The organism is Pseudoalteromonas sp. SR44-5, assembly GCF_014163675.1.
Lineage (GTDB): Bacteria > Pseudomonadota > Gammaproteobacteria > Enterobacterales > Alteromonadaceae > Pseudoalteromonas > Pseudoalteromonas rhizosphaerae.
Genome location: NZ_JACJDT010000035.1, coordinates 1 through 50,155, shown reverse-complemented (window position 1 = coordinate 50,155; position 50,155 = coordinate 1). Strand labels below are relative to the sequence as shown.

The following is a 50,155-nucleotide window of genomic DNA, read 5'->3' as shown; positions in this document are numbered from 1 at the left end:
GTAAGCGGTAAGCGGTAAGCGGTAAGCGGTAAGCGGTAAGCCAAAAATCTACTCAATTCAGATTTTATGTCAAGGCTTACCAAGCGCTCTGGTCGCTTAAAACTTACAGCTTATGACTTATAGCTCTAATTATAACTTATAGCTTTAAATCAGTTCATCAAACAAATCAAATAACTTATCTAGCTCTTCGATGGTGTTGTAGTGCATGCAACCAATGCGTACAACGCCGCCAGTATCCAATACACCCAATTGCTTGCATAAGCCCTGAGCGTAGAAGTTACCATCCCACACACATATATGTTGCTTACCTAAAAACTCAGACACCTGACGTGGCTCAAGCCCTGCAAAGGTTAAAGCAAAAGTTGGGGTACGTTCAGCTAAACGCTCTAAATCATCAATACCAAATAGTTTGATCTTAGGATAGTTAACTAGTCGAGTAAGGAAGTACTCACTTAACGCCATTTCATGCTGTTTAGTTTTGGCAAAAGCCGCAGCTAATTTATCGCGGCGTGAATAGCTACCATCAAGCTCACTAATATCTGCAATGTAGTCAACAGCAGCAATTAAACCTGCGAGTGCTTCAAAGCTTTGCGTGCCGGTTTCCCAGCGCCCAGGAATAACGTCCTTGGCAGGCTCAACTTTATAAGGCGTAAATCCTTCAAGGTGTTCACGCTTGCCGTAGACCATACCTAAGTGCGGGCCAAAAAACTTATACGCAGAGCAGGCTAAAAAATCACAATCAAGGGCTTGTACATCAACCAGCTCATGAGGTGCGTAATGGACTGCGTCAACATAAACCAATGCACCCACTTCATGAGCCATCGCAACAATACGCTGAATATCGTTAATAGACCCAGTAGTGTTTGATGCATACGTCACTGCAACAAGCTTAGTATTGCTATTAAGTAAGCTGGCAAAATGTGCTAAATCTAAGCTGCAATCAGCTTCATTGATACGTGCAGCGTTAACCTTCACGCCTTTATCTTCAGCTGCTTGCTGCCAAGAGGATACATTTGAGAAGTGATCAGCATTAGTCACGATGATTTCGTCGCCCGCCTGCCAGTCGCGAGAAATCGCACGGCTAAAGCTAAACGTAAGGCTGGTCATATTCGCGCCAAATACAATTTGCTCGCGCGATGGTGAATTAAGTAAATCAGCCGCTGCTTGACGCGCATTGGCCATTAACTCAACGGTTTTATCGCTTGAAAAAAACGCGCCGCCTAAGTTAGAGTTGTAATAACCTAAGTAAGCTGACATTGCACTAAGCACTGATTGTGGTACTTGCGAACCACCCGGGCCATCTAAAAATATTGGCGATTTACCCGCAACTTGTTGCATAAGTGCCGGAAACTGACGACGAAGTTTAGTTAAATTCATTATCATTCCTTAAGCCGTTAGTACGAAACAATCTAGGTAACCGTCTTTACTTGCATCAATCTTATTCATCGGCGTGGCGTTGTGCCATACTTCACGGTCGTTGATTAATGCAAACATACCGTCTTTAATTTCCATTTTAAAACACGGCTCAGCTTGTTTGTTTTCATAAACAAGTAATTCACCACCTTCTAGATTTTCATGTGATACACCACAAATACATACATGATCAAAGCCGTCTTGGTGAATACCTTCTGGCGCCGGTGGCGTGTCGCTTTCAATTGCTAGCATTCTAAACTGGTGGATCTCAATATCACGGTCTTCGTCTATACCTGTGATAGCACGAAACTCATTAACGATACTTTTCATGCCTTCACTTTGCAGTAAGCTTGACTCTAAGTTCTCGTAAGTACGCTCAACATTACCTTGAAAGGTATTAATTGAATCATCTTGTACAAAGGCTTTAGTGGCTTGTAGTTTTAGTTCGCCACCTTGTGCTTTGATCACTGAATAGCGGCGTTTACGAAACGCACCATCGGCGTACGGATTAGCAGGTAGATTAGCAAATGATGGCTTGACTGCCTCGATATGAGCTTGGTTTACAAAACGAAGTTGTAATAGGTTCTGGTTGTTTAATGCTGTCATAAAATATCACCTAAAAAATAAGAGACTAACTCATAAATATTGAAGGGGATTTTAATGCAAGTAGAGAGGATTTTTTGCGTCTTTATTTAATAAAAGGAGTTTAAAAGTATAAAATTAAGATCCAAATGTGGGTTTTATTGAATTTTTAATTTAAAAATAAAAACGACCACGTGGCGTGGTCGTTTTATCAACTACAAAAAGTATTCAATAAACTTAAGGTGTTGTTTCTACAAACTCAACATTTACTTCGCACGACTCTGTGATTGGACCTACCTCATAATAGTCAGTTGAGTCCCAAGTACCATCACAGCCTGTTACGCTTACAACTTCATAACCACTATCAGTGGTATAAATTTATCCCGCGGCTTTCACCATCTGATTATAGAAAGTTAGATTCACTAACACTACCGTTGCCAGTAACGTTCACAGTAACACTGTAGTTTACTGAATACGAAATATTGTAATAACCTTGGTTATCACGTAAATCATCTAAATAACTAACAGTACCACTGCTTAGCGGATTATAATCAAAGTCCAACCTCGCTGATTTATCAGCAATAGCTTCTATTCCACTAATAGTCTCTAATGCATTCTGTCTAGAATAGACGTCTGTTAAATTGCTATTATTACTAAAATCTAGAGTCGTAATTGGAGAGTTATTCACCTGCAGCCAGTATAAAGACGTCATCTCACTTATATTTAGCTGTTCAAGCTGATAATTACCAAACAAATCCAGTGATAAAATTAGCTCAGGATTAGCAATTGACGATAAGTCACTAATACCTGATTGATATATTCCTAGTCTTGATAAATTAGTAAAAGACGAAAAATCAAAACTTGTATAATTAGCTCCACCTATCGTTAAACTTGATATGTGATAGACCTGTGACCATGGCACAAGTGATTGCTCAATACCTTCGATACTTAATGAAGTCAAGCTTTGTAAAGCTGAAAAATCTAGATTATTTATTGAGGTATACGAAATGCTAAGGCTTTCTAAATTAACGAGATTTGTTAGGTTAAGCACTGAAACCCCCATTTTACCAATATCAAGGCGAGTTAATTTCGTTAAATTGGTGACATCAAGCTCTGTTACCCCCGTTTGCCCCCATAAAAACGCATTTCTTAGCTCTGTTAAATGCCCAATATTGAGTTCAGTTAAGCTACCACTATTAATTGCTAAGTACTCTAACTGAGTGTTAAAGATTAGGTCTAGCTGATTTAACTCTATGCCTTGTAAGTCTAAATGCACTAATTGTGTTTGATTAGATAAATCAATCTGAGTCAATGGCATATCATGCAAAGTTAAATACTGCAGTGAGGTATATGCAGATAAGTCAATATCTGAAAGATTTTGTCCACTCAACTCTAGGCGAGTAATTAGACTAGAGTCGTAAAATTGAATAGATTCTATTTTTGTTTGCTGCTCAGAACCATAGTTATAACCATTAGAAAACTCTGTTAATTGCTCAAAAGCAGATAAATCAAGATGGGGACCCAAGTTTAAGTCTGAGAGTTCAAGAATCTGTAAATTAGGCAAGGCCTCTAGACCGGCTAAAGACGTAATCACACCATAGTTGTTCCACAGGCAATTTAATTCAATCACACTCTCTAAGCTTGTTTCACCTGAATTATCAACACACATTGCAAGCGCAGGATCTGTAATATTCGCTTGGGTAGATAACGGAATAAGCTCTTTAAACGTTACATCAATTTGACAACTTTCTTTCACATAAGGGATTCTATAATCACTGCCATCTTCATAGCCGTCACAACCTGAAATACTATTAAGCTCATAACCTGAATTTGGCTCAATAGATGTCGACCAATTTGAGCCATGAGCAACATTACTATCATCTCCTACAGCTAATGAGCCATTACCATCACCATTAACTGTGATTGTATGCATAGGTAAATCAAACGATAAGTAAACTTTATCTTGCTCTAAGCAGCTATTACCTTTTAAGTACTTACAGAAAGTAACATTACGGCGGTTGTTATCAATTAATTCAATAACAGTATCTTGACCGTCGAGGGTTAACTCTAACTTTCCATCAACTAGCTCAACATATACAGGTTCAGTGTCGTCAATCTGGAAAATATAGTGTTGCTTATTTAGCACTTCATCATAGTAACCATAGGTAACAGCCCAGCGAGCAATACCATTACTATCATTTTGATAAAGGCTAAAAACTAAGTTATGTTCTTCAAACTGAGCGACATCTGTTGAAGGTGTGTAATCATGTATATATAAATGTGCTGTAGTGTCTCCACCATTTACGGCACCGCCAAGCGTCCGTTCTATAAAATAACGCTGACCATCAACAGCGACTAGGGTATATATAAACTCCCCCTCAAGTGTGCATGTATCTAAAGAAACATCGCACCAATCAACTCTCTGATAGATGCCATCAACGTATTCAGAATATCGATCACGTTTTAAATGTCCACCTTCAAACCCTCCTTGAAAAGAGCTTGTGTCAAAAGTAAAGAAAACCTCTCCATCATCATAAACTTGTATTTCCCCCCAATGGGTGTCTAGGTCATGACCATCTCTAAACTGGTGACGACCAGCAAAGTTATCTGCACTAATTGGTTGTTCATTACGACGCACCATGATGCCTGAATCTGTATAATGCTCACCGTCAAAAATACCTTGAGTAACAAGCTGGTAACCAACATTTAAACCTTTAGTGATATAAAATGATTCAGTTCCGTTATCTTCAGGAAAGAAAAGCGCTATAGAGTTATCAACTATTTGCCAAGTGAAATTATCTTCGGATAAGTCACTTATATTATGAGATACACCAGACCCATCAAGATTAAAATTTACTTTATTAACAGTCTTTTCCCCGACCAAGTCAACTGACCATTGTCCTGCGATATCATCGGTTGTAATAGCTAAACGTTGATCGAGTGATGTTTTACTCACTTCATAAGAAGTTGTGTATTCATCAACTAACACATCATCTTTATATTGTTCGATTACTCGATCTAACTCATACCAGTTAATTCCTTTCTCTGGTAATGGTTTTAATCTCAGGCTTGTAGCAATATTTTTAAAATTAACCTCAAGTGGAAAACCCTCTGGATATTCTATATTTTGATATTCATTAAGAATAAACGCTTGCTGTGGGGTGATTTCAATCACACCTTGCTCATCCTCTTGCCAAGTAATATCAACTTTACCGTTGTAGGTTAAATAGCCGGTATTATCTTCATTAAGATCTACAGTATAAGCACTTGCATAATACAGATCTTGATTACCAATAATGAAGCTACCAGCTGTTGCCTGCTTCTCTTTAAAGGTTGCTGTAATTTCACAATCAGTGTTACTTGCAAATGCAATGTAGTGATTACCTTCAATATAGCCATCGCAGCCTTCAATTACGTCTAAAACGAAACCGTCGTCAGGAATGATTTCAAACCCAACTTTTTGATACAAAAATGACGCTTGTGATGCGGGTGAAATTTCACCATTGCCACTTGAGTTAGCGCTAAGGGTAACTTTAGGGCGCTTTGGTAAGTAAGTAATTTGTGACGCAGCATTACACGTGCCACCATCTTGATAATGGCAAACTACAATGCTGCCGGTATCTGATGAAACAAGCTCAAGATGCCACGTTTCACCATTTCGGTCATAACTTAATACACCGTCATTAAAGGTTGCGCCGGTGTAAGTCTGCCCCTCTAATTCAACAACGTATATTACGTTACCGTTTTCGTCATATTCAGTATAAATTCTATCTGTTTGGCCATCTGCTGAATAAAACTCTGTGTAATTCTCTAATAGCTCTTCGGTGAATGCGCTGTAGGTTAAGTCTTTGCTGTATTCATAAACTAATATTGCACCGCTTTGAGACCTAATCTCACCATTTGGTAAATAGTAATTTAGAGTGCGCTTAATGTAATACAGGTTACCAACAATACTGATGAACTCATGAATCATTTCACTTTCAAGGTAGCAACTTGCACCAAAGCCTTCACATGACGTAACAATTTCATTGTTATAAATAAAACGCTTACGTGTAAACTGACCATCATTTAAATGCCCCTGCCAATCAGTGATGCCTAGGCCGATCATCATTGTGCCATCGCTAAAAATATTTAAATCATACGATTGAGATGTGCCGATAAAGCCATGCCAACGACCAATTAAATTATCATTCGTAGTCGATACCGCTTGTTTTTTGATTAATAGCCCCGTTAGGGTGTCACTCGGCTTATCAAAGCTCGTATCAAGACCAACTAATTGATAGCCGCCACTTAATGCTTTTGTAAACCAAAGCTCTAGCTGCCCTGTTTCGCCGCCGTCATCATAGTTAACAATTAAGCTATGGCTATTTAGCTGCCAAGTAAACGCTTCGCTACTATCAACAACGCCTGTACCGTCAGCATAAAATTGCAGAGTTTCAGGTAGGTTGGGATCGTAGCTAGTATAAAAGTCATTATCTTGTACATGAAGTGCCCACTCACCTACCAGCTGTTCAGCTAATAATGAAATGGTTTTATTTTTATATATTAGATTCGTCGTATATGTTTCATCATCTTCAGTCGTCATTGTAACTGAACCGCTGTTGCTATTAACAACCGTTCGCTCTGTTGAACGCGTCACTTCGATGGTTCTAAACACATCGTTTTCAGCCAATACAGTAAAGCTGAATCCAGTTAAAACTACAGACTCTGAACTTTCTGCATCTGAATTTTGATAAATCGTAACTTTTTCAGCAAAGTCTAATGTATAAACGCCTGCATTTTCAGCCCAAGAGATCGCACTACTGGTATTAGAGCTAAACTGCCCGCTTCCATCAGCCCTTAAGCTAAGGTGGAATGCTGTATTGGTATGATAACGAGGTGAGTTAATAATATAATTACCCTCGAGCGTACCTGTTGCGCCGGTTACGAGAGCATCATCTTCTTTAATTTCTTTTTTGGTTTTTTCGATGATTTCAGGATCTTTCTCTATCACTTCTTCTTCAAACTGCTTCGCGACTTGTTCATTCGCAACAAGCTCCAGCGTGCTATTAATACCTTCAGGTAATTGATAATCTGGATTATCAACAACAATCTTAATAAGTGTTGCTAGCTGAATCTTCTCATCCGCATCAACATTTAACAGTGCGCTATTAAGCTCTTCTTCACTCGCAGGCTCTGTACCATCACGTGTTAAAAGTGCAAATTCAGCAGTGGTAACATTAGTGATATTGACACCAAAATTATCATTACTATCAAGCGTATTATCCTCGCCCGCTTGTGCTAAAAGCTTTTCAACTGAACTTAGCTGCGATACAAACTCAACACCTGGGTTTAAGGTATCTAGTCCTTTCGCTTTTACTCTTACCAACTTTTTAGTTGATGACTCATCGATATTTAAAACCGCTGTATAACGACCACTATCATTTGCTTGAACCTGGAACGATTCACCACCAACAACAATTTCAAGTTCAGCATTTGCAATTGGCTCATCAGTAACAAGCCCTGTTATGGTTACATTGGATACTTTACGCTTGATGAGCACCGCTTGAGAGGATGATGCTGAAGCACCATCATTATCAGTAACCGTTACAGTAAAATTAACCGTAATGTCTTCACTGATATCGGGGGAAGTAAAGCTCACTTCAGCACTGGAAAGACCATCACTGATAAAGTCAAAGCTCGCATCGTGGCTCCAACTATATGACGAAATTTCACCATCAGTATCATTTGCTGTCGCTTTAAGAGTGAATGTTTCTTGTTCTATTTGTTCATCTGCAGCCGTTAGTGTAACTATTGGGCCTTGGTTAACTGGGTCAACAGGTTTTGGCGTTGTACTAACGCTATCATCACCTCCGCCTCCACAGCCAGTTAAAAATAGCGCACTGGCTAGTAAGCCTATGCGTAGCTTTATTTCAAAAAAACCCATTTTATTCCCCTTTTAAATGGATGCTATTGAGGGAGCTGTGTTTAAATCATTTCCCTTTAATAATTTAAAAAAGCCTTAGCTTAATGTGGCTTTAAAATTTTGTTTTCGGTTCTTATAACTTTTTATATTTATACTTTAAGAATTACACCTCAGAAGCCTCAAGCTCGAATCATCATTCTCAAGTTATTAAATCTCCCAATCCCCTGATTCTCATAGGCTAATTATTCTTTCGTACACTAAAGATATTGATGCTGCGTAATTTGATGTGGTAAATGAAATTGAAATTAGCTAAGGAGTTTACGATGGTGCCTTTCATTGCTGATTAATTATTTTAATAGCATGAAGGAAGTTATCGCCTTTTCCATGGCAACTAATAACATATGTTAATTTTTTATTGGTAAGATTCTAGACTAAGAAAACTTTTCGTCAAGTGAAAATGAACAAAGGCTTAACAAAAACCCACATATTGTGGGTTTTTTTGCAACAAGTAGACTTTTAAACAGCTTGTTGAATAATCACGTTGTCTGCTTTTTTAGTGTAAGCAGGCATGCGATGGAAGTTCAAGTAACGGTATGTATCTGATGCTGTTGCATTGATCTTCGCAGCATATTCTTGATACTCAGCAGATGTTGGTAACCTACCTAAAATTGCAGCGATTGCAGCAAGTTCAGATGAAGCTAAAAATACGTTTGCGCCATTACCTAAACGGTTCGGGAAATTACGTGTAGAGGTAGACACAACTGTTGCTTGATCTGCAACACGTGCTTGGTTACCCATACATAGTGAACAACCTGGAGTTTCGATACGTGCGCCAACACGACCAAAAATACCGTAATAACCTTCTTCTGTAAGTTGGTCTTTATCCATCTTAGTTGGTGGAGCAACCCAAAGCTGAGTCGGTAATTGACCTTTAAAGCCATCAAGCAACTTACCAGCAGCACGGAAGTGACCAATGTTAGTCATACAAGAGCCGATGAATACTTCATCAATTTTCTCGCCTGCAACATCAGAAAGAAGACGCGCATCATCTGGATCATTTGGTGCACAAAGAACTGGCTCTTTAATTTCGGCTAAATCGATATCAACTATATGAGCGTACTCAGCGTCTTTATCAGCTTCCATAAGTTCTGGGTTAGCTAACCACTCTTGCATTGCTGTAACACGACGTTCAATCGTACGTACATCACCGTAACCTTCAGAGATCATCCACTTCAGCATCACAATGTTTGATTCTAGGTATTCAGAAATAGATTCTTTAGATAACTTAACAGTACAACCTGCCGCCGAACGCTCTGCAGATGCATCAGATAATTCAAATGCTTGCTCAACAGTTAGGTGCTCAACGCCTTCAATTTCTAGTACACGACCAGAGAATTCGTTAATTTTTCCTTTTTTCTCAACGGTTAATAAGCCTTGCTTAATACCGTAGTAAGGGATTGCATGTACTAGGTCACGTAATGTGATACCAGGCTGCATTTCGCCTTTAAAACGGACTAAAATTGATTCAGGCATATCAAGTGGCATTACACCAGTTGCTGCTGCGAATGCTACTGCACCCGACCCAGCTGGGAATGAAATACCTAATGGGAAACGTGTATGTGAATCACCACCAGTACCGACGGTATCTGGTAATAACATGCGGTTTAACCATGAGTGGATAATACCGTCACCTGGGCGAAGTGAAACACCGCCACGGTTCATGATGAAATCAGGAAGCGTATGGTGAGTATTTACATCAATAGGTTTAGGGTAAGCTGATGTATGACAGAAAGACTGCATTGTTAAATCTGCAGAGAAACCTAAACAGGCTAAATCTTTAAGTTCATCACGCGTCATAGGACCGGTTGTATCTTGCGAACCAACAGTTGTCATTTTAGGCTCACAGTATTGACCTGGGCGAATACCAGCAACGTTACATGCTTTACCAACCATTTTTTGCGCTAGTGTGAAGCCTTTATCAGAAACTTCTGTTGCTGTTGGTACTTTAAATACATCTGTTGCACCCAAGCCAAGAGATGTACGCGCTTTGTCAGTTAAACCACGACCAATGATTAGTGGGATACGACCACCAGCACGAACTTCATCTAAAATTACCTCAGATTTAAGTTCAAAAGTAGAAATAATTTCATCAGTACCATGACGCTTAACAACACCTTCGTAAGGGAAGATATCGATTTGCTCACCCATGTTAAGTTCATCAACATTTAATTCGATTGGTAATGCGCCTGAATCTTCCATTGTGTTGAAGAAGATTGGCGCAATTTTATTACCTAAACATACACCGCCAACACGCTTGTTTGGTACAAACGGGATATCATCGCCCATAAACCAAAGTACAGAGTTAGTTGCTGACTTACGAGAAGAGCCAGTACCAACAACATCACCTACGTAGGCAAGTGGTAAGCCTTTCGTTTTTAGTTCTTCAAGTTGTGTAATTGGACCAACTTCACCAGCTTTATCAGGTGTAATACCGTCACGTTCAATTTTTAGCATTGCTAAAGCATGCAATGGAATATCAGGACGTGACCAGGCGTCTGGCGCTGGTGATAAATCATCAGTATTTGTTTCGCCTGTTACTTTGAATACCGTAACTGAGATTTTTTCAGCAACCGCAGGTTTATTGGTAAACCATTCTGCAGCAGCCCAAGATTCAATAATTTGCTTAGCGTATTCATTACCCGCTTTTGCTTTTTCTTCAACGTCATAAAATGCATCAAACATTAATAACGTATTTGCAAGACCTTTAACAACGATTGGCGCAAGCGCTTCTTCGTCAAGTAGCTCAATCATGGGGGCGATGTTGTAACCGCCAAGCATTGTGCCTAATAGTTCAGCTGCTTTTTCTTTTGAAATTAGTGGTGAAGTTGCCTCACCTTTAGCAACTGCGGCTAAAAAGCCAGCTTTGATGTAAGCTGCGTCATCCACACCTGGCGGCACGCGATTTACTAATAAGTCTAAAATAAACTCTTCTTCACCTGCAGGTGGTGTTTTAACTAGCTCGATAAGATCAGCCGTTTGCTGAGCATCCAATGGCGCTGGTACGATACCTAACGCGGCACGTTCTTCTACGTGTTTACGATAATCTTCTAGCACAATATTGCCCTCTTGGTGACGTGAAAGTATTCAGTAATACACATTCTCGCGAAAAATTACTCAATACTTATAGTATTCTGACGATTAATTATAAAGCTTTTAAATATAGATGAAAATCCGTGCAATCAAGCAAAATTCTATACTCATTATAAATACTGTGAATAACCAATTAGGAAAAAACCATTCACATGAATGTTAATTAACTGCGAATCATTGCTATTTTTTAGGCATAAAAAAACCCAGCATCTTGCTGGGTTTTTAATAAATCAAATGCTATTAACGCTTAACTTTCACGCGCTCAATTGACTTAAGGTGTGCTTCTACACGACGGTTTTCCGCGTGTGCAGCAGGTGTGTTGTCTGTATTTTTAAGACGCTCTTCGCCTAGACCAACAGTAGTAATACGATCTTCAGCAATGCCATCAGCAATTAGCTTAGCAGCAACTGCATCAGCACGCTTTTTCGATAACCACTTGTTATACTCAGCTTTACCAACAGCTGAAGAATGACCTTCAAGTAATACTGTTGTGTCTGTATGCTCTTTTAAGAAGCTAGCAACTTGGTCAATACCGCTGTCATATTTACCAGCAACTTTTGAGGCGTTGTTAGGGAATGTTACTAACAAGCTTTTAGTTACTTCACGGTCTTCATATAAAGTACAACCTGTACCATCAACAGCATCTGTCATTGGTGTGTTTGCACATTGGTCATCTGCATCAGGGATGTTATCACCATCGCTATCTACCGGGGCAACTGCTACAGGTACTACTGTAGCTGGAGCTGGAGCAGCTTTAACTGGCTCAGCAGCTGAACTTTGCTTGCCAAATAAATAGCTAAGACCAAGTTTAGCACCTACATCTGTGTAACCACGGTCAAGACCTTGATAAATAGATGTTTCAGCATTAAATGCGAAATTATCAGTGAAATAATGTTGGTAACCAGCACCTAGATTAGCAAAAGTTAGGTTTTCTGTAATATCGATTTTCTTAAGACCGAAAATACCATAGAAAGGGCCGCCGTTGATGTGATAAAGACCATCAATACCTAAACGGTCGCCGTCCATGCTTGTTGCGTTCATGGCAGGATTTGCATTTGAAATGTCAAAATCCATATCAGCATATTCTAGACGTGCACTCCAGTAATCGTTAAAACGATAACCAATTTCTGCACCCCAACCAGTTGAATCATCAACGTTAGTACCTGCGCTTCCACGGACATTTTCCCATGAAGCATCGTAATAATCGCCAAAAGCACCGATAAAGAAACCTTCTTTTTCAGCAGCGAAACTTGAAGCGCTAGTTGCAGCTAGTGCTAAAGCAATAGTAAGTGATTTTAATTTCATTGTTTCCTTCCCATTTTCACAATTAAAATTGTAGCTAAGAGACCCTAGCTCAATAAGTTTAACCATAGAGTACCGTATCTTTAGTTAATCATTACTTAACGAAAATATTTAAATGCATATTTTGCAATTTAACTATTTATTAAAATAAAGCGCCCTACATTATAGTTCAGATAAAAAACTTTACCTAACTTGCACATCTATCGATTGTCAGCATTGTAATTGCTATCACTGCAATTTCAGCCACAACGTTTCTAATATCTTTGGCTTTAATAATTTAAATGCTTAAGCTAATGAGTGCATTATATTGGTTAATTTTAAATCAACAAGTAGTTAAGCATATTTATTTCTTATAATTATTAATAAATAACAGCTTTTAACTAAAGATCTGGATGTATAAGTCACATCAATTCATTAATCGTCGCTCAATTTACGAACAATACGCCTAACAATCAGCACTGCGTTATTATGTTCCGCAGAATGTTTGGTAATTAGTATCCCCATCAACAGGCGGGGAGTACCAAAATGCAGGGCTTGCCAACAATTGGTAAGGCGACCTCAAGGCCGTTAAATATTCATCTAACATGCTGCTTTCACCAGTACTTTCATACTGCTGTATTATGCTTTCAACAATATGATTACGCGGGATCAAGCGTGGGTTGGCTTGGCGCATCAGCTGATAGCTTTGCGTATTTGTTCTGGCTAACCACTTAATAGACCAACCAGCCAAGTCACTCGGAATGGCAGTCTGACCTTGCAATGATTCTGTTAAGGAGTCAAAAGTATTGGTGTAATCAAGCTGATGGGTTTTCAGTAAAGTTAATAACTCGGATACTAATTCAGCATCGCCATCTTGATGACCATCAAAGCCCAGTTTTTTCGCCCACATCTGTGTAAAGGCTTGATGAAACTGCTCAGCAAAACCATTTATTAATGGGCTTAATAGCTCAACAGCCTGCTCTTCGTCATCGCTAATTAAAGGAATTAAACTTTCAGCTAAACGTGCACAATTCCAATTAGCAATATTAGGTTGATTGCCAAAAGCATAGCGACCTTGGCGATCAATAGAACTAAATACAGTATCAAAATCAAACTGATTCATCATTGCACAAGGGCCATAATCGATGGTCTCACCACTGACGAGCGTATTATCAGTATTCATTACTCCATGAATAAAACCAACGCGCATCCAGCTAACAATCAGGCTAACTTGCTTTTCAATTACCGCACTTAAAAATGCCAAATAACGCGCAGAGCCCGTAGACTTTATCTCAGGATAATGACGCTCAATAGCTAAATCAGCTAAGGCTTTTAAACCAGTCTCGTCACCTTGCGCAGCTAAATACTGAAACGAACCGACACGTATATGACTACTAGCAACGCGGGTAACAATGGCTCCTTGTTGTGGTGGTTGACGGTAAACTGTTTCACCACTGGCAACAACTGCCAAACAACGTGTCGTCGCTATGCCAAGCCCGTGCATTGCCTCACTCATTATATATTCACGTACCGCAGGACCGATTGCACAACGGCCATCACCTCCACGTGAAAATGGCGTAGCACCAGAACCTTTGAGTTGAATGTCCCAAAGCTGTTGCTGCTGATCAGTGACAGCCCCTAATAAATGTGCTCGCCCATCACCTAAACGCGGTGAAAAATGTCCAAATTGATGCCCTGAGTAACCTAATGCCACAGCAGCAACATCGCTGTTATTAAGATTACCAGAAAAAATTACCGCACGTTCTGATGTGACAACCTCAATATTAAGCTGCCTAGCTAACGTATCGTTCCACAGCAGTAAGTTTGGAGCAATAACAGCACTTGGCTGATCAGCCACAGCAAAATCATCAGCAATCTGGGTGTAACGAGCAACTAATTTCATAGTATTCCTTAAGCTTGGGTTGTTTGTATACCAACGCGATTATCGCCCACGCTGTATGCAACTAACAGACTGAGCTCTTGTAGGCTTAATCCGCTTTGTTGCTGCAATTCATTAAAAAAATGTTGAGCGCTGGCAAGTGACTTTTTAGTTTGTAAACCGCCATCAATTATTTTATGAGCACGGAGATAACTTTCTACATCACGCGATAATAAAAAAGTATCTTTCCCTAAGGTTCGCAATGCATAAGGGCCGGTGTTACCACCTAAACGCGCCCCATGCTTTTTTAAATACCCCCACAAACCAATAATATCGTCGCTCGGCCAATCTGCAATAAACTGACTAAAACTGCCATGTTCACTTGCCACTTCATGGATCATATACGCATTTTCTGGGATCGTTTGCACTTTTTTAAAGTTACGAACGATTCGCTCATCGGTGGCTTTTTGCTCAAGCATATCTGGCGGCATCATTAATAATTTAGCCACACTAAAATCCCAAAATACTTCCCGAAAACCTGGCCATTTATTGTTGATCACTGACCAATAAAAACCACTTTGAAAAATTTTGCGGGTAAACTCTTCAAGCCATGCATCATCAGGTAAAGCAGTTAATTGCTTTGCATTTTGAGGGGCAACAAGTAATTGCTGTAACATTACTTCGCTACCTTTTCGCTGTGCCGCTCGTTGATATATATCTTGAAATTTTTCCATTACTCACTACCACTGCTTGTTATTACGCTTACTGTAACGCTATTTACGTTGTAAAAAAATGTCAGGAGCACATTGCAGCTAAAAATAAACTTAAAAATATCCAGCCTTGACACCTAGACGGCTAAAATGCTTTAATCTTTCGCATTACCCCTATTAAAGGTTTGAGTTTTAAACGATAAAACTTACACCATGGGCTAGAAGAGGTGCGTTATTCAGGTAACGTATGTGAGGAGCACACACTCCAGTGATCATACGTGAGGGGAATTAACGCCGAGAAGTAACACTTTTTGTGAAGTTTTACTTCGGGCGACTGGGTTGAATCCCAGCGACTGTCACCAATAACAGCTTGGCTGTTAAAATATTTGGTGGAGAGCTTCTGGTCTTAGCGTAATAAGGCCATAGCGCCCTATTATATTAAGCCCATTCGCTCTTCGAATTATTAGTTCGAACGACGTTAATGTGGCTCCAATCATAAAAGCTTATTAACTCCTCGAATCACTTATAAGTTCGTGAGAGATGATCAATAACTTCAATTTAAATGACTACCCTTTGTGGACGGCACTCGTCACGCCATTTACTGACGCTGGTGAAGTCGACTATGCCACTCTTGATCAGTTAGTTGCACAGCAGCAAGTGGCTGACAATGGTATTTTATTACTTGGTAGCACCGGCGAAGGCCTCGCACTAACACTCAAAGAGCAACAAGCGATTGTTGAACACGTGTGCCAATTAACGCCAACAGTACCGCTGATGGTTGCAGTAGGCGGTATAAATCTAAAGCAACAACTTGCCTGGGTTGAATACTGTAATCAGTTACCCATTCATAGCTATTTACTGGGCACTCCCCTATACGCTAAGCCCGGCGTGGTAGGCCAAACACATTGGTTTGAAAGCTTACTTAATACCAGTAAACATCCTTGCATGCTTTATAACGTACCAGGGCGCAGTGCTGTTGATATTCCATCGGCCGTAATTAGCAACTTGAAAGACCATAAAAACTTGTGGGCACTCAAAGAAGCCAGTGGCGACATTGCTAAATTTGAAGGTTTTAGAAAAGTCGCACCTAATTTAGCTATTTTTAGCGGTGACGATGCACTGATGCCTTACTTTGCCCAGGCTGGCGCAAAAGGTTTAGTCTCTGTGGCTGCTAATGCATGGCCTGTGCAAACCCATGAGTTTGTAAAACGAAGTCTCAGCGGTCAACACCCCAATTTATTTGCCGACTGGTCACAAGCCATTCAAAGCTTGTTTGCTGTCGCAAACCCTATCCCCGTCAAAGTATTGATGCATTTACAAGGGCGAATTAACAGCCCGTACTTACGTCCACCTTTGACGCATCTTGAGTTAACGCAAACTGATTGTATTAACAACGCAAACAACACCATTTTATCTTGGCATTAAATACAGGTTTTTATAATGAGCTGGTTAGAACTACTAAATAATTTAGAATCGGGCGCTGTGCGCGCAGCAACACAAGACGACAACGGCCAATGGCATGCTAACGTTCTGGTAAAACAAGGTATTTTAGAAGCGTTTAAAAATGGCACTAATACCGAATTTCCAGGTGGCTTTGTTGATAAACACAATTTAGCACCACAAGGTTTTGCAGCCGATGCTGGAGTGCGTATGGTACCTGGTGGCTCAAGCGTTCGCCGTGGCGCACACGTTGCTAAGGGCACGATTATTATGCCACCAGCATATGTAAACATTGGTGCCTTTATCGACGAAGGCACTATGGTTGATAGCCACGCGTTAGTGGGGTCGTGTGCGCAAGTAGGTAAAAATGTACATTTAAGCGCTGCAGTACAACTAGGCGGTGTACTTGAACCTATTGGTGCAAGCCCGGTGGTGGTAGAAGACGATGCATTCATCGGTGCAGGTTGCGTGATTGTTGAAGGCGTAGTAGTGAAAAAAGGCGCGGTGCTCGCACCAGGTGTACGCTTATCAGCAACTATTCCTGTTTATGACTGTGTTAATGAGCGCCAGCTGGCTAAAGGCGAGCCTATTCCTGAATACGCGATTGTTATTCCAGGTTCTCGCCCAGCTTCTAATACTTGGGCTCGCGAGCAAGGATTAAGTATGTCGTGTGCATTAATTGTAAAATACCGTGATGAACAAAGTGATGCATCATTGCTGCTTGAAGAGGTTTTACGTTAATGAGCTTTTTGAGCACGCCAGTTAAAACCGCCATTGATGAGCTATCAACTGCGCTTGATACACCCTTTTTTATTTACGACCTTGATACATTAAACGCACACTTAACGCGGTTAGTGACGCAAACTGAGGTAAAACTGTGGTATGCCGTAAAAGCTAACCCATTATCTAAAGTCATTCAAAGCTTAGATAACGCGGGTTTTAACTTTGATGTGGCAAGCAAGGGCGAACTTGAGCAAGTACTTGCTCAAGGTATTAACAGCGAGCGCGTGCTCAATACAGGGCCTGCCAAAAGCCCAAAACAAATTAAACACTTTATTGCGCGCGGCGTACGTACCTTTGTTGCCGAAAGCCTTAATCAAGTACGCTGGCTTAACGAGCAAGCAAGCTTACAAAACTGTCAGTTACAGGTATTACTGCGAGTGCAATTACGCTGGCCTGAAGGGGAAAAAAACCCACTTGGTGGCGATAGCCTTACTCCATTTGGTTTAGGTTGCGATGAATGGCAAGCGCTAAATACTAGCGACTACCCAGCGCTTAATTTTGACGGTCTGCATATTTTTCAGTGGGGCAACATGCTTAGCAGCGACAAACTCGCTGAGCTGTGGACACAAATGATTACGCCGTTAACAAAGCTTGCCAACGATTTAGGTATTCACTTAAAAGTACTCGACTTAGGCGGTGGTTTAGGTATTCCTTACACTCTTGATGCACCAACCTTAAGTTGGGATGCGCTCATTGATGCATTAGCTGACATTAAGAATGCCGCAGACGTACAAGAACTCTGGATGGAGCTTGGCCGTTATGCTGTGGGCGAATGCGGTCATTACGCAACACCTGTCGTTGAGCGAAAACTTAACTATGCCCAACAACAAGTGATCTTAAGCGGCGGTATTAATCATTTATTGCGCCCTGCAGTCACCAGCCAAGATTTCCCGGCACGATTATTACGAGACTCAACTGCTGCATACCAAACTATGAGCTTATATGGGCCATTATGTACAGCACTTGATTGCTTAGGTGAACACCAATTACCTAGTGATTTAAATGAGCAAGACTGGCTGGTGTTTAGCCAATGTGGCGCGTACGGCTTTACCGAAAGTATGCCGTATTTTTTATGTCATGAGCTAGCCGCTGAATACACATTACAAAATGGCGAGCTTAACTGTATTCGCACAGCTGAAGATGCCAACTACTACTTAAGGTAATTGAGATGAGTACGACTAAAGCTATAAGCCAAGAAAACATAGTAGTTGGTGAAGTTGCCAACGGCCTACCGCTCACAATTCCTGTCTATCGTTTAAAAGGCGATGGCACTGGGCCAAGTGTGTATGTGCAAGCTAATATGCACGGTGCAGAAGTACAAGGCAATGCGGTTATTTACCAATTACTTGAGCAGCTTAAGCATCTTGAACTCAAAGGCGATATCACCCTGGTGCCTTACGCGAACCCAATTGGTTGCAATCAAAAATCGGGCGAATTCACCCTTGGTCGTTTTGATCCAATCACCGGCACCAACTGGAACCGCATGTATCACTGCAATAGTAAGCTCGCGAGCCAATTTGCTGAGCAATACAGTGATGCCGATGAGCAAACCTTAAAAAGTGAGTTTAAAGCCGCACTGATTGATGAAGTAGACCAACAACTAAGCGGTCCAGCTTATCGCCTAACTACAGGCAAACGCATTGCACTTAACTTGCAAAAGTTGGCACACCAAGCTGATATCGTGCTCGACTTACACACAGGCCCCATTTCGAGTCAGCATTTATATTGCCCAGATTATGCCAAGGCCAGTGCCAACTACTTTAATATTCCTCATGTATTAATCATCCCTAATGATTTTGCAGGAGCAATGGATGAAGCAAGTTTTTGCCCATGGTGGCAATTAACCGAGGCATTAGCTCAACAAGGGCGTGAATTTAATGTTCAAGTTGAAGCTTTTACGGTCGAACTCGGCAGCCAAGAAAAGATAGATTTAACTGCGGCCCTTGATGATGCTAATAGTATTTTAAGTTACCTAAATCATAAGCAGGTATTCGTTGATGCCCCCTATCAGCCAAAAGTAATGAAGCGCTACGGCTGTGATTTAAATGATTACCTTGCTTACTATGCACCTATGGGCGGCATGGTTGAGTATATAGCGCCACTTGGCGGCCATATCAAAGCTGGCGAGCCGATTGCTAGAGTATTGCGAATGGAGCGCTACCTAGCAGAGCAACCATTACAAACCCTAACACTTGATTGTGACGCCATCGCGATTTTGCATTTTGCTTCAGCAAGCGTAAACCAAGGCACCGAACTATATAAATTCTTTACTAACGTATTTGAGCTTTAATTTTTATATCAAGCTCAACCCTTCTCATTGCGTGAGAGCACGACTATCCAATTGGAAAAAGTGCATTGAACAAGCGGCTTCGGCCGCTTTTTCTTTGTATTTATGGGCAAAAAGCGCCACAATCAACTAAGTTCAGTAACAATTCACTGATATTCAGTTAAAGTAAATGCTGGATAAATGTATGGGATAGGTATCTTAGTCGTTTTATGATACTGAAATTAGCCTATTCTCATTTACGAAAAACACAATAGCTACTCTCTATTTGATTTTATCAAAGGAATAATAATGACTTGGCACTATGGGATCCTATTTACTGCACTATTATCAAGCTCTGCATTCGCACAATCAGAATCAACAGCAAAAACCAACGAGCAAGATGATGATGTCGAGCTAGTAAAGCAATGTATTTTAAATGAGGCAATTGGCGGGGCTGGCGAGATGACGCTAGCACAACTGCGTGAAAAATGCTCATCACTTGATGAAAGCAAACAACTTACCGCACTCGATAAGCGCCAAGCACGCGAAGAAGTAAGTAAAGAAAACCGTAATGTTATTACCCCACACAAACGTAACTACATTTTACCTGTTTCTTATGTATCCCACCCAAACAATAGCTCGTTTGAAGCGTATGACGAACTAACCGGTGAAAAACAAGATGAACCACTCGATAACTTAGAAGCAAAATATCAGCTTTCAATTAAGGTACCTATTTTCGATGATTTTTCTGATGAAGACCAGGCTATATTTTTTGCCTTTACATTACAGTCATATTGGCAGCTTTATAACAAAGAAAGTTCCTCACCATTTCGTGAGACCAACTATGAGCCTGAAATTTTTTGGGTTAATTATTTAGATAAAAAGCACGTTCCATGGGGCGACGAAATGGCAGTAGTCCTTGGTATTTCGCATCAATCTAACGGTAATAGTCAGCCTGATTCGCGCTCATGGAACCGTATTTATGCAAACTTTTTGTGGGAAAACGATGGCTATGTGTTTAGCTTTAAACCTTGGTACCGTATTTCAGAAAGCGAGAAGGAAACGCCATTAGATCCAAGAGGTGATGATAACCCTGATATTTACAAATACATGGGTTACTTTGAATTTAGCGGTGCATATCGACTTAATGATCATGAATTTAGTTTTATGACCCGCAATAATTTAAATTCAGATAACCGCGGTGCAATTCAGCTTGATTGGTCATTCCCATTATGGGGCCGAGTTCGCGGTTACGCCCAATACTTCAACGGCTACGGTGAAAGTTTAATTGATTATAACGCTGACATAGAACGTATTGGCGTGGGTATATTATTAACTGATTTACTATAAAAAAAGGCCAAGCAATTGCTTGGCCTTATCTTTTGTTTGCTCTGAATTCTAACTACTTAATAATTCTAAATGTACCTTCAAACTCAGCAACCAGTAACTCACCATCGTAGATTTCCACTGGTACTACATAGCTCGCTTTACCTTCTGACTCTAACTCGGCTAATTTACCCTTACAGCCGCTTAAATCAACGCTGCCACGTGGGTCGTTATTAAGCGGTTTTAAATATTTAATATTAGCATCAGCTAACACAATATTACCTTCAAGCCCGGCTTCTTTGAGTGCTAAATAAGTCGCGCCCCAGCCGGTTAACGTCGCTAAACTATAAATAGAGCCAGCAAACATAGTGTTATGCAAGTTTAAGTTCGCATTTAAATCTGCACTGGTGGTAAATTGCCAATCAGTGTAACTTTCAACTTTAATGCCCATAGCATCGCTGATCGGAATAGATTCGCGCCAGGTATTTTGCAGAACTTGGGTCCAATTGGGATGGCGGAACCAGCCTGGCTCAGACGGTTTTTGTTTCACCATTTTCCAGTGTTGTACATCATCGTAAGCTAAGTGAGCCTTTTCTTTTAATTCATAACCATGACGTTTGTAAAATTCTAATGCTCGTTCACGAGCGAATAAAACTAACTCATCGGCGTCTTGAGTCCAGGCTATTTTCTCGAGCTCATGCAATAAACGGCTACCAATGTGTTGATTACGGTTACCTTGTGCAACGGCCATATAACGGACTTGCGCTTGTTGTTGATTATTAAAATGCAGTCGTGCAACACCTAACACTGCCCCCTCTTTATTTTTAATAAAGCGATGCTCAGCATCTTGCTCTAAATCATCCTGCTCAGAACCACGCGGTTCATTCCAAGGCGCGCGCAATACTTGCCAACGTAATTGATAATACGCTTGCCAATCTTCGCTACTTTGTGGTGTTGTCACCTGAAACATAATCACTCCTGTTGCTACCAAGGCCGCAAACGCTTGCTAATTCAAGATGCGTTTATCTAACTAAAAATGCGGTCAGTTATTATTTGCAAACTACCATACTCCATCTGGTAAAAACTTGGAATACGACTTTGGTGAGCAACGCAAAATAACTGCTTTACCTGTAAAACTTGATAGACATATTGGCACTTTAGATTGACTCGTCTATGCTGATGTAACTATGGAACATTTTTTTGAAGACAACGGGGCAGTAAAACACAGCTTTATCGAAGATTGTCACCGTATCGGGCAACTACTCTATTGGCACAAATATGGCGCCGATTGCATTCAGGTACGCCAACATAAGCAGTTACGTTGGTTATTGATCAACGAAACACTACAGTCAGTGGTCGAGAAAAGCAGCCCAAGCCATTTGCTGTTTCCGCATTTGCAATATTTAGCGCAATTATGGCAACCACTCCCGGCACCAAACGCCGTACTTGAACTGGGCTTAGGTGGCGGCGCTATCCGCAATTACTTACAACACACCTACCCTGATAGTCAGCTACTTTCTGTAGAGAAAAATCCGAATATCATTCATTGCTATAAGCGTTTTTTTGGTGGTGAGCATGCATCGAATTTACGCTGTTTTGATGCTGAAGCTGTATTAGAGCATGGCCCACAATACGATTGGATCATTCTTGACCTATTTAGCCAATTAGATGCGCCGTTATTTTTATACAAACACCGCTTTTATGAAAAACTGCGCTGTGCTTTAACTAAAAATGGCTATTTATTTATTAATTTTTTATCTGGTCATGAATCACAATTAAAGCAGTTAGAACATTTGCTGATCACCACTTTTGGTAAAATACCTGGCATCGAAAAAATTCCAGGTTATGCCAACAACATCGTGGTGATCAGAAAATAACTGCTAGCCTTAACTACACTGTTAAATTAAATGTCACCGGCCCATCATTACATAAACTGACTTGCATATCCGCAGCAAATTGCCCTGTAGCTACGCTTAACCCCATAACTCTAGCTTGGCTAACAAAGTATTCGTATAGCTGATTAGCTTGTGCAGGTGTGGCTGCTGATGAAAAACTTGGCCGCATGCCTTTTTTAGTATCTGCCGCCAGAGTAAATTGCGATACCACCAATAACTCACCTTGAATATCTTGCAGGCTTAAATTCATTTTGTCGTTTTCATCGCTAAATACGCGGTAATTGCTAACTTTATGTAGCAGCTTATCAGTGCTTTGTTGATCATCATGCTTTTCAACTCCAAGCAACAATAAAAGCCCCTGCTCAATTTGCCCAACCACCTGACCATCCACTTCAACTTTTGCGTGTTTTACGCGCTGAATTAATCCTTGCATCTATTCCTCGATAATTTGATCCACATAAGATCGGCTGCACGCCGCACTGCCGCTAAATATACATTACTATCAACACCATGCCCAACACCATCTAAAATAAGTAACTGTGCGTTGAGTTGCTCAGCTAAATGCTGTACGGCATTAAAACGACACACTAAATCATGCCTGCCATGAATAAACCAAGTAGGAATTTTACTAATTTTTTTATAGTGTTCACCAATGAAGTTATCAGTAATAAAACACTGAGCAGTAAAGTAATGGACCATTAAACGCGCCATATTAAGCCCCAACTGTGGTGAACTTAACCCCCATTGATGTTGCTGTTTACCATGGCTTAATACGTTTTCCCATTGGCACCATAATTTAGCAAAGTGATTTGCATTAATTTGATTATCATCATTTAACTGCCGCCGATAAAACGCAAAAATGCTGGCAACATCAGGTAACTCCTGAGAAAAACGCGCATATAATTCAGGATAAAAATGTGCAGCAGCACCATGACGACTATATAGCCACTGAAAATCGGCTGAAGTAGCCAAAAACGTGCCTCGTAAAATTAACCCATGTACATGTTGAGTGTGTTCAATGGCATACAGCAAACACAGAGTTGCTCCCCACGAACCACCGCTTAACACCCACTTTTCTAGTCCTAAGTAAGTGCGTAAATAATCAAGGTCAGCGACCAGTTCTGTGGTTGTATTAGCGCTAGTTAAATGAGGCGTTGATTGCCCGCAGCCGCGTTGGCTATATAAAATAATACGATAACGGGTAGGATCAAAGAAACGGCAATTATCAGCATGCAAACCTACGCCGGGACCGCCATGGCAAATTACCACCGGCAGGCCAGCTGGAGCACCGAACTCTTGTACATGAATTTGATGTCCACTCCCTACACTCAAATGAAAGTCATGGTATGGGGTAATATTTGGATATAACTGCATAATGCCGATTCTCCTATCAGCGATGCAGTGAATTACTTATTAGCATCGCCCTCATCAAGGATAATATCGGGTGTATCTTCGATATTTTTAGGGCCAATGCACACTGTAAACTCTGCACCGAGTAACACAACCACCCACGACAAATACACCCACACAAACAAAATTGGAATAGTTGCCACCGCACCATAAATCACTTCGTATGAAGGAAAGTGACTGATATAAAGTGCAAAACCTTTTTTAGTTAATTCAAACAACAAGGCTGCAAATAAAGCACCTGGTACTGCAGCTTTAAAAGATACGCGAGTATTAGGCACTAAAGTATAGAGCATAATAAAGCCAGCCATAGAAATTAAATAAGGCAGTAATTTTAATAAAAAGCCACTAAAGCCCGGAATACCCTGATCGGCAAATGATACTAACGACACAATATATGAAGTAACACCAATACTTGCGCCTAATAACAATGGCCCTAAACTCAACACCATCCAATATACCGCGAAAGAAATCATCATTGGTCGCTTGGTTTTAATCCGCCAAATTCGATTCAGTGTCGCATCAACATTACGGATCAGTAGCAATGCTATCGCTGCAAGAAAACCAATACCTACAGCAGTCATTTGATTCGCATTACCTGCAAAAGACGTTATATGCTCTTTAATTACATCTGATGAGGTGGGCACAAAGTTAGTAAATAAAAAGTTTTCAATAGCAATACGGGTATCTTCAAAGCCAGGAAAAGCCGAGAAAATAGCCACGCCAACTGCAATTAAAGGAACCAATGAAAGTAAGGTTACATAGGCTAAATAACCAGCATTTACAGTAATTTGGTCGTCAATACAGCGATTAATATACTGCATCCACCACGTTGGCTGCTGACGTATAAGTACCCTCAACTGCTGTTTATAATGTGCGACCTTTTCATTCATAAAGTTAACTTTCTGCTAAAATAGTTTTGATTATCATAGCAATCCACCACATAATTTACAGCACTAACGGATTTAAAAAGGGATCTCGATGAAAAAACTGACTTTACTCAGCGCACCAATATTGGCCTTATCACTGGCTTTATCTGGCTGCCAATCTGCATATTACTCGGCTATGGAATCAGTTGGTGTGCATAAGCGTGACATTTTAGTGGACCGCGTAGAAGCAACTAAAGAGTCTCAAGAAGAGTCTCAAGAGGAATTCCAATCTGCACTTGAACGTTTAACAACATTGATTAACTTTGATGGTGGAGATGTACAAGCAGCCTATGACCAACTCAATGATGACTACGAATCTAGCCTTGCGGCTGCTAATGACGTTACAAATAACATCAACAAAGTTGAAGATGTAGCTGAAGCATTGTTTGAAGAATGGAGCGATGAATTAGAACAATATTCTAACGCTTCACTTAAACGTGAAAGTAATAAAAAGCTCACCGCAACCAAACGTGACTTTGATAAACTGTTACGCTCTATGCGTAATGCTGAAAGCAAGATGGAGCCGGTACTGTCATCACTGCATGACAATGTTTTATACTTGAAGCATAACCTTAATGCACAAGCTGTATCAGCCATTCAAGGTGAATTCACTAATCTTAAGCGCGACATCAAAGTGTTAATGGATGACATGAACAAGTCGATTGCTGATTCAAATAAATTTATTGAGCAAATGAGTAAAGCAGGCTAAATCAGCTGTGAGTTTGCCTGTCACTTATCAAGAGCGCTAGTTTGCTAGTCGCAGAGTAATCAAAGCCTACATTTATGTAGGCTTTTTTGTTGTTATATCTTGTTACTTTTTAAGTGTTTTTTCATCGGCTATTTTTGCTACAATTCTACCTAATTAGAATTATAAAAACATTAAACAATGAAAATACGTGCAGTTAGTTTAATTATCGCATCAAGTTTATTAGCTGCGTGTAGCACTGCCAATCATGTGCAAAGAATTGCAGGCGCTGATACTGTTGTGCCACTTCATCAAGAGGGTGAACAGGCTGGGCGCTACCACAACCTCTATCCAGGGAAAAAAACCTATCCGATTAGCTGCGAAAGTGATTGTTACCCAAGTAATGCTAACTTGATATGTGAAACTCCGGGTGAAAACTGCCTCTATCAAGGCGCGCAACTAGCACCACAACTAAATACCGGCTACACAGTTCGCTGGCTCGGTCACGCCGGGTTTATGATCAACACTCCTAACGGCCAGCAAGTTGTATTTGACCCAGTAAAAGAGCAATTTGACTCCCCTGTTGATTTAGCTTTTCGGCTTGCATCTGGGTTTTATCGTAAGCCTGGGGACTGGCTTAGCGAAAGCGAACTTAACAATCTAGACGCAGTAATTTATTCTCATATTCATTACGATCACTTCAATAAAGCAGACATTGAAAGCATCGGTAATAAACCTCGCTACTTAACACCACTTGGTATGGCAGATAACTTTCCTACCGGTGGTTTTAATATTAGCGAAATGGCGTGGTACGCAAACACTAACATTGATGATTTAACCATTCATGCGCTACCTGCACATCATTTTAGCGCCCGCGTGCTGGTACCTTTTATTTATGAAGATCGCGATAAAGATTTATGGAATGGCTGGTTACTTGAGCAAAATGGCAGCACTTTATTTTTTGCAGGCGATACTGGCTACTCCCAACATTTTAAGGATATCCAACAAAAATACGGTGATATTGATATCTGTTTAATGCCGATTGCCTCTTATTACCACGAAGAGAATGGCAACTGGTATCGTTATGTACATACTACTCCTGAGGATGCCTTAACAGCTGCACAGCAGCTTAATTGTAAAGTTATGATACCTTGGGGCTATGGCAACTCAAGTTGGAAGATGGGCGATCACAGCAGCCATTCTGCATTGCTGCGCTTATTGCATATGTATGATGAGATGAAGTCACAAATCCCGCTGTATATTTTAAATGAAGGGCAAAGTGTCGCACTATAAAACAATACTTGGGTACTGATACGATTGCTCTTCCGCCTTACATTGACCATCACCGAGAGAGCGATGTATTGGCCCAAGTAACATACTAAAAAAACCATTAATTATATTCGCTGTTTGGTGTGTCTCTGAGCTATCAAGCGAGTGGTTCTGCACTTGCCGTTGCTGACTTTGCGCACTACCAACAACAAAGTCACAACCTGAGCTCATTACTTGCGACGAAGTACAGCCAGATAACAACATAGCCACAATCAACAACAATACGTTAGCCACAATTATTCCTTTTATATTAATTCTAGTAGTGCCATTACTTTAGCTGTTAATTACACTCAACAATGTAAAAAACTGTACTCACTTACGATCCATTACTACCAGTAATTTTATACCTGAACATTATGTCTGTTGTTTTCAATTTTTGTTTCAGTCACTATTAAGCCATAAACAAAATAAGAAACTTTGAGAATTAGATGAAAACAGCCGCGCTTACCTTAAGCCTATTAATGAGCAACGCCGCTATGGCTATCGATGTAGAGCATACAGCAACACCAATTACTATTGACGGTGTATCTGAAAGCGCATGGGACCAAGCAAAATGGCAGCCTATGCCTTTTCTTATGGATGGCACCTTGCCTGACTCAGATAAAGACTTTATAGGCCGCTACAAGTTACTTTGGGATGAAAACTACCTGTATTTACAAGCCGATATTGTGGATGATGTACTAATTGATACCCATCCAGATCCTACCGATAAGTACTGGGACGATGATGCCTTAGAAGTGTTTATTGATAGCGACGCATCTGGCGGTAACCATCAGTTCAATCATACTGCGTTTGCCTATCACATTGGTCTTGATAACCAAGCTGCCGATTTCGGAGCTGATAAAAAACCCCATTTATACACAGATCATTTAATCAGCCACTGGCAACGAAACAGTACCGCCCCATATAACATCACATGGGAAGTAGCCATTAAGCTCTACCCGAATGATTTCCAAGAAGGCGCGCCAAACACCCCGCTTAAGTTAACGGCAAAACAAGTAATCGGCTTTATGCTCGCCTACTGCGATAACGACGGCAGTAAAATTCGTGAGCACTTTATGGGTTCGCATGAAGTACAACCCGTAAATGGCAGCCGCAACCTAGGCTATATCGACGCCAGCGTATTTGGAAAGATTACGTTATTACCGAAAAAGTAATAGGAGTTGGCGAGTCAACTAGAGTAAAGTTATCAAGTTAAGCAAGGTTGGGTTGAGCGCAGCGAAACCCAACGAAAAAATACCCCGCTAACAAAAACAGGGGCTTTGCATTATCAGCTACTTTAAAAGCCCTTCCTCTTTTACTGCTCATTTTCTTCTCCTTGTGCAAAAAATCTTTAAGTCAGTTATTCACAAAGAGGATAAGAGGCGCTGCACTTTTAGAGGAAAGAGGTTATGTTGCATGGTTTATAAAATCTAGCGGTTTTTACCTAATAGCTATACAAACACCAATCTAGCCAACTACGCTGCTCTAATCTGACAGCTGACCGCTTATAGCTTACAGCTCTTCCCCTCACAAACTTTACTCTCGCTAACTAATAACCACAAAAAAGCCGCTGTATTTTGCAATACAGCGGCTTTTAAAATCAGCTTAATTTATAAGGTGATTATCCTTTAGGCGCACGACCAGCACGTTTACGTTCGTTTTCTGTAAGATGACGCTTACGGATACGAATGTTTAGTGGTGTTACTTCAACTAGCTCGTCATCATCGATGAACTCAAGCGCTTGCTCAAGTGAGTAGTTTAGGTGCGGAGAAAGCGTTTGCGCTTCATCAGTACCAGATGCACGTACGTTAGTTAACTGCTTGCCTTTAAGGGCGTTAACTGTAAGGTCGTTATCACGGTTATGAATACCGATAACCATACCTTCGTATACTTCAACACCGTGACCGATGAATAAGCGACCACGTTCTTGTAAGTTGAATAATGCGTTAGTAAGTGCTTTACCTGTTGCATTTGCAATCATTACACCGTTCTTACGAACACCGATCTCGCCACCTTTGTGCGGACCGTAATGGTCAAAAGTATGGTACATAAGACCTGAACCTGATGTAAGCGTCATGAAATCAGTTTGGAAACCGATTAAACCACGACTTGGGATCATAAAGTCTAAACGCATACGACCTTTGCCATCTGGCGTCATATTTGTTAGTTCGCCTTTACGAAGACCAATTTGTTCCATTACAGAACCTTGGTGCTCATCTTGACAGTCAATTGTTACTGTTTCAAACGGTTCTTCTAGAACGCCATCAACAGTACGTAAGATTACTTCTGGACGAGAAACAGCTAGCTCGTAACCTTCACGACGCATGTTTTCGATTAAGATACCTAGGTGTAATTCACCACGACCAGATACACGGAAGCTATCTGGGCTAGCAGTATCTTCAACGCGAAGTGCTACGTTGTGTACTAATTCTTTGTCTAAACGCTCACGGATATTACGTGACGTTACAAACTTACCTTCTTTACCACAGAAAGGTGAGTTATTTACAGAGAATGTCATTGTTACAGTTGGCTCATCAACACTTAGTGGTGGTAATGCCTCAACGTTGCCAGGGAAACAAACTGTATCAGAAATCTTAAGCTCACCAATACCTGTTACTGTAACGATGTTACCAGCGTAAGCTTTATCAGTTTCGATACGCTCAAGGCCTAGGTAGCTTTGTACTGCGCCAATTTTACCATTACGTTTAGTACCATCGGCACTGATAATAGTAACTTGTTGGTTAGGAGCAACAGAACCACGTTTGATACGACCGATACCGACTACACCAACATATGAGTTGTAATCAAGTTGCGAAATCTGCATTTGGAAGTCACCTTCAGGATCTGCATCCGGTGGTGATACTTCGTCAACGATCATCTTGAACATAGGTTCCATGTTGTCTGATGGCTCGTCTAAATCTAATGTTGCCCAGCCGTTGATTGCTGATGCATAGATTACTTTAAAGTCTAACTGTTCGTCAGTTGCGCCTAAGTTGTCGAATAAATCAAAGATTTGATCCATAACCCAATCAGGACGTGCACCTGGCTTATCAATTTTATTGATAACAACGATTGGCTTTAAGCCTTGCGCGAATGCTTTTTGCGTAACGAAACGCGTTTGTGGCATTGGACCTTCTTGAGCATCAACAAGTAGTAATACTGAGTCAGCCATCGAAAGTACGCGTTCAACTTCACCGCCAAAGTCGGCGTGTCCAGGGGTGTCTACGATATTGATATGGTAGTCATTCCATGAAATGGCTGTGTTTTTAGCCAAAATGGTAATACCACGTTCTTTCTCAATGTCGTTTGAGTCCATCACGCGCTCTTCGTTACCGCCGCGTGTTTCTAATGTACCTGATTGCTCAAGTAGTTTGTCAACCAATGTTGTTTTACCGTGGTCAACGTGCGCGATAATCGCTATATTTCTTAACTTTTCGATGCTCATATTTTTACTCAGAGAAATTAATTCTCAATGATCCTGCAAGATCTACGCACTCACCTGCGTTTTCACGAGATGTCCCAGCATAGGATTTAAAAGGGCGCATATTATCCCTCATTAATGACATGGATGAAAGTTTATCCAATATATATTTCACAACTTTCTTCATACTTCTAATAAGTATCTGTTTTATATATGACATTTTAATTAATTTAATTTTTCAATTTGTCACTATTTTGCTCATTCCTAGCTATTATTGTCATAATTTGGCAGTATTTGGTGAGTAAGTTAGCTTTATGTTGGTGTTTATAATCTATACAATTTAGCGCAAAGAGAAGTGACCACACTGACGCACCAAAATGATCACAAGCCGATCCAATATGGTGCAAAACATATAACAGCTGGATGTAGAACTTATTTTTTAACCTTAAAAAACAATGCACTATAAAAATGGCATAAAAGCCGCTTACTATAAAAGCAAAAGCAATTATGCAGCAAAATAAAACCCAACAGTTGGAGGACACATGTCACAATCGGTTTTAGATTTTATTAAAGAAAATGACGTTAAGTTCGTTGATTTACGCTTTACTGATACCAAAGGTAAAGAGCAACATGTTTCTATTCCTCATCACCAAGTAGATGAAGATTTCTTTGAAGACGGCAAAATGTTTGACGGTTCTTCAATTGCTGGTTGGAAAGGCATTAACGAATCAGACATGGTATTACTACCTGTTGCTGAGTCTGCTAAATTAGACCCTTTCACAGAAGAAGCTACTTTAATTTTACGTTGTGATGTTGTTGAACCTGGCACATTACAAGGTTATGAGCGTGATCCTCGTTCAGTTGCTAAGCGCGCTGAAGAGTACATGCGTTCTACTGGTATTGCTGATACCGTGCTATTTGGTCCTGAGCCAGAGTTCTTCGTATTTGATGACATCAAATACAAAACTGATATGTCAGGTTCAATGTACAAAATTGATTCTAAGCAAGCAGCTTGGAACTCAGATAAAAGCTACGAAGGCGGCAACACTGGCCATCGTCCAGGCGTGAAAGGTGGTTATTTCCCTGTTGCTCCAGTTGATGATTTCCAAGATTGGCGTTCAGCTACGTGTTTAGTTCTTGAAGAGCTAGGTCAAGTTGTAGAAGCGCATCACCACGAAGTGGCTACAGCTGGTCAAAACGAAATCGCAACTCGCTTTAACACTATGGTATTAAAAGCGGATGAAATCCAAGAAATGAAATATGTTATCCATAACATGGCTCATTTATATGGCAAAACAGCTACCTTCATGCCTAAGCCAATAGTTGGTGACAATGGTTCTGGTATGCACTGTCACCAGTCTTTAGCTAAAGACGGTGTTAACTTATTCGCAGGCGACAAGTACGGCGGTCTTTCTGAAGAAGCGCTTTACTACATCGGTGGTATTATCAAGCATGCTAAAGCAATCAATGCTTTTGCAAATGCGTCTACTAACTCGTACAAACGTTTAGTACCAGGGTTTGAAGCGCCAGTAATGCTTGCATATTCTGCACGTAACCGTTCTGCATCAATCCGTATCCCAGTGGTTCCATCAGAAAAAGGTCGTCGTATCGAAGTACGCTTCCCAGATCCAACAGCTAACCCATACCTTGCTTTCGCTGCAATGCTTATGGCTGGCCTTGATGGTATCAAAAACAAGATCCACCCTGGCGATGCAATGGATAAAGATTTATACGACTTACCAGCAGAAGAAGCAGCAGAAATCCCAACAGTTGCAACTTCACTACAAGAAGCGCTTGCGTCTCTAGATGCTGACCGTGAGTTCTTAAATCAAGGTGGTGTATTCACTAACGATTTAATCGATGCTTACATTGCGCTTAAGTCTAAAGAAGTTGAAAAGCTTAACATGACGACTCACCCTGTTGAGTTCGAAATGTACTACAGCTGTTAATTAGGCTGTAGAAAAATTATCTTATAGATAATATATGTGTGTTCTCAAGGCCCGTTCTGCGGGCTTTTTTTATGGCTAATTTTCCCATTCTCCACTAAAGTTTAATTAGTGCAAAAAATGCAAGGTGACAAGGTGAAAAAGACGCTTTTATTACTAGTAACTCTGATTTTAATCAGCTTTTATGGCTATTCTGGCGATAAGAAAATTTATTCTTGGAAAGATAAAAATGGCGTATCAGTATTTTCAGATACTCCTAAACCAGGTGCGCAAGAAATCAAGCTCACCAATCAAAGTTTGTCGATGCCGACTGTTGATACAAGCATTTTAGATGAACAGCAACCAGCGGCTGTGAAAAGCTATAAAGCGGTTATTTCTTCCCCTGCCGATCAAGGCACTGTTCGTGAAAATACCGGTTCAGTGTATGTAACTAGCCGTATAACACCACGCTTTGAGAATGGTTTTAAAATTCAACTACTAGTTGATGGCGCACCGTACGCAGAACCTAGCAATATCAGTACTTTTGCCCTGCGCGAGGTAAACCGTGGCGAACACACATTGCAACTGAAGCTATTTGACCCACAAGGCTCTGTTGTCTCTGTTAGTCCAGTGAGCACATTTTATATGCATAGAGCATCGTCTTTATAAAAACCATGTATTTCTATCAAAGACCATAATTTACTTAAAATATTTGTGCTAAGCTGCTAATAATCATCAACGCACTAAAATGGTGCAACCATGCCCGATAATAAAAATTTTAACCCTGAGTTACTAACTAGCATTTGGCAAAACCTGTCAACGGCAGTGATCTTACTTGATCAACAATTCACCCTTATTTACGCTAATAATAGCGCCAGTGAACTGTTAGGATTAGGCCCTAAACGTATCCTCAATCAACCGTTTGACAGTCTTTTTAATTACCATTCCATTGACCTTAAACGCATTGCACAATACTCTTTGGTAGATGGTGTAGATTGCCACCAGCACAGAGCTGACGTGGTTTTTGTTGATTCTCGTCATGCCAAACTGGCAATTAGTTCGCGTCGCGTGAAGTTACAAAATGAGTATTTTATTTTATTCGAGTGTCGCCAAACTGATGATGAAATTCGCCACGATCAAGCTTCTAATCAAATGCATCAATATCAAGCAGCACGTAACCTAATTAGAGGGCTTGCTCATGAAATCAAAAATCCTTTAGGCGGAATTCGCGGAGCGGCGCAATTATTGCAGTATGAGGTTGATCAGCAAGAACGGGATGAATGTGCAGAATTAATTATTGAACAAGCCGATCGCTTACGAGAGCTTGTTGACAGGCTACTGGGCCCGAATCAATTACCACAAAAGTCATACGGTAATATTCATCAAACCTTAGAGTCTGTAATTAAACTAAGTACATTAGATAATTGCGCCAATATTAGCTTGGAGAAAGATTACGACCCAAGTATACCTGATGTCTATATTGACCAAGGTAAAATTCAGCAAGTAGTACTTAACATCGTTCGAAATGCACAACAAGCGTTAGTCGGTGGTGGCGTGATAAAAATTAAAACACGTATTAATCACCAGCAACGTCGCCCCGGAAAAGCCCCTAAAAAGGCACTGCTGATCCAAATTTCAGATGACGGACCAGGTATCGATTCCAGCATCAAAGAGACATTATTTTACCCGATGATCACCAACAAAGAAGGTGGTTCTGGCTTAGGTCTCTCGATTGCACAAACCTTGATCGATCAACACAACGGCTATATAGAATGCGATAGCTGGCCAGGTCATACAGAGTTTAATATATATCTGCCTTTTGCGGATTAATCGGTTTTTGGAGTTTGCATGAAAACAGTTTGGCTGGTTGATGATGATGCATCTATTCGCTTTGTACTTGAAAAAGCACTAACTCGCGCAGGATTTAATGCTGAAAGTTTTTCTAATGCACAAGACGTGCTGTCAGCATTAAAGTTTAGCCAACCTACGGTACTGGTGTCTGATGTACGTATGCCAGGTATGGATGGTATGGCATTATTAGAACTGATCGCTGAACAAAACCCAGGCTTGCCAGTGATCATCATGACTGCGCATTCAGATTTAGATTCAGCGGTAAATGCGTTTCAAAAAGGTGCTTTTGAATACCTAGCCAAACCATTTGATTTAAATGAAGCCGTTGCGTTAGTAGAAAGCGCGTGTCGCGCTAACTCAACTAAAAAAGTAAAACGTAAACCCGCACCACCTAAAAGTGCCCATATCATTGGCGAAGCGCCAGCCATGCAGGAAGTATTTCGGGCAATAGGTAAGCTGTCAGCATCAAGTATGAGCGTACTTATCAATGGTGAATCTGGCACCGGTAAAGAATTAGTAGCCAGTGCTTTACATAACCACAGCCCACGCAAAGAAAACCAGTTTATTGCCTTAAACATGGCAGCTATTCCAAAAGAGTTGGTTGAATCAGAGCTATTTGGCCATGAAAAAGGCGCTTTTACTGGTGCTGATAGCGTACGTAAAGGTCGCTTTGAGCAAGCCAATGGCGGTACGCTATTCTTAGATGAGATTGGTGATATGCCGCTGGATGTACAAACCCGTTTGCTGCGTGTTTTAGCTGATGGTGAGTTTTATCGTGTTGGTGGCCATCAAAGTATTAAAGTTGATGTCCGGATCATTGCCGCGACTCACCAAAACCTTGAAGACTTAGTAAAACAAGGCAAATTCAGAGACGATTTATTTCATCGCTTAAATGTTGTGCGCCTGCGCCTACCTGCACTGCGTGAACGTACCGAAGACATTGAACGCTTAGCACAGCATTTTTTACATAAAAGCGCCAAAGACTTACAAGTCGAAAGCAAAATTCTCAGCTCAAAAGCCACCGACTTACTACGCTTGTTCAACTGGCCTGGCAATGTTCGTCAACTAGAGAACACCTGCCGCTGGCTTACTGTTATGGCTCCCGGCGAGCTTGTGAGTGAGCAAGACTTACCTCCAGAGATCTTAGCAATTGACGAGACTCAACAAGAGGGTGATTGGCTTGATGCCTTTCAACAATGGCTTAACCTAGAGCTTAAGCAAGGCAAAGAAAACATCTGGCCTAATGTACAAGCGCAATTAGAAACCCGCCTAATTAAAACCGCATTGGCAAACTGTGCAGGACATAAACAAGAAGCCGCAGTAAAAATAGGCTGGGGCCGCAATACATTGACCCGTAAATTAAAAGAGCGCAATATCAACTAACTTCCCTGCTCAAACGAAGGAAAATAAGTTGAAGTTAATCGAGCATATTCCATTAATAAAGCAGATGGAGATACTTAATAGGCTGAGTTTTTTTAGAGAGTTCAGCCTCAATGAGCGCCAAGTATTACTGGAGTCATTCAGTCACTTATACTTAATCAATAAAGATCGCTTTGTGTTTAAACAGTTTGATAACGACAAACAACTGTATATCGTGCTCAGCGGCGCTATTGTGGTATTTAAACATAGTCATTTGATGGATTTAGGCACCATTGAACCCGGCGAATTTATTGGTGAAGGTGCGTTTATAAATAACCGCGAGCACAGCACCAGTGCTCGTGCTAAAAGCGATACCATAGTACTGGCGATTACCAGCGAAGCACTAATACGTTTACCAAATGTGATCCGCGAAAAAATTAAAGACCGCATTATCGAAGGGATGAGTGGACGTATTGCTAAATTAAGCGATTACCTCGAGTCACGCGGCTAATCCATATACACAACCTGTAGCGAACAGTTTAACCATTGCGGTCCTGCAATGTGTGCGTTATAGCGAAATGTATCTGAGGGTTTTTCACCAAAAGGCGTTGCAACCAAAGGGGTTGAATGCGTGTATGACTGCGCAGTATCTCTATAATTGATGACTAAATAATTTTCATAACGCTGCCAAACTAACTGAGCGCGGGCACCGTTTAGTAAAGTAAATTCAACCAAGTTATCAAAAAATCTGACTTTAAGGTTATTGTAGCGGTCTTCAACGCAACCAGTAGTATGCAGCTGTTGCGGCATCTCAAAACCTTGCTCTATTTGCTCACCACGTAAGTAAAAGCCAATATTGCCATCGCTATAGTGATGATTTGCCACCGACACATAATTAAGCTGCGGCTGATAACCCATTGCTTGCATAATATTTGCAAGCTGCTCTGTTTCAGCTGTAAGTAACTTATCTTCGGAAGTTAACAGTGTCGCAGCGGCAAACTCTTTGGGGATTGGTAATTGAATAAACTGATACGGTAATGGTTGTTGCTGTAAGCGTATTGTTAGCTGTTGTTTTTCTAGCTCTGTTAACGCTTGCGTGTACACATATATTGTTGGTTGTTGGCACGCAGTTAGTAATAACAACATGCCAATTAAAATGCCATATTTCATAGTCACCTCAAATAGATTACATCTGTAGTCTATTTGGGGTGACTATTTATAGCAAGTTAATTTACCTGGCTTTTGAGCCAAGCATCCACACTTTTACGGGTATATAGAATATCCTTGAACAAGCGGTGACGTTGAAACTCAAGTAGTTTTTCTTTACTATTTTCACCACAACTTAATTGGCTGTGATTGTCGTTAAAACGTGAAATTAAAGAAAAACCACGATCTGACCTATCAGGCGCTTTTTTTACAATCTTGCTAAGTTCAGACCTTACATCATCAGCGGTCATAAACCCTGAACCCTCCAAGCCCATTAACTCTTTTTTCATGGCTGATCTAACACCCATTTTAAATCTCCAGTACTGCGGCATTTGTAATAAAATGACCAACTAAATATCGAATACGACACGAATAGCAAATTACAGGCCAGCTACTGACGCGGATACTACGCTTGAATTACTACCGTTTTTTTAAAGACGGTAGAAAATTCAAAAAAGTTTCAGATTAATTCTATTTAATGCCCTGTATACTTTTGGCAGCTTGATGCAAAAGTCGCGCACAGCCTTTATACTACAGGCTGTGCCCTACCTTAATGAGATCAAACATGAACGACGAATATATTGAAATTGAATTAGAAGAAGAGCCAATTGAGCTATGCAAACTCTTAAAAGTTCTTGATTTAGTCGAAGGTGGCGGCCAAGCCAAAAACCTTATCACTGAAGGTTATGTTGGCGTTAACCATGAAATTTGTACAATCAAGCGGAAAAAATTATACAGTGGTGATGTGCTTGAATTTGATGGTGAGCTATTTAAGTTAACCCTAAGTGAAGATGCAACACCGGCGCAGCGTGCTGTGGAAAATACTCAATCTGAGAGTGTAAAAAGCCCTGTGCAAGAAACACCAGCGGCACCTAAAAACAAACGTAAACGTACTAAAAAGCCGAAAGTAGATGAAAAAACGGGCCGTCGTCCAATTTCATTTGGTTAATCACCAGCATAACTTGTAAAACAGTTTGAGGTCGTCTTTAATTACTTTCTAAATAACGACAAATAGAAAGCATTTTATGACGACTTCAACAGCCCCTACTTGGCTCAAAAGTGTTGCTTGGGCCGCATTAGTTTGGAATTTACTCGGGGTAATTGCATTTATTATGCAACTGCTTATGACACCTGAGATGATTAGTAAACTTCCTGCAGATCAACAAGCTGCATATTCAAATACCCCTTTATGGTCTACCTTAGCATTTGCTGTAGCCGTTTTTGCTGGCACATTAGGCTGTGTTTTCTTATTGCTTAAAAATGCCATTGCGCGAGCGTGTTTTGCGTTGTCTTTAATCGCGATTTTTATCCAGCAATTTTATAATTTTATCGTCATTAACAGTATTGCCTTACTCGGTGCGAGTGCTGTATTTATGCCACTACTGGTGATCATCATCGCTGTTTTATTATTACAACTTAGTCATCGTGGCAAACAACAAGGCTGGCTGAGATAAAACATCACTGCAAGCTTGCGTTGTTTTGATTGGTTTTACTACCCATGGCTTGAAATCTAAATTTTCAGCATCATCTCAGTATCATAAACTGTCTACTAATCGTGCAATCTGATACTGGTATGCAGTTTGCATTTCACTATTTAAAAGAGGTTACATTTACCATTTAAGGACATTCATCTACTTTAGGGGCATATAATGAATAATAGTTTTGACACCCAAAAACAACTCACTATCAACGGTGAGCAGTTTCATATCCATTCACTGCAAGGTTTAGGCGATAAAGCCAAGCGACTGCCGTTCTCGCTCAAGATCCTACTCGAAAACTTACTGCGCAATGAAGACGGCGTAAATATTAAAAAACAAGATATTGAAGCGTTGCTAAACTGGGATTCACAAGCCAAGCCCAGTGCTGAGGTAGCATTTACACCCGCCCGCGTGGTGATGCAAGATTTTACTGGCGTACCAGCAATCGTTGATTTAGCCGCAATGCGTGACGCCATGGAAAAACTCGGTGGCGATCCTGCGAAAATAAACCCACTCTCTCCTGCCGAATTGGTAATTGATCACTCTGTACAAGTAGATGGCTATGGTAATGATGGCTCATTTGATTTAAATGCCAAGCTAGAATATGAACGCAATAAAGAACGCTATGAGTTTTTACGTTGGGGGCAAACAGCCTTTGATAACTTAAAAGTAGTGCCGCCTGCAACAGGGATCGTTCACCAAGTGAATTTAGAATACCTGGCACGAGTGGTATTTAACGAAGACCGCAACGGGCAAAAATTTGCTTACCCAGATACCTTAGTTGGTACTGATTCTCATACTACCATGATCAATGGCTTAGGCGTGCTTGGCTGGGGTGTAGGTGGTATTGAAGCAGAAGCCGCAATGCTCGGCCAGCCAATTAGCTTGCTGATCCCACAAGTTGTGGGCATGAAGCTCAGTGGCCGCTTACCTGAAGGCACCACAGCGACCGATTTAGTGCTGACCGTTACTGAAATATTGCGTAAGCATGGCGTTGTCGGTAAATTTGTAGAATTTTATGGCGATGGCCTTGCTGATTTACCACTAGCCGACCGCGCAACCATAGCCAACATGGCACCGGAATACGGCGCTACCTGTGGTATTTTCCCTATCGATGATGAAACAATTAATTATCTTCGTTTAACCAACCGTGATGAAACACAGCTAAAACTGATAGAAGACTACGCAAAACATCAAGGTTTATGGCGCAACGATGGCGATGAAGCAAATTACACCGACAAGCTCGAATTAAACCTAAATGATGTAGTGCCAAGCCTTGCCGGTCCGAAACGTCCACAAGACAGAATTGCCCTTGATCAAGCTGGCGAAGTTATTGCCAATCATTTAAAAACCTTTCAAGATGAACGTCTTGCTAAGCGCGACGATAGTGATGAACAGCAATCACGAATTGAAGGTGAAGGCCCTGTCACTAATCCTGATGAGCCAACCAACGAAGCGCAATTTATGGGCGCAGCAAAGGTTAACTTTAAAGGGCAAGAATTTGAGTTAAAAGATGGCGCTTGTGTAATTGCTGCCATTACTAGCTGTACCAACACTTCTAACCCAAGTGTGATTTTAGCCGCGGGTTTAGTCGCGCAAAAAGCTCGCCAGTTAGGAATTAACGTAAAACCTTGGGTAAAAACATCACTGGCACCTGGCTCACAAGTGGTCACTGACTACTTAAAAAAAGCAGGCCTGATGGATGATTTAGATGCACTTGGCTTTAACCTAGTAGGTTATGGCTGCACTACCTGTATTGGTAACTCAGGTCCGCTTGCCGATGAGATCAGTGAGGCAATTCAACAACATAAATTAGTAGTAAGCTCTATTTTATCGGGTAACCGTAACTTTGAAGGACGTATTCACCAAGATGTGAAAATGAACTTTTTAGCCTCACCACCTTTAGTTGTCGCCTATGCGATTGCAGGTCGTACTGATATCGATGTTTATAACGAGCCACTTGCGCAAGATGCTAATGGTAACGATATTTACCTGAAAAATATTTGGCCTAGTGTCAGCGAAGTGAATGAACTGGTGAAAAAAACCGTCACTAAAGAAATGTTCGCTACCAGTTACGGTAATGTTTATAAGGGTGATGATCGCTGGCAACAAATCAAAATTCCTGATGGTAAACTTTATGACTGGGATGATGCCTCAACGTATATTAAAAAAGCGCCGTTTTTTGATGGCATGACGACAGAACCACCAGGCATCCCTACTATTACGGGTGCTCGCTGTTTAGCAAAACTTGGCGATTCCGTCACTACTGATCATATCTCCCCTGCTGGTGCAATTAAAGCAAGCGCGCCTGCTGGCGAATACTTACAAGAAAATGGCGTAGATAAATCGCAATTTAACTCATACGGTTCTCGCCGTGGTAATCATGAAGTAATGATGCGCGGTACATTTGCCAATGTACGCTTAAAAAACTTGCTTGCACCAGGCACCGAAGGCGGTGTAACGCGCACTCAACCTGATGATGAGCTTGCCAGTATTTACGATGCTGCAATGGCGTATCAACAGCAAGGCGTGCCACTCGTTGTGCTTGCCGGTGCTGAGTATGGTACGGGTTCATCACGAGACTGGGCAGCGAAAGGTTCGCTATTATTAGGTATTAAAGCGGTCATTGCGCAAAGTTATGAACGTATTCATCGCTCGAACCTAATTGGCATGGGCGTGCTACCACTGCAATTTAAAGCAGGTGAGAGCCATGAATCACTGGGGTTAACAGGTCAAGAGCAGTTCGATATCGAAGGTCTCTACGATAAAACCAAGGAAGTTAGTGTCGTTGCCACCAATAGCGAAGGCAAAAAACTAAGCTTTAGTGCCGATGTCCGTATTGATACCCCCAAAGAGTGGGATTACTACAAACATGGCGGCATTTTACAGTATGTATTGCGTAATATGTTAACTAGCTAATTAATCTATAATATTAGGGCTTTGCAAAATTAATTTGCTTAGCCCTTAATTTTTTGATGTAAAACAAGTCAGCTTACTCATTATTAACTACACTTAATTCATCTTATCATTAACGCCTGCATACTATGACCGAGCAAAAGATCATCAAAGTACTAAAAGTATTTATTGTCCTTGGCATATGCCTTATTGTGACTGGACATTATTTATTAGTGTCTGATCTGTTTGGTGAACAAAATAGTATTCATGGCATTATTATCAGCGCCGCTTTTATTGCTATTGGGGTGCTATTTTCTCTGCCTACAAAAATTTACCTCACTATTGTTTTAATGAACATAGAGGCTGTACATGACCAACATGTATAGCAGCAAGGTCTTGCAATTAATCAAACCATTTAACACCTCTAAAACTTTATTAATAGCGGCACTTTTAGTGCTTTGCTTACCCACTCAATTACGTGCAAATGAAAAACTGATTATTGCATCCGGTAATTTTGCACCTTATTTCATGCAAGATAACGTAACCGGTAATGGTTACTTCGATCAGCTTGTGGTTCAAGTGTTACGGATACAAGGCTATCAAAACCCGCAGTTGGTGCCGTTAAATAATGATGCTATTCAACGCTACTTCAACAATAAAGTCGCTGATATCGCGATCAACTATACGGCACAACCAGCTGCACACGCCTTTACTTCTCGTTATCGTGTGCGATTTATGAACCGCGTGACCATGCTCCGTTCTGCATGGACCGAGAAAGTAACTACGCTGAACGATTTGAAAAATTTAAGAGTCGGTAGTTTTATAGGGGCGAGCGATATCTTTGGTGCTGAGTATAAAAACATGGCGACACAGGTATTCACTCACTATAGTGAAGTAGGAAATCAACAAGCCCTAAATAAACAGTTACTTACCAATAAGATCGATGTCCGTATCGGTGATTATTTAATGCTCTACTGGCATACATCAACAAACACCCAACTTGACCCTACAAGTTTTATATATCGCGATATTTTAAACTATCAAGGCTCTTACATTGTTTTTCAAGATAAGTCTGTCAGAGATAATTTTGATGAAGGCCTGACAAGGTTAGTTGCTTCAGGAGAACTAATGATAGCTACTGAGCGTTGGTTAAAAGCTTATAACCTGCCAATCATTAAGCAACAATTTTTTGTAACACAGCCCGAAAAAACACAGCAAAACAACGCTATTGAAGCAAATTAATGCGTCTCATCTAACGATTTAGTGCGATGCTCTAACTGTTCTTTCACTTGCTCTGCATCTTCAAACAGCTTTTTCATCACCGCAGGATCATAAACACTGCTTGAGTTTGGCATTAAAGACATATTAGTTGTTTTTGAGGTACCTTTTAAAATAGACGTATCTTCTGCGGCAGTTACCGTAATATCACGCGGATCTAGAATTACTTTTTCACTTGTACCGTTAGGATTAGGCTGATCGGAGTAATGCCATTGCCCTTGCTGATCTTGCCATTTATAAATAACGGTCGTTGCTACTGAGCTTTCATCGGTAATTGATTCAACAACTTTTTGACTAGTCTCACTGACCAATTTGGCAGCTATAGCAAAGGTGTCACTTGATAACTCAACCATTTGCTCTGTTAGCTGATTTGATTTACTACTAATACCATCACTGGTTAACCACGTTTGGCCATCGGGTCGTTGCAAGTAAAATAATGCCGCGACACTGATCAGCAATACCATAATCGCTAGGTACGCAAAATACTTCATCTTCAATCCTTTGAGTTAAATTTTTTTCTTTCTATTTTCTTACTATCATTGATAGCGAGCTATGATTTTAGCTAGGTCACCATTATCTTTCAAGCTTTGTAAAAAATCATTAAATTCTTTTGCCCGCTTCTTGCCACGCTCAGTATGTGCAAATTGTAGCTGCAAAGGCGCCTCACCGACATTAAAAGCACTTACACCAAGAGCTGAGAATTTAGGGTATTTATTGACGTACCAATCAAAAACCGCGCGCGACATAATAGTAAAACGTCTACTAATATGGTTATCATTATAAAGACTCTGTAATACATCTAGATCCGAATAAAAGTTCTCACGATGTAGGATTTGATCACGCACCAATGGCTCATATTCAGGATATACATAACCAAAGCGCCCTAGCAGTACACCATTATGCAGCACTTTTTCATCTTGAAAATCACTGGGGTTTGCACCATGGGTCACCACCATGACATCTTCAACCATCACAATTTCTTGACTCCAATAATACTTATGGGCTGTCAAGAGCCAACTTTCAGATTCCATACGCGCATCAACCTCACCATTACAAACCATTTTCTCCGAGCGCATTTCAGGGACATATGTATACTCAATAGTAAGGGAGTGCTGCTCAGCAAACTGGGTTATTAACTCATTCAACAGTCCTTTTTTAGCGCCTCCAATAATGTGATATGGGGGATAATTCTCATCAGGTAACGCAACACGAAAGGTGTCAGCAAAAGAGTGGTTTGGAAAAAATAAAAACAAGATAGCAAAGTATCTATTCATCAATGATGCACACAAAGCTAATGGCTACTTACTTTATACTGTAGTCAAAAAAATAAAGCACAGCTAGTAGGCTGCGCTTTAGGAATTTAATGATAACCGTAAGATTAGATCCCATCACCATCAATGTGTAGGCCACATTCGCGGTTTAGACCAAAAAAACGGGTCTCTTCTTCGGTCATACCTGGCTCTAGTTTACGCGTAGTATGCACATCGCCCATTGACACATAACCTTGCTCCCATAATGGGTGGTATGGTAAGTCATGTTTAGTCAGGTACTGATAAACATCGCGATTTGACCATTCAATGATTGGATAAACCTTTACCGTGCCACGGCTAATTTCAACAACTTGCTTGTCAGCACGTGTCGATGATTGGTCACGACGCAAGCCGCTAAACCAAGTACCTGCATTTATATCTTTTAATGCGCGAGTCATTGGCTCAACTTTATTAAGCTGGTTATATTGTTTAATACCCGCTTCGCCTAGCTCCCATAACTTACCAAACTTGGCTTCTTGCCAAGCTGGGCTTAACTGCGACTTATACACTTTCAAATTTAGTGATAAGCGTTCGGTCATTTGCTCAATAAACTGATAAGTCTCTGGAAATAAATAACCTGTATCAGTTAGCACCACTGGAATATCGGCTTTTTGTGACGTTACTAAATGCAACATTACCGCGGCTTGAATACCAAAGCTTGATGATAAAAACTGCGTATCTGGCAAGTTTTCCAGTGCCCATGCTACACGCTGCTCAGCGCTCATATCTTTTAATATGCGGTTAGCATCAGCAAGCAGTGTTACTTGGCTTTCTTTATCAAGCTGTAAAATGTTTTTAAATTCACTCATAGTAAATTCCAAACCTTAGCAAGCGCGAACGCTTGCTTTAAATTATGCGTAGAAATCGGTGACTGAGACTTTAACTTCAGCAACAATGCCTTTGCGGATCACAAAATCACCAAAACATTCGCCGTCGTTACGCTCACTTGCCCATTGACCTATTAATTTATCAAAGGCCTCTAAATACACGTCTTCACCGACATTCTCTAAATACAACTTAGGAATACGAGTACCTTCAAGATTGCCACCTAAGTAAACGTTATATTTGCCAGGTCCTTTACCCACCAACCCTGCTTCAGCCAACATTGCGCGGCCACAGCCATTCGGGCAACCAACAACACGCATGATAATACTATCATCAGGAATACCGTGTTTAGCAAGCAGCGCTTCAGTTTTTTCAATTAAGCTTGGTAAATAACGCTCGGCTTCCGCCATCGCTAAAGGGCAAGTCGGCAGTGAAACACAGGCCATTGAGTTTTTTCGCTGCTCTGAATCTTTGTCATCAATCAAACCGTGTTCACGCGCTATTTTTTCAATTATTGCTTTTTGATCAGCAGGCACACCGGCAATGATCAAGTTTTGATTTGCCGTCATACGAAAATCACCTTGGTGAATTTCAGCAATTTTACGACAACCTGTTTTCAGTGGTTTACCCGGAAAATCTAAAATACGACCACTTTGGATAAATAAGGTTAAGTGATGCTTACCATCAATACCTTCAACCCAACCAATGCGATCGCCACGATGAGTAAACTCATAAGGGCGGCTTGGTGCAAATTTAACCCCTGCACGTTGCTCTACTTCCGCTTTAAATACATCAGTACCTACACGATCTAAGGTGTATTTAGTTTTTGCATTTTTACGGTTTGAGCGATTACCCCAGTCGCGCTGTACAGACACCACATGCTCAGCAATTTTTAGCGTATCTTCGAGTGCGATAAAACCAAAATCATCGGCTTTACGTGGATACGTTGCAGTATCGCCGTGAGTCATAGCAAGACCACCACCTACTAGCACGTTAAAACCAACTAATTTACCGTTATCAGCAATCGCGACAAAGTTTAAGTCATTCGCATGCACATCCACTTCGTTGTTCGGTGGAATAGTCACTGTGGTTTTAAACTTACGTGGTAAGTAAGTTGAACCTAAAATTGGCTCTTCTGTGGTTTCGCTTTTTTCGCCGTTTAGCCAAATTTCAGCATACGCTTTAGTTTTTGGTAACAAGTGCTCAGAAATTTTCGCTGCCCACTCATACGCTTCTTGATGCAGCTCAGATTCAACCGGATTAGTAGTGCATAGTACGTTACGGTTTACATCACCCGCTGTTGCGATTGAGTCAATGCCCACGCTATCCAACATTTGGTGCATGCCTTTTATATTTGGCTTTAACACACCATGAAACTGAAACGTTTGGCGAGTTGTTAAACGAATACTACCGTAGCTGGTTTTTTCATCTGCGAACTTATCAATTGCTAACCATTGCTCTGGCTTGATGATACCGCCAGGCATACGTGCACGTAACATGACGTTGTGTAATGGCTCAAGCTTTTGCTTAGCACGCTCACCACGAATATCACGGTCATCTTGCTGATACATCCCGTGGAAACGAATTAACTGAAAGTTATCCGCAGTGAAACCACCGGTGATCTCATTTTTTAAGTCTTGTTCAATTGTGCCACGTAAAAAGTTACTTTCTCTTTTCAAGCGCTCGTTATCAGAAAGCTTTACGTTTTTATCTTGTTCGCTCATGTTTAATCCTAAATTTGTTACAGTGACGGCTGTTAGCTTTTAATAAAATAAACTACGTGCGCTTAGTACACGTCTTTCTGATAGCGGTTAGCGCTGCGCAAATCTTTCAAGTATTGATCTGCATCTTCATAGCTCTTACCTGTGTTCTCGCTAATAATATCAACCAACGCATTGTGCACGTCTTTTGCCATTCGATTAGCGTCACCACAAATATATAAATGCGCGCCCGCTTCTAGCCATGCAAATACGTCTTTGCTGTTTTGGCGTAGCTTGTCTTGCACGTAGACCTTCTCTGCTTGGTCACGGCTAAACGCCACATCAACTTTACTTAGTAGCCCTGATTTTAAGTAACCTTGAATTTCTACTTGATATAAGAAATCTTGGGTAAAGTGTGGGTTACCAAAGAATAACCAGTTTTTACCGGATGCTTCGCGGGCATCACGTTCTTGTAAGAAAGCACGGAACGGCGCAATACCAGTACCAGGGCCGACCATGATCACTGGCGTTTCGTCGTTAGCAGGTAAACGGAAGTTATCGTTATGCTCGCTATATACTTTTACTCTACAGCCTTCTTCGGCACGACGTGCTAAATAACCCGAACAACCACCTAAGTGCTCACTACCGAATGCCTCAAATTCAACTAGACCAATGGTTAAATGCACTTCATCTTCAACCTCAGCTTGGCTTGAAGCGATAGAATATAAACGCGCTTGTAGTTTGCGTAGGCAATCAACTAAAGTTTGTGCTTCAAGCTTGGCTGGATTTTGGCGGATCACATCATAGATTTGACGAGGCTCGATGTATTCACGCATTGCCGCTTTATCTTCAACCAGCTTTAATAACTCAGGTGTGCCTGTCGCTATCGCGTACTTTTCCACAAAGCCAGGGTATGACTGAGTCAATTCAAGTTTTTCAATCAGTGCATCACGAATACTGAGCTCTTCATCAGCGATTTTAACTTGGCTTGCAGCATCAATTTGCGTCAGTGTCAGTACTTCATCAACCAGTGCTTCATCATTTAAGAAGTACACACCCAGCGAGTCACCCGGTGTGTAAGTAATATCAGACCCTTCCAGTGAAATCTCAACATGGCGCACATCTTTGCTAGAGTCACGACCAGTGATCTTTTGCACTAGGCTAAGCTCTGCTGGAAATGGGTTTTGCTTAGTATATTGGCTGGCAGCTGTTGCTGGTGTACCAAATGACACCACTTGCCCACCTGTTGCGCCTTGCTGTGCTTTTAAATCAGGTTCAAATGCATCAAGTGCTCCGCTGATCCAGCTGGCGGCTTCATCATCGTAATCAACGTCTAAATCAGCACGCTGATAAATGGTTTCTGCACCGAGCTTATTTAAGCGCTGTTCAAAATCTTTTGCTGTTTGACAGAAGAACTCATAGCTTGAATCACCTAAACCTATAACCGCAATTTTAACGCCATCAAGCTTAGGTGCTTTTTTGGTTGCTAAAAACTCATGTAATGTTTCTGCATCTTCAGGCGGCTCACCTTCACCGTAAGTAGAAACAACGACAGTTAAGAATTTTTCTTTTTTCAGGGCCGTTGGTTTGTAATCAGCCATGCTAACTAACTTAACAGCTAAACCACGAGACTCCGCTTGCTCTTTGAGCTTAGTCGCTACACCTTTTGAATTACCGGTTTGTGAGCCATATAAAATGGTCAATGCAGCTGCATCTCCAGCACTTGGCGCAGCACCTACAACACCACCTAAGGCCGCCGTATTGGCATTCGCAGCAAGGTAGCCACTTACCCAAGCTTGCTGAATTGGATTAAGCTCAGCCACTAAACCTTGCAGCTTTTGTACTTGCTCTTGCGATAGCGGACTTGCCGCGGCATTGAGTTGACCTAACAACATGAATTAATTCCCCGTAACCCTGAAAGTTATCTGCAAAATGATCACTGATTACAGTAATCACTTTGCCTAAAATTTGTGTCGCCTTTAAGGCAAATAACTCAGGCCCTAAAGATTTCTCTGAGTGTGAAGAATAACGGGGTACGCGCCAATAAAAAAAGAATAGAATCTGCTTTGTTATTCCATTTAGTTATTAATTTATAAATTAACCAGTAAAAACAGATTAAAAGGTAAAAATAACTGCTGATGATTTCAGCACCACGCTTAGCCGATCAGAAATATCATACAAAAATTTATTCACTTCATTTTTTTCAAAATACAAATTAACTTTTTTGCAACAAATCTTGAGTAGGCTATAGTGGATTTGGCCACATTCTGTGCGCCGACTATAAATACAATAAGGAAACACTATGTCACACGGGGCATATAGAAAACTCATACTCAGCAGTGCTATGTTAGCTACAGCACTTCCCTGCATGGCCAGCATTAATAATGGTGACTTTGAAAACTGGTCAAGTAATAGCCCAAACGGCTGGAGTACGATTGACTCAGGCATTACACTATCAGCTTCAAATACCATAGTGAATTCAGGAGCTCTTGCTGCAAAAGTAGTGGTTAATACCGCTAGTCAAAGCAATACTGATTTACTGCAAGAAGTTACTGTTGAGGCCGGCAAAAGCTACTTATTCTCAAGCTGGGTTTATCACACCGAAGGCGGCATTAAAGCGCGCTTAATTGCCGACGGCTATCAAGGCTATTCAAATCCAGCGTTATTAAATCAGTGGCAACAAATAAGCTATACATATACAGCAACCAGCAATGCTACGATTACCGTGGGCCTGCGTTTTTACGATGTCAGCGGCTTTGATGGCAGTGAAACTATTTATGTGGATAGTTTTACACCAGGTTCTAGTGATACCACCCCACCGCCACCAGTCGGTTGTGCTGATAACACCGTTAACTTAGCACTGACAACTGATAACTATGGCGAAGAGACTAGCTGGCAGATCACTAACGCCCAAGGCATAGCAGTTGCGTCAGGTGGCAGTTATAGTGGCAACAACAGCTACACAGAGCAAGCTTGCTTAGTTGATGGCGATTACACATTTAGTATTTTTGATAGTTACGGCGACGGTATTTGCTGTTCATTTGGTAATGGTAGCTACGCGCTAACATCTGCCCAAACAACATTGGCTAACGGCAGTAGTTTTCAAAGCAGTGAAGCAACTCCCTTTATACTTGGTGATAATACCAACCCCGAAACGCCACCCATCGAGCCAACTGGCTACTATGTTACAGCACAAGGTTTAACGGGCTATGCACTTAAAACCGCGCTTTATAACATTATTAAAGGTCACAACTCACAAGGTTATTCAGCTATTTGGAGTTTTTACGATCTTGCTTCACGGGATAAGTACTTTGAAAATGACAATTCAATACTCGATCGCTATTCAGAAAATCCCACCGGTCAAGACAGCTATAACTATGTCGCTGTAAGTGATCAATGCGGCACTTACAATAGTGAAGCTGATTGTTATAACCGCGAACATTCATTTCCGAAAAGTTGGTTTGGCGGCACAAATGAGCCTATGAATTCAGACGTACATCATATTTTTGCAACCGATGGTTATGTTAATTCAAAACGTAGCAATTACCCATTTGGCGAAGTAGGCAGCGCCAGTTTCACCTCAAGCAATGGCAGTAAACTTGGCAGTGCAGCCAGCTCGATTAATTACTCAGGCACGGTATTTGAGCCAATCGATGAGTTTAAAGGTGACTTTGCTCGCGCCTACTTCTATATGGCAACCCGCTACGAAAACGTCATTGGTACTTGGCAAAACAATACCACGGCTAGTAATGCCGTACTTAACGGCTCTAGTAACCAAGTGTTTGAGAATTGGGTAGTGACTATGTTGGTTAATTGGCATAACGACGATCCAGTCAGTCAACTTGAACTAGATAGAAACCAAGCCGCTTATGAGCATCAAGGCAATCGCAATCCATATATCGATCATCCAGAATTTGTTGAGATGATTTGGTAAAAGGGCTGCGG

General features: G+C 41.0%; 40 protein-coding genes and 1 riboswitch. Of the genes, 20 read left to right on the top strand and 20 right to left on the bottom strand.

Annotated features, from left to right (window positions below; genetic code table 11):
• Positions 1 to 144: 144 nt before the first annotated feature.
• From H5154_RS16525 to H5154_RS16495, 7 genes are all read right to left on the bottom strand, one after another.
• Complete coding sequence (locus H5154_RS16525) at positions 145 to 1,377, bottom strand: cysteine desulfurase-like protein (protein ID WP_182718991.1); 1,233 nt, start codon at positions 1,375 to 1,377, stop codon at positions 145 to 147.
• Between the two features lie 9 nt (positions 1,378 to 1,386).
• The gene (locus H5154_RS16520) at positions 1,387 to 2,019 is read right to left on the bottom strand and encodes a 2OG-Fe dioxygenase family protein (protein WP_182718990.1); all 633 of its coding nucleotides are present in this window, start codon (positions 2,017 to 2,019) and stop codon (positions 1,387 to 1,389) included.
• A gap of 379 nt (positions 2,020 to 2,398) precedes the next feature.
• Positions 2,399 to 7,921, bottom strand: coding sequence for a leucine-rich repeat domain-containing protein (locus tag H5154_RS16515; RefSeq protein WP_182718989.1), 5,523 nt, complete (start codon positions 7,919 to 7,921; stop codon positions 2,399 to 2,401).
• Positions 7,922 to 8,416: 495 nt separating this feature from the next.
• On the bottom strand, positions 8,417 to 11,014 hold the full coding sequence (acnB, locus tag H5154_RS16510) for a bifunctional aconitate hydratase 2/2-methylisocitrate dehydratase (RefSeq protein ID WP_149980473.1): 2,598 nt from the start codon (positions 11,012 to 11,014) through the stop codon (positions 8,417 to 8,419).
• A gap of 276 nt (positions 11,015 to 11,290) precedes the next feature.
• Positions 11,291 to 12,355, bottom strand: a complete 1,065-nt coding sequence (locus tag H5154_RS16505; protein ID WP_149980472.1) for an OmpA family protein — start codon at positions 12,353 to 12,355, stop codon at positions 11,291 to 11,293.
• A gap of 463 nt (positions 12,356 to 12,818) precedes the next feature.
• Positions 12,819 to 14,234 (bottom strand): YdiU family protein, encoded by a 1,416-nt coding sequence (locus H5154_RS16500; protein ID WP_149980471.1) that lies wholly within the window; start codon positions 14,232 to 14,234, stop codon positions 12,819 to 12,821.
• Positions 14,235 to 14,242: 8 nt separating this feature from the next.
• On the bottom strand, positions 14,243 to 14,944 hold the full coding sequence (locus H5154_RS16495; RefSeq protein ID WP_149980470.1) for a DNA-3-methyladenine glycosylase I: 702 nt from the start codon (positions 14,942 to 14,944) through the stop codon (positions 14,243 to 14,245).
• 190 nt (positions 14,945 to 15,134) lie between these two features.
• Positions 15,135 to 15,328, top strand: a riboswitch (Lysine riboswitch).
• 132 nt (positions 15,329 to 15,460) lie between these two features.
• Here H5154_RS16495 and dapA point away from each other — a divergent pair.
• The 5 genes from dapA to H5154_RS16470 all read left to right on the top strand — a co-directional run bounded on the left by dapA (position 15,461) and on the right by H5154_RS16470 (position 20,759).
• Entirely contained in the window at positions 15,461 to 16,345 is an 885-nt protein-coding gene (gene dapA / locus H5154_RS16490) for a 4-hydroxy-tetrahydrodipicolinate synthase (protein WP_182718988.1), read from the top strand.
• Positions 16,346 to 16,360: 15 nt separating this feature from the next.
• Positions 16,361 to 17,101: a 2,3,4,5-tetrahydropyridine-2,6-dicarboxylate N-succinyltransferase gene (locus H5154_RS16485; protein WP_145237985.1), complete on the top strand. Its 741-nt coding sequence runs from the start codon at positions 16,361 to 16,363 to the stop codon at positions 17,099 to 17,101.
• Positions 17,101 to 18,306 (top strand): PLP-dependent decarboxylase, encoded by a 1,206-nt coding sequence (locus H5154_RS16480; protein WP_182718987.1) that lies wholly within the window; start codon positions 17,101 to 17,103, stop codon positions 18,304 to 18,306. Before H5154_RS16485 ends, H5154_RS16480 begins: the two co-directional genes overlap by 1 nt.
• Positions 18,307 to 18,311: 5 nt before the next feature.
• Positions 18,312 to 19,433, top strand: a complete 1,122-nt coding sequence (locus tag H5154_RS16475; protein ID WP_182718986.1) for a succinylglutamate desuccinylase/aspartoacylase family protein — start codon at positions 18,312 to 18,314, stop codon at positions 19,431 to 19,433.
• Between the two features lie 285 nt (positions 19,434 to 19,718).
• A complete protein-coding gene (locus H5154_RS16470; protein WP_149980465.1) occupies positions 19,719 to 20,759 on the top strand; it encodes a phospholipase A in 1,041 nt (346 codons plus the stop codon).
• 52 nt (positions 20,760 to 20,811) lie between these two features.
• On the opposite strand, the gene H5154_RS16465 is transcribed toward H5154_RS16470, so the two are convergent.
• Positions 20,812 to 21,705: a bifunctional GNAT family N-acetyltransferase/hotdog fold thioesterase gene (locus tag H5154_RS16465; RefSeq protein ID WP_145237973.1), complete on the bottom strand. Its 894-nt coding sequence runs from the start codon at positions 21,703 to 21,705 to the stop codon at positions 20,812 to 20,814.
• A gap of 217 nt (positions 21,706 to 21,922) precedes the next feature.
• Between H5154_RS16465 and H5154_RS16460 the strand changes: the two genes are divergently transcribed.
• The gene (locus H5154_RS16460; RefSeq protein WP_182718985.1) at positions 21,923 to 22,612 is read left to right on the top strand and encodes a spermidine synthase; all 690 of its coding nucleotides are present in this window, start codon (positions 21,923 to 21,925) and stop codon (positions 22,610 to 22,612) included.
• Positions 22,613 to 22,625: 13 nt separating this feature from the next.
• Here H5154_RS16460 and dtd read toward each other — a convergent pair whose 3' ends face one another.
• The 3 genes from dtd to H5154_RS16445 are packed head-to-tail and all read right to left on the bottom strand — an operon-like array spanning position 22,626 to position 24,930.
• A complete protein-coding gene (gene dtd / locus H5154_RS16455) occupies positions 22,626 to 23,063 on the bottom strand; it encodes a D-aminoacyl-tRNA deacylase (RefSeq protein ID WP_182718984.1) in 438 nt (145 codons plus the stop codon).
• Positions 23,051 to 24,004, bottom strand: a complete 954-nt coding sequence (locus H5154_RS16450) for an alpha/beta fold hydrolase (protein ID WP_182718983.1) — start codon at positions 24,002 to 24,004, stop codon at positions 23,051 to 23,053. Before H5154_RS16450 ends, dtd begins: the two co-directional genes overlap by 13 nt.
• 32 nt (positions 24,005 to 24,036) lie before the next feature.
• The gene (locus tag H5154_RS16445; protein ID WP_145237963.1) at positions 24,037 to 24,930 is read right to left on the bottom strand and encodes a virulence factor BrkB family protein; all 894 of its coding nucleotides are present in this window, start codon (positions 24,928 to 24,930) and stop codon (positions 24,037 to 24,039) included.
• Positions 24,931 to 25,018: 88 nt separating this feature from the next.
• Here H5154_RS16445 and H5154_RS16440 point away from each other — a divergent pair, with 88 nt between their 5' ends.
• Positions 25,019 to 25,675 (top strand): DUF2959 domain-containing protein, encoded by a 657-nt coding sequence (locus H5154_RS16440; protein ID WP_145237960.1) that lies wholly within the window; start codon positions 25,019 to 25,021, stop codon positions 25,673 to 25,675.
• A 177-nt stretch (positions 25,676 to 25,852) separates the two neighbouring features.
• Complete coding sequence (locus H5154_RS16435) at positions 25,853 to 26,944, top strand: MBL fold metallo-hydrolase (RefSeq protein WP_182718982.1); 1,092 nt, start codon at positions 25,853 to 25,855, stop codon at positions 26,942 to 26,944.
• Here H5154_RS16435 and H5154_RS16430 read toward each other — a convergent pair.
• The gene (locus tag H5154_RS16430; protein ID WP_182718981.1) at positions 26,939 to 27,214 is read right to left on the bottom strand and encodes a hypothetical protein; all 276 of its coding nucleotides are present in this window, start codon (positions 27,212 to 27,214) and stop codon (positions 26,939 to 26,941) included. The genes H5154_RS16435 and H5154_RS16430 overlap by 6 nt on opposite strands.
• A 194-nt stretch (positions 27,215 to 27,408) precedes the next feature.
• Between H5154_RS16430 and H5154_RS16425 the strand changes: the two genes are divergently transcribed.
• Positions 27,409 to 28,137, top strand: a complete 729-nt coding sequence (locus tag H5154_RS16425; RefSeq protein ID WP_182718980.1) for a CBM9 family sugar-binding protein — start codon at positions 27,409 to 27,411, stop codon at positions 28,135 to 28,137.
• A 446-nt stretch (positions 28,138 to 28,583) separates the two neighbouring features.
• Here the strand turns inward: H5154_RS16425 and typA are convergent, their stop codons facing one another.
• Positions 28,584 to 30,407, bottom strand: coding sequence for a translational GTPase TypA (typA, locus tag H5154_RS16420; protein WP_145237948.1), 1,824 nt, complete (start codon positions 30,405 to 30,407; stop codon positions 28,584 to 28,586).
• A 518-nt stretch (positions 30,408 to 30,925) separates the two neighbouring features.
• Here typA and glnA point away from each other — a divergent pair.
• From glnA to H5154_RS16395, 5 genes are all read left to right on the top strand, one after another.
• On the top strand, positions 30,926 to 32,332 hold the full coding sequence (gene glnA, locus H5154_RS16415; protein ID WP_182718979.1) for a glutamate--ammonia ligase: 1,407 nt from the start codon (positions 30,926 to 30,928) through the stop codon (positions 32,330 to 32,332).
• A 132-nt stretch (positions 32,333 to 32,464) separates the two neighbouring features.
• Positions 32,465 to 32,977, top strand: a complete 513-nt coding sequence (locus H5154_RS16410) for a DUF4124 domain-containing protein (protein WP_246175485.1) — start codon at positions 32,465 to 32,467, stop codon at positions 32,975 to 32,977.
• A 90-nt stretch (positions 32,978 to 33,067) separates the two neighbouring features.
• Positions 33,068 to 34,138 (top strand): nitrogen regulation protein NR(II), encoded by a 1,071-nt coding sequence (gene glnL / locus H5154_RS16405; RefSeq protein ID WP_145237942.1) that lies wholly within the window; start codon positions 33,068 to 33,070, stop codon positions 34,136 to 34,138.
• Positions 34,139 to 34,156: 18 nt separating this feature from the next.
• Entirely contained in the window at positions 34,157 to 35,542 is a 1,386-nt protein-coding gene (ntrC, locus tag H5154_RS16400; RefSeq protein WP_145237940.1) for a nitrogen regulation protein NR(I), read from the top strand.
• Between the two features lie 28 nt (positions 35,543 to 35,570).
• Entirely contained in the window at positions 35,571 to 36,029 is a 459-nt protein-coding gene (locus H5154_RS16395) for a cyclic nucleotide-binding domain-containing protein (RefSeq protein ID WP_182718978.1), read from the top strand.
• On the opposite strand, the gene H5154_RS16390 is transcribed toward H5154_RS16395, so the two are convergent.
• A complete protein-coding gene (locus H5154_RS16390) occupies positions 36,026 to 36,688 on the bottom strand; it encodes a hypothetical protein (RefSeq protein ID WP_182718977.1) in 663 nt (220 codons plus the stop codon). The two genes, H5154_RS16395 and H5154_RS16390, sit on opposite strands and share 4 nt — an antisense overlap.
• Positions 36,689 to 36,744: 56 nt before the next feature.
• On the bottom strand, positions 36,745 to 37,032 hold the full coding sequence (locus H5154_RS16385; RefSeq protein WP_182718976.1) for a hypothetical protein: 288 nt from the start codon (positions 37,030 to 37,032) through the stop codon (positions 36,745 to 36,747).
• Between the two features lie 257 nt (positions 37,033 to 37,289).
• Here H5154_RS16385 and H5154_RS16380 point away from each other — a divergent pair, with 257 nt between their 5' ends.
• The 5 genes from H5154_RS16380 to H5154_RS16360 all read left to right on the top strand — a co-directional run bounded on the left by H5154_RS16380 (position 37,290) and on the right by H5154_RS16360 (position 42,339).
• Positions 37,290 to 37,673 carry an RNA-binding S4 domain-containing protein gene (locus H5154_RS16380; RefSeq protein WP_064667768.1) on the top strand — a complete coding sequence of 128 codons (384 nt, stop codon included), beginning with the start codon at positions 37,290 to 37,292 and terminating at the stop codon, positions 37,671 to 37,673.
• A 76-nt stretch (positions 37,674 to 37,749) separates the two neighbouring features.
• On the top strand, positions 37,750 to 38,178 hold the full coding sequence (locus H5154_RS16375) for a hypothetical protein (protein WP_145237927.1): 429 nt from the start codon (positions 37,750 to 37,752) through the stop codon (positions 38,176 to 38,178).
• A 195-nt stretch (positions 38,179 to 38,373) separates the two neighbouring features.
• Positions 38,374 to 41,121 (top strand): aconitate hydratase AcnA, encoded by a 2,748-nt coding sequence (acnA, locus tag H5154_RS16370; protein WP_182718975.1) that lies wholly within the window; start codon positions 38,374 to 38,376, stop codon positions 41,119 to 41,121.
• Between the two features lie 125 nt (positions 41,122 to 41,246).
• Positions 41,247 to 41,483: a hypothetical protein gene (locus H5154_RS16365; RefSeq protein WP_149980454.1), complete on the top strand. Its 237-nt coding sequence runs from the start codon at positions 41,247 to 41,249 to the stop codon at positions 41,481 to 41,483.
• Positions 41,467 to 42,339, top strand: a complete 873-nt coding sequence (locus tag H5154_RS16360; RefSeq protein ID WP_182718974.1) for an ABC transporter substrate-binding protein — start codon at positions 41,467 to 41,469, stop codon at positions 42,337 to 42,339. Before H5154_RS16365 ends, H5154_RS16360 begins: the two co-directional genes overlap by 17 nt.
• On the opposite strand, the gene H5154_RS16355 is transcribed toward H5154_RS16360, so the two are convergent.
• From H5154_RS16355 to H5154_RS16335, 5 genes are all read right to left on the bottom strand, one after another.
• Entirely contained in the window at positions 42,336 to 42,866 is a 531-nt protein-coding gene (locus H5154_RS16355) for a DUF4124 domain-containing protein (RefSeq protein ID WP_182718973.1), read from the bottom strand. The genes H5154_RS16360 and H5154_RS16355 overlap by 4 nt on opposite strands.
• A gap of 45 nt (positions 42,867 to 42,911) precedes the next feature.
• Positions 42,912 to 43,649, bottom strand: coding sequence for a transporter substrate-binding domain-containing protein (locus H5154_RS16350; protein ID WP_182718972.1), 738 nt, complete (start codon positions 43,647 to 43,649; stop codon positions 42,912 to 42,914).
• Between the two features lie 104 nt (positions 43,650 to 43,753).
• A complete protein-coding gene (locus H5154_RS16345; RefSeq protein ID WP_182718971.1) occupies positions 43,754 to 44,494 on the bottom strand; it encodes a phosphoadenylyl-sulfate reductase in 741 nt (246 codons plus the stop codon).
• Positions 44,495 to 44,536: 42 nt separating this feature from the next.
• Positions 44,537 to 46,234, bottom strand: coding sequence for an assimilatory sulfite reductase (NADPH) hemoprotein subunit (gene cysI, locus H5154_RS16340; protein WP_149980449.1), 1,698 nt, complete (start codon positions 46,232 to 46,234; stop codon positions 44,537 to 44,539).
• A 62-nt stretch (positions 46,235 to 46,296) separates the two neighbouring features.
• Positions 46,297 to 48,105, bottom strand: coding sequence for an assimilatory sulfite reductase (NADPH) flavoprotein subunit (locus tag H5154_RS16335; protein ID WP_182718970.1), 1,809 nt, complete (start codon positions 48,103 to 48,105; stop codon positions 46,297 to 46,299).
• 407 nt (positions 48,106 to 48,512) lie between these two features.
• Here H5154_RS16335 and H5154_RS16330 point away from each other — a divergent pair, with 407 nt between their 5' ends.
• Positions 48,513 to 50,144 (top strand): endonuclease, encoded by a 1,632-nt coding sequence (locus H5154_RS16330; RefSeq protein ID WP_182718969.1) that lies wholly within the window; start codon positions 48,513 to 48,515, stop codon positions 50,142 to 50,144.
• The last annotated feature ends 11 nt before the right edge of the window (positions 50,145 to 50,155 follow it).

Excerpts from the sequence above, each read along its gene's own strand:
- H5154_RS16355 (WP_182718973.1), bottom strand. The coding sequence starts at position 42,866 with ATGAAGTATTTTGCGTACCTAGCGATTATGGTATTGCTGATCAGTGTC.
- H5154_RS16520 (WP_182718990.1), bottom strand. The coding sequence starts at position 2,019 with ATGACAGCATTAAACAACCAGAACCTATTACAACTTCGTTTTGTAAAC.
- H5154_RS16475 (WP_182718986.1), top strand. The coding sequence starts at position 18,312 with ATGAGTACGACTAAAGCTATAAGCCAAGAAAACATAGTAGTTGGTGAA.
- H5154_RS16465 (WP_145237973.1), bottom strand. The coding sequence starts at position 21,705 with ATGTTTCAGGTGACAACACCACAAAGTAGCGAAGATTGGCAAGCGTAT.
- H5154_RS16450 (WP_182718983.1), bottom strand. The coding sequence starts at position 24,004 with ATGCAGTTATATCCAAATATTACCCCATACCATGACTTTCATTTGAGT.
- H5154_RS16480 (WP_182718987.1), top strand. The coding sequence starts at position 17,101 with ATGAGCTTTTTGAGCACGCCAGTTAAAACCGCCATTGATGAGCTATCA.
- H5154_RS16495 (WP_149980470.1), bottom strand. The coding sequence starts at position 14,944 with ATGGAAAAATTTCAAGATATATATCAACGAGCGGCACAGCGAAAAGGT.
- H5154_RS16335 (WP_182718970.1), bottom strand. The coding sequence starts at position 48,105 with ATGTTGTTAGGTCAACTCAATGCCGCGGCAAGTCCGCTATCGCAAGAG.
- H5154_RS16375 (WP_145237927.1), top strand. The coding sequence starts at position 37,750 with ATGACGACTTCAACAGCCCCTACTTGGCTCAAAAGTGTTGCTTGGGCC.
- H5154_RS16460 (WP_182718985.1), top strand. The coding sequence starts at position 21,923 with ATGGAACATTTTTTTGAAGACAACGGGGCAGTAAAACACAGCTTTATC.
- H5154_RS16445 (WP_145237963.1), bottom strand. The coding sequence starts at position 24,930 with ATGAATGAAAAGGTCGCACATTATAAACAGCAGTTGAGGGTACTTATA.
- dapA (WP_182718988.1), top strand. The coding sequence starts at position 15,461 with ATGATCAATAACTTCAATTTAAATGACTACCCTTTGTGGACGGCACTC.
- H5154_RS16345 (WP_182718971.1), bottom strand. The coding sequence starts at position 44,494 with ATGAGTGAATTTAAAAACATTTTACAGCTTGATAAAGAAAGCCAAGTA.
- H5154_RS16435 (WP_182718982.1), top strand. The coding sequence starts at position 25,853 with ATGAAAATACGTGCAGTTAGTTTAATTATCGCATCAAGTTTATTAGCT.
- glnA (WP_182718979.1), top strand. The coding sequence starts at position 30,926 with ATGTCACAATCGGTTTTAGATTTTATTAAAGAAAATGACGTTAAGTTC.
- H5154_RS16505 (WP_149980472.1), bottom strand. The coding sequence starts at position 12,355 with ATGAAATTAAAATCACTTACTATTGCTTTAGCACTAGCTGCAACTAGC.
- H5154_RS16365 (WP_149980454.1), top strand. The coding sequence starts at position 41,247 with ATGACCGAGCAAAAGATCATCAAAGTACTAAAAGTATTTATTGTCCTT.
- H5154_RS16485 (WP_145237985.1), top strand. The coding sequence starts at position 16,361 with ATGAGCTGGTTAGAACTACTAAATAATTTAGAATCGGGCGCTGTGCGC.
- H5154_RS16525 (WP_182718991.1), bottom strand. The coding sequence starts at position 1,377 with ATGAATTTAACTAAACTTCGTCGTCAGTTTCCGGCACTTATGCAACAA.
- dtd (WP_182718984.1), bottom strand. The coding sequence starts at position 23,063 with ATGCAAGGATTAATTCAGCGCGTAAAACACGCAAAAGTTGAAGTGGAT.
- ntrC (WP_145237940.1), top strand. The coding sequence starts at position 34,157 with ATGAAAACAGTTTGGCTGGTTGATGATGATGCATCTATTCGCTTTGTA.
- H5154_RS16385 (WP_182718976.1), bottom strand. The coding sequence starts at position 37,032 with ATGGGTGTTAGATCAGCCATGAAAAAAGAGTTAATGGGCTTGGAGGGT.
- H5154_RS16500 (WP_149980471.1), bottom strand. The coding sequence starts at position 14,234 with ATGAAATTAGTTGCTCGTTACACCCAGATTGCTGATGATTTTGCTGTG.
- glnL (WP_145237942.1), top strand. The coding sequence starts at position 33,068 with ATGCCCGATAATAAAAATTTTAACCCTGAGTTACTAACTAGCATTTGG.
- H5154_RS16360 (WP_182718974.1), top strand. The coding sequence starts at position 41,467 with ATGACCAACATGTATAGCAGCAAGGTCTTGCAATTAATCAAACCATTT.
- H5154_RS16390 (WP_182718977.1), bottom strand. The coding sequence starts at position 36,688 with ATGAAATATGGCATTTTAATTGGCATGTTGTTATTACTAACTGCGTGC.
- H5154_RS16380 (WP_064667768.1), top strand. The coding sequence starts at position 37,290 with ATGAACGACGAATATATTGAAATTGAATTAGAAGAAGAGCCAATTGAG.
- typA (WP_145237948.1), bottom strand. The coding sequence starts at position 30,407 with ATGAGCATCGAAAAGTTAAGAAATATAGCGATTATCGCGCACGTTGAC.
- cysI (WP_149980449.1), bottom strand. The coding sequence starts at position 46,234 with ATGAGCGAACAAGATAAAAACGTAAAGCTTTCTGATAACGAGCGCTTG.
- H5154_RS16440 (WP_145237960.1), top strand. The coding sequence starts at position 25,019 with ATGAAAAAACTGACTTTACTCAGCGCACCAATATTGGCCTTATCACTG.
- H5154_RS16470 (WP_149980465.1), top strand. The coding sequence starts at position 19,719 with ATGACTTGGCACTATGGGATCCTATTTACTGCACTATTATCAAGCTCT.
- H5154_RS16425 (WP_182718980.1), top strand. The coding sequence starts at position 27,409 with ATGAAAACAGCCGCGCTTACCTTAAGCCTATTAATGAGCAACGCCGCT.
- H5154_RS16350 (WP_182718972.1), bottom strand. The coding sequence starts at position 43,649 with ATGAATAGATACTTTGCTATCTTGTTTTTATTTTTTCCAAACCACTCT.
- acnA (WP_182718975.1), top strand. The coding sequence starts at position 38,374 with ATGAATAATAGTTTTGACACCCAAAAACAACTCACTATCAACGGTGAG.
- H5154_RS16515 (WP_182718989.1), bottom strand. The coding sequence starts at position 7,921 with ATGGGTTTTTTTGAAATAAAGCTACGCATAGGCTTACTAGCCAGTGCG.
- H5154_RS16330 (WP_182718969.1), top strand. The coding sequence starts at position 48,513 with ATGTCACACGGGGCATATAGAAAACTCATACTCAGCAGTGCTATGTTA.